We start from the raw sequence: 44,027 nt of genomic DNA, 5'->3' as shown, positions 1-44,027 counted from the left end.
CCGGAGGCGGCCAATGGATACAGCCCGGACGGCTGGGAGGCGAACCACGCGGTCCTGTCCCACTTGGGCGAGCACCGGGTGGCGTGGCGGCCGTGACGCGCGGTCGTGGGCTTCCGCACCCCGGCGCATGTTCAGGGTCCGGTGCACCCCGGCGTGTGTTCGGGGTCCGGGGGCGCACTTGCGCGCGGCAGGACAATGGATGACGGTGCAGACGATCCTGGAGGTATGTACATGTGCGAGCCGAAGCAGGCTCCCGGCGCGCAGGACAGCGGTCCGCGGCGCCTGAAGCCCGCGCAGCTGCTCTTCGAGCCACCCGAGGCCGTCGCCGATCCGGAGCACTTCTTCGACCTCGAATCGATCGAGGACCCGCGTGAGCTGCTGGCCCGCTCGACCGAGCTGGCGCTGGCCTTCCGTGCTGCCGCGGACCGGGCGACCGAGTACCAGGCGGTGGCGGCGGCCCAGCTCGCCGATCCCCGGCGCTTCGACAGACTGCCCACGGCAGTGATCGCGGCCCGCGCCGAGTGGAGCGAGGACTACACGAAGAAGATGGTCGAGTTCGGCCGCGACCTGCTGCGCGGCAGCAGTACCCCGGTCGACTGACCCGGACGGCCCATGGTCCCCGATCATGGGCCGTTGGCATATGCGGCGGGGCAAAGTAGCGCACCGCACCCGGCCCTGTCCCGAATTCCGGGAAGTACCCCGAGTGGCCCCCGCCCCGCCTCCGACCATAGGGGCATGAGCACCCGGCTGTACGATCCGCACCCCGCCCCGCACACCCACACCGCCGCCTGCGTCACCCCCGCCGGGGCCGACTGGCTCGCCTCGGCCAGCCGCTTCCCCCGCAGCGTGCAGGCCCTGTGGTCCGACAACCCCACGGCCTGCCTTGTCCTGCCCTGCGGCAGCGCGTTCGACGTGATCAGCGCCCCCACGCTGTTCGGCCGCCGGATGCTGGACCGCTTGTGGTCCGCGGGCCCCGGCTCCGGCCCGGTCGCCGCCCAGCGCGGCCGGCTGCTGGTCTTCGCCGCCCCCGGCACCGCCCAGCGGCTGCCCGCACTGCTCGGCTGGGAGGAGTGGGCGGGCCGCGGCGAGGACCTGCCCCCGCTGCTGTGCCACGGCGTGGGCGACGCCGTGACCGTCCCCGCGCTATGCCCGCCCGGCGAGAGCGAGCCCTCCCCGCCCCCCACCCGCTGGCTGGTCGCCCCGGCGGCCCGCCACCCCTGGCTCCCCGGCCCGGACGTGCTGCTGTGGGCCTGCGTACGCGCCTCCCGAACTGGAAGGGCAGATTCCGCCCAGAATGGGGCCCCTGTCCCGGTCCGTGCGCCCGGCCTACCCCTGCTCACGCCCGGCTGAAACATGCGGATTTTCTTTCCACCGGATCAGGGTGCTAAAGTCTTCCACGTCAGCAGGCGCCGCTAGCTCAGTTGGTTAGAGCAGCTGACTCTTAATCAGCGGGTCCGGGGTTCGAGTCCCTGGCGGCGCACAGACAGACAAAGGCCCTCACCGATCGGTGAGGGCCTTTGTCGTATGCCCGGCACCCCCGGGGACGGGAGCTAATCCCGGCCCACCCGTACGGTCCACGCCCCGCTCGCCGTGTGCGCCCGTACAGACACCTCCACTCCGTCCGGCTGCACCTTCAAGGACTCTCCCGCGCCCAGCGGCGCGTCCGCGAGCGGCGGGTAGACCGACTCTCCCCAGCAGGCGCGCCCGTTCGGATGCCCGTCCAGCACCTGCACCGGCCCGCTGCCCGAGGCCGTGTCGCTGCGCACCCGGTAGACCAGCACCCCCTCGGTGCAGGTGGCGGAGTCGTTGCCGGACGCACTGCGCGCCTCGATGGCGATCGCGCTGGTCGCGCCCGTACGCACCACCACCAGCCGGGTGCGGCCGTCCGAGCCCGGCTGCATCGGGGCCTCGATCGGCTGCAGCGTGTGCAGGGTGCTGCCGCGCGCGGTGACGCAGTCCACTTGCCGCCCGGCCAGCCAGCCCAGCTTCCACTTGTGCCAGCCGAAGGGGTCCGAGGCCAGCCCGAACTGGCTGCCCATGAGGTCCCAGTCGCCGACATGGGTGTCCCAGTCGCCCTTGCCGTCCGTGGGCCGGTGGTAGAGGTCGGGCAGGTCCAGGACGTGCCCAGTCTCGTGGGCGAGCACGTTGCGGTCCGGCGGATGGTGCTCGAAGACGGTCACGACGCGGCGCAGCAGGCTGCCGTCGACCTCGATGGGCTCTTCGAGGTTGACGACCTTGGTCGCGTCGGAGTCGACGCCCGGGGCATCGGGGTCGGCGACGAGGTAGACGAGGCTGTAGCGGCTGAAGTCGACCTCGGCGTCGGCCGCCGCGATGGCGTCCCGCAGATAGGCCGAGCGCTGATCGCCGTCCCAGTCGCGCTGTATGTGGTACGCGGAGGAGGCCTGCGGCATCTGGAACCAGTGCTTGACCGGATGGACGCTCAGCTTGAACCGCCCGTAGGAGGCCCGCTCGAAGAACCGGGAGGTGCCGGGGAAGTGGTCGGCCGCGAGCCGGTCGGGGGTGACGACGGGCCGGGAGTCGGGGAAGGACAGGAAGACCATCACGGCGTCGAGCCGGCCGGTGGGGCGGGGGTAGTCCGGGTTCCAGGTGTCGAGGCCCTCGGAGTGATGGGCGTCGCTGCGCGGCAGCGCACAGGGGCCGCCGGGGCCGACGGCGTGCGCCGGTGTCACGATCATGGTGGCGGCGATGGCGCAGAGGCTGGTGATCACGGCTCCCGCACGGCGCAGCCGGGACCGGTCCGCTCGGCGGCGCGGCCGGTCCACTCCCATGGGTGTCTGCGGACGCACCACGTCGACCTCCGGGGACGGAATCGGGAGACCTCACCCACCCTCTTGTTATTTGCGGTGTTATGCCCTGTTTCACTACCCCAGTCGAGTGACTAAGCCGACTTCTGGGTACATCACACTCGGTCACGAATGGTCAATCGACAAGTCGCAGCCATACAGCCTCAGGCGTGAGCGTGCATGGACGCGCAGGGACAGACAGAAACGGTCGGGCCCAACCCGGCGGCTCCACTGGTCGCGGCCGGGCCGCTGGAACGGTCCCTGCGCGGGCTCTATGCTCGCCACACTTCCAGCACGGAATCCCCCTACAGGCGGCCATTTGCCGCTATTCCGACCACGCGTACGAGACATACGAACCCCGCACGGGACCCGTGCGGACCCCATGCGGAACCAATGCCACGCGGGAGCGAGCGTTGAGCGGAACACTCGACGGCCAGGGCGGCGCCCCCGGTTCGACGCCGCCAGTCGTCACGCAACGTCACGTCACTTCGAAGGAATTCCGCGCTGCCTTCCGAGCCGCGCACCTCGGCATGGCCGTCGTCGGCCGCGACGGCCTCGTACGCACCGCCAATGACGCTCTCGGCGCCCTGCTGGGCACCGACCCCGCCCGGCTCCAGGACTCCTCCGCCGCCGATCTCACCGGACTGCGCGAGGACGCGCGGACCTGGCTCGCCTACCGCGAGGTGCTGCTGGGCCGCCGCGACCGCCTGCACTGCACCCGCAGGATCAGACAGGCCGGCGGCCAGGGGGTGTGGGCCGAGGTGACCGTCACCCCGCTGCCCGAGACCCGCGACGCGCTGCTGTCGGTGGCCGACGTCAGCGACCGCCGCGATCTGCGGGCGCGCCTGCGCCACCTGCGGATGCACGACCCGGTGACCCGGCTGCCCAACCGCAGTCTGTTCTTCGAACGGCTGGCCGCGGCGCTGGCCACCGCCGAGCTGACGACGGGCCGCGGCGGCCGGATCGGGCTGTGCTACCTGGATCTGGACGGCTTCAAGGCCGTCAACGACACCCTCGGCCACCGGGCCGGCGACCGGCTGCTCGGCGCGGTGGCCCGGCGGCTGTCGGAGTGCGCGGCGCCCGACGGGCACCTGGTGGCCCGGCTCGGCGGGGACGAGTTCGCGCTGCTGGTGGAGGACTCGGCGGGCACCGAGCAGCTCGTCGACCTCGCGGCGGCCGTGCAGGCGGCGCTCGCCCGGCCGTTCGAGGTGGCCGGGCAGCGGCTGGCGGTGTCGGCCAGCATCGGCGTGGTCGAGCGCCCGGCGGCCGGGACGCACGCGACCGAGCTGATGCAGGCCGCGGACACCACGCTGTACTGGGCCAAGGCGGACGGCAAGGCCCGCTGGACCCTCTTCGACCCCGAGCGCAACGCCCACCGGATGACCCGGCAGGCCCTGTCCAACACACTGCGCCCGGCGGTCGAGCGGGAGGAGTTCGTGCTGCAGTACCAGCCGCTGGTGGGGCTCGGCGACGGCGTCGTACGGGGCGTCGAGGCGCTGGTGCGCTGGCGGCACCCGCAGTTCGGGACGCTCGCGCCGAACCGGTTCATCGGGCTGGCGGAGGAGACCGGGGCCATCGTGCCGCTCGGCCGCTGGGTGCTGGCCACCGCCTGCCGGCAGGCGCGGCGCTGGCAGCTCGACCACCCCGGCGAACCGCTCGTCGTCAGCGTCAATGTGGCGGTGCGTCAGGTGTGGGACTCCGACCTGGTGGCGGATGTGGCGTCGATCCTCGCCGAGACGGGGCTGCCGCCGCGGCTGCTCCAGCTGGAGCTCACCGAGTCGGCGGTGATGGGCTCGGCGGGCCGTCCGCTGCAACAGCTGCAGGAGCTCAGCGACATGGGCATCGCCATCGCCATCGACGACTTCGGCACGGGCTACTCCAACCTCGCCTACCTCAGCCGGCTGCCGGTCTCCACGCTCAAGCTCGACGGCTCCTTCGTGCACGGCTTCCGCGCCGACGAACACCCCAACCCGGCCGACGAGACGATCGTCGAGGCCCTGGTCCAGCTCGCCCACCGGCTGGGCCTGACGGTGACCGCGGAGTGCGTGGAGAGCGCGGAGCAGGCGGAGCGGCTGGGCCGCATCGGCTGCGACACGGGCCAGGGCTGGTTCTACTCCCGCCCGGTCCCGGCGGACCGCATCTCGGCCCTGCTGGACACGGGCGCACGGCCGTGAAGAGGCGGGGCCGCGCGGGCCCCGCCGCGCATCACCCCATCGCGTACGCGTCCGCTATCAGCTCGTAGCTGCGCAGGCGCGGCCCGGGGCTATGGGCGTTGGTGGTGAGCATCAGCTCATCCGCGCCGGTCCGCTTCACCAGGGCGTCCAGGCCCTCCCGCACCTCGTCCGGGGTGCCGTGAACGACGTTGCGGAGCCAGTCGGAGACGAATTCCCGCTCGGCCGGGGTGTAGTCGTAGGACTCGGCCTCCTCCGGGCTCGGGATCAGGCCCGGCCGTCCCGTGCGCAGCCGGAGCATGGCCAGGGCGCCGGTGAGGACCTGGCGGCGGGCCTCCTCGGCGTCGTCCGCGGCGAAGGCCTGGACGCCGATCTTCGCGTACGGGCGCTCGAGGACGGCGGAGGGCCGGAAGGAGTTCCGGTACAGCTCCAGCGCGGGCACCGTATTGGCGGCCGAGAAGTGGTGCGCGAAGGAGAACGGGAGCCCCAGCAGCCCCGCCAGCCGCGCACTGAACCCCGAGGACCCCAGCAGCCACACGGACGGCCGGTCCGCCCGCTGCACCCCGCCCGGCACCCGGCCCTGCACCGGCCCCGGCACTGCATGGATCCGGGCGTAGGGGTGCCCGTCGGGGAAGTCGTCGTCCAGGAAGCGCGTCAGCTCCGACAGTTGCTGCGGGAAGTCGTCCGCGCTCTCGGCGAGCCGGTCCTCGCGGCGCAGCGCGGCCGCGGTGGCGCCGTCCGTGCCGGGCGCCCGGCCGAGGCCGAGGTCGATGCGGCCCGGGGCGAGCGCCTCCAGCGTGCCGAACTGCTCGGCGATCACCAGCGGGGCGTGGTTGGGCAGCATCACGCCGCCCGAGCCCAGCCGGATGCGCTCGGTGTGCGCCGCCAGGTGGGCCAGGACGACGGCCGGGGAGGAGCTGGCGATGCCCGGCATCGAGTGGTGTTCGGCCACCCAGAAGCGGTGGTAGCCGAGCCGCTCGGTAAGCGCCGCGAGCTCGACCGTGGTACCGAGCGCCTGCCGCGCGGTCCGGCCGCTGCCGACCGGGGCCAGGTCCAGTACGGACAGGGCCACGGGGGCGTTGCCCCGGGGTGTCGCACGGATGGTGTCGTCCTGTGTGCCGTCCACGCCGGCCTGCCTCCCTGTTCGACGGTGCGGGGCGCGGGTGCGCGCCCCCGGGGAAGCGAACCGGAGTATCTCTCCGGTTATTCCCGGGGCGGCGCACGACCTCCGGCGTACGACGGGGGCATATGCCACGTCCCGCACGCCCCACGGCAGGGTACGGACCCCGCACGAAATCTGTTCAACCCCCTCTCCACGCAGGGCTTTTCACCTTTATCGTGGAGAGCGGCACACCCGAGGAGACCGTCAGGGGGAGACCGTGGCGCTCAGGCCCGAGCCGACCGCACCGTTCCACTCGGTGCAGTACGCGCTGCGCGTGCTGGAAACCGTCGCCAAGTACACCGGCGGCGTGAGCGAGCAACAGCTCGCCCGCGAGACCGGGCTGCCCGCGGGCCACCTCGCCCACCTGCTGCTGATGCTCCGCCGCGAGGAGTACGTCGAGCGCACCGGCGACGGCGGCTACGTCCTCGGCGACGGCCTGGCCCTGCTGGCCGTGGGCGGCGACCGCAAGAAGGCGCTGGAGCGCAAGCTGCAGCAGTCGCTGACGGCGCTGCGCGACCGGCTGGGCGCCGCCGTCTATCTGAGCAGCTACGTCGACGGCGAGATCAGGATCACCCAGTACGCGGACGGCCCACGCACCCCCAAGGTCAACGAGTGGGTCGACTTCCGCTCCGCCGCCCACGCGATGGCGATCGGCAAGTGCCTGCTCACCCAGCTCGACCACGACGACCGCCGCGACCACCTCTCCCGGCACCGGACCGCCCGCCTCACCTCCCGGACGATCACCAACGAGAAGGTGCTCTTCAGTAAGCTCGACGCCCAGCCCGCGACCGTCCCCGTCCTCGATCTCCAGGAGTACGCGGTGGGCACGGTCTGCGCCGCCGTGCCGATCACCGCCGGGCGCACGGTCGGCTCCCTGGCCCTCTCGCTCCCGGTGCGCCACGCCCACCGGCTGCGCGAGGCGGCCGACACCCTCAACCGGCACGCGGCCCCGATGCTGCTGTCGATGACCCTGCAGTAGCGGGGCGGCGGGGGCCTGCGGGGCGCGTGGTTGGGAGCACCCGTTCGGACCAGGTATATTTATCTCGTCAGCAGGCGCCGCTAGCTCAGTTGGTTAGAGCAGCTGACTCTTAATCAGCGGGTCCGGGGTTCGAGTCCCTGGCGGCGCACAGACAGACGAAGGCCCTCACCGATCGGTGAGGGCCTTCGTCGTGTTCCCGGCATCCCCGAGGGCAGCCGACCGATGACTTATGTCATCGGTGACCAGTGATAGCCGAATCTGCCCGCGCCCGGCCCCGACCAGCAGAATTCTTGCCATGGACACCGCGACGATCAACCCCACGGCAGCGACCGAGACGATGACGGCCGAGACGGCGGAGCAGGACGTGCCCCCGGCCGGTGGCACCACGGCGATCAAGCCGCTGCCCGTCTGGTTCTTCTGCTTCGAGGGCCTGATGTCCGCCACCTACGACCTGTTCAAGGCCTCCCCGCAGACCCTGTGGGTGCTCGGCGCCCTCGGCGTCGTCAACATCGTCATCTCCCTGACCGTGCTCCGCCCCCGCCTGAAGCTGGCCAAGCGGCTGTGGCGCGGCAAGAACACCCGCAAGGTCGCCATCGCGCTCCTCGCCCTCCGCCTCGGCAGCCACCTGGCGCTCAACCTGGCCGGGCTGGCTGTGGTCTCCACCGCCGGGCACATCGCCTTCGCCGTGGGGATGTGCGCCCTGACGGTGGCCATGCTCTGGTTCTGTCAGCGCACCGCCCTGCGCGCGATCGCCGCCGACGACGCGGCCGCCGGGGTCTGAGGCGGCGGCCCGTAGCATGGAGGGCCGATCCGTCACGCGCACCGGCAGAGGAAGGAGAAGGCACGTGCCGCAGCACCGCCGCCCGACGGCAGCCGCAGCGCTCCTGCTCCTCCTCTCGGTTCTCCTCGGCCCGGCCCTGTGGGGTCCGGGCCCGGCCGCGTACGCATCGGCGGGCGAGCAGGTCACTGCCGCACTCGCCCACGGCCCGGCCGGCGGAAGCCCGGCCCCCGAGGTCCGGCCGCACGCCGGCACCGCGGGCACCGGCGGCACCTGCCGCCAGCAGGACGTGCCCCTCAAGGGCGCCGAGGGCATCGTCACCCACGTCCAGACCGACCCCCTCACCGCGCCGGGCACCGCACGGACGCCGCTCCCCCAGACCCGGCTGCCCCAGGCCCTCGCGCCGAGGGCACCGCCCGTGCCCGTCGCGGGCTGCGCCGAGCTGCTCCCCGTCCTACGGATCTAGGTCCGCCCCCGTCACGGCCCGCCACCGGGCCGCGATGCGGCATGCCCTGATCCCGTACGACGCATGGAGCTTCTCCTCTTATGTCCCGCACGTCCTCGCCCAAGTCCTCCCCCAAGAACCCGCGCCCGGCCACGCGCGGCCGCCGCGCCGCTGCCATAGGCGCGGTCGCCGCCCTCGTGGTGGCGCTCGTCGCAACCGGTGCCGCCATCGGCAGCAGCACCGGCGGCTCCGGCAAGCACGAGTCCTCCGGCCCGGCCGCCGGGGCCGCCTTCGACCCGCGGCAGCAGACCTACGACCAGCTGGAGCAGACCACCAGCCGCCGCAAGGACGGCGACCCGCTCGCCCTCGGCAGGCCGGACGCGCCCGTCGTCCTCGTCGAGTACGCCGACTACCAGTGCTCGTTCTGCGGGCGCTTCACCCGCGAGACCCAGCCCGAGCTCGTCAAGAAGTACATCGACGAAGGCGTCCTGCGCATCGAGTTCCGCAACTTCCCGATCTTCGGCAAGGACTCCGAGCGGGCCGCCCGCGCCTCCTGGGCCGCCGGGCGGCAGGGCAAGTTCTGGCAGTTCCACGACGAGGCCTTCGCCAAGCTGCGCAAGGGCGACGCCCTGGCCGAGGACAAGCTCGTCGACATGGCCCGCACCTCCGGCGTGCCGGACCTGGAGAAGTTCCGCGCCGACATGAACGGCTCCGAAGCCGAAGCGGCCGTCAAGAAGGACCAGGACGAGGGCTACCGGCTCGGCGTCCAGAGCACCCCGTCCTTCCTCGTCGGCGGCCGCCCCCTCGCGGGCGCGCAGCCGCTCGCGGAGTTCGAGGACGCCATCGCCAAGGCCAAGGCCGCGAAGGCGGCGGGCGCGGCGGGCAGCGGGAAGTCCGGCAAGTGAGCGACATCGGCTACCTCGCCGCCTTCCTCGGCGGCGCCCTCGCCCTGGTCAGCCCGTGCAGCGCGCTGCTGCTGCCCGCCTTCTTCGCCTACTCGCTCGCGAGCCCCGGCAAGCTGCTCGCCCGCACCGGCGTCTTCTACCTCGGGCTCGCCACCACGCTCGTACCGCTCGGCGCCGCTTCCACCGCGGCCAGCAGGCTCTTCAACGGCCACCGCGAACTGCTGGTCGCCGTCGGCGGCTGGACGGTGATCGCCCTGGGCGCCGCCCAGATCGTGGGCCTGGGCTTCGCCTCGAAGAAGGCCCAGGCCGCGGCCGGGCGCATCACGCCGCGCACGGCGGCCTCCACCTTCCTGCTGGGCTGCGTCTACGGACTCGCCGGGTTCTGCGCCGGGCCGATCCTGGGCGCGGTGCTGACCGTGACCGCGGTGAGCGGCAACGCGGTCTACGGCGCGTCGATGCTCGCCGTCTACGCGCTGGGGATGGCGCTGCCGCTGTTCGTGCTGGCCCTGTTCTGGGACCGCTTCGGGCTGGGCGGCCGCCGGTGGTTGCGGGGGCGGGAGCTGCGGATGGGACGGCTGCGGCTGCACACCACGTCCTTGGTGTCGGGGTTGTTCTTCATCGGCATCGGGGTGCTCTTCCTGGCCTTCGACGGGACGACCGGCCTGCCGGGCGTGCTCGACGCCGACCAGGAGTTCCGCCTGGAGGAGCTCGCCTCGCGCCTGGGCAACGCCGTGCCCGACTACGCGCTGCTGGCCGTGGCCGCGCTGGTCGTGGCGGGGGTGCTGGGCCGGATCGCGCTGCGGCGCGACCCCGAGGAGTAGCCGGGGTACAGCCGTGGGGCGACCGCCGGACGGTCGCCCCACGGCCCGCCCACGTCAGAACTGCACGTCCGAGCAGGCGTAGAAGGCGTTGCCGGTGTCCGCGATCGTCCACACTGCGACGATCAGCTGCTTGCCCGTTCGGCCGGAGGGGAGGGTGCCCTGGTGGGTGACGGTGGCGTCGGGGACCCGGCCGCCGTAGGGGACGGTGAGGAACGGCTGGAGGTCGAGGTCGGCCCGGGTGAGCGGCCTGGTGGGGTCGTAGGTGCCGTTGGTGAGGTAGTAGCGGAAGTCCGTGGTGGCGTGCCGGGCGGTGAGCCGCCAGCGGAAGGTGTAGCTCTGGCCCGCGCTCACCTGGGTGGCGGGCCAGTCGCCGCCGCGGGGGTCGTCGAGTTCGGCGAAGCGGCTGTTGCCGCCGGCACAGATGGTGCCGTCCGAGGGCCCATGGGACGGGAAGCCCTTGGGGCCTTCGACGCTCTGCGGCTCCCACTGGATCTCGCCGCAGTCCTCGACGGTGCCGTCGGCGCAGAACGCCTGACGACTGGTGGGGGAGTCGGTGTAGCCGTGACTGCTCGCGCTGCCGGTGGCCAGGACGGACACACAGGCGACGCCTAAGCCGATGATCGCCGCACTGATCTTTCTGCGCATGCTGCACTCCTCGAGAACGTGGGGGGTTCCGTGAGTCGAGTGGATTGCGGTCTAGACCAAGACGGAGGCTAATACCGGTCGTTGATCATGTCCAGGTCAACACTCGGGGCGCCCGTCACCCACAGGTACAGGTCTCCCCCTCGCCCGTATGGGTGAAGGGTGCATGCTCCGGCCGCACCTCGGAGCCGCCTTCGAAGGTGCCGTCCGACCCGCCCTCCGGGTCCTCTTCCAGCCACTCCTCCCGCGCTTCCTCATGGTGGGCGGGCAGCTGCACCCGGCCGTACATGTGCGAGTCGAAGCGCGAGAACGAGGAGATGCGGACCTTGGTGCCGGGCCGGGCCGCCTCGATGTAGCGGCCGCCGCCCATGTAGATCGCCACGTGGTGCACCCCGGAGGCCTTGCCGTTGCCGGACCAGAAGACCAGGTCGCCGCGGCGCAGCGCGCTGCGCGGGATGCGGGTCGTGGCCCGGTACTGGTCGGCGGCCACGCGCGGCAGCCGGACCCCCACCCGGCGGTAGGCCTGCTGGACGAGCCCGGAGCAGTCCCAGTGGTGGGGGCCGGCGCCGCCAAGGGCGTACGGGTCGCCCACGTGGCGCAGCGCGTAGGCGACGGCGGGCTCCAGATCGGAGACGGCGTCCGCGACCGCCTGGTCCTGGGGCGGCGCGGGCGGCTCCGCGGCGGGGGCCGCGGTCCCCGAGCCGACGATCACCGCCGCGCCCGCGACGGCCCCCAGGACCGCAGCCCGGAGCCCTCCATGCGCGTGACTGCCGTGGCCGCCGTGACTGCCGTGATCACGTCGAGCGTCATGACGGGTATGGCTGGTATGACCGGCTATGTCATCGGGCATCTCCCTGCTGCCTTTCCCTGACCTTCATCACCTCTCGCCACTTGGGCGCCGTCCGCCACAGCTTCTCAACGCCCTGGAGAAACCGCACGCCGCTGGGCGACTACGGAACGTATTCTCCGCCCCCCACAAACAGCAGCAAAACGGGCGGCAAGGCGGCGGAAATCCACCCGTGGGTCACCCTCGGGCACCCCGCCCGCCACGGGCGTGGTCGGAAGCACCCCCGGATGTCAGGTAGAGTTTTCTCTGTCAGCAGGCGCCGCTAGCTCAGTTGGTTAGAGCAGCTGACTCTTAATCAGCGGGTCCGGGGTTCGAGTCCCTGGCGGCGCACGCGAGACTCAGGGCTCCTCACCAATGGTGAGGAGCCCTGAGTCGTTCCTCGTGTGATGCGAACACACAAGCGTGTCAGATGTGACCACTTAAGCAACATTCGCACGCATCTTCGTTCGACGTACCGCTTTGCCCGGTAAACACCTTGTTTCACCCTTGCGATCATGATGCGGGGTCGGAGATCCTGTAGCGCACAGATACACCCAATGTCACTGTCTGACCAGGGACTTGGGTGGTGCCGGGGGGAGCCGGCACCAGCGCGCCCGCGCGGTTCGAGGGGGGCCCGCGGGCCCATGAACTGGCATTCACGCAGTCAGCATGCGTGCGGGGGGATGACTCATGACGTCTACGCCTGCCGACGCCCGGCAGCAGTCCCACGGCCGGGCCGCCGACGGCCCATCGGTGACGACCCGCCTGCGGGCGCCCGCCCCGCCCGGCGCGGGCGGCGTCCCACGGCAGCCCGGCACCCCGCGGCAGTCGCCGCCCCACCACCGGCGGCCCCTGCCGCGCTACGACTACGAGCACTACAGTCGGCTGGCGGGCCCGCTCGGCCAGCCCCCGCCCGAGGGCCAGGGCCCGTACCGGGTCCGCTACCGCAGCCTGCTGGCCGACGAACCGCACCGCATCCAGGCCGCGTTACTGCTGGGCGCGGCGCCCGTCGTCTCCGTCGTCCTCCTGGTGTGGCTGATGCAGCCCGCCCACTGGACCCACCGCGACGGCGCCACGCTCACCATGCGCGTCCTCGACGCCGTGATGCTGGTCTCGATCGGCCTGATCGAGCTCTTCCGCACGCTGAACGTCACCTCCAACGCCCACGCCACCCTGGTCGCCCGCGATCCGATACCGGTGGTTCCCGAATCCGGCACCAAGGTCGCCTTCCTCACCTCGTTCGTGCCCGGCAAGGAGCCGATCGAGATGGTCACCAGAACGCTCGAGGCGGCCGTCCGGGTGCGCCACCGCGGCCCCGTGCACGTCTGGCTGCTGGACGAGGGCGACGACCCCGAGGTGAAGGCGGTCTGCGAGCGGCTGGGCGTCCGCCATTTCAGCCGCAAAGGCGTGGAGAAATGGAACCAGGCGAAAGGCCCGCACCGGGCCAGGACCAAACACGGAAACTACAACGCCTGGCTGGACGCCCATGGCGACGCCTATGACTTCTTCGCCTCCGTCGACACCGACCACGTACCGCTGCCCAACTTCCTGGAGCGCATGCTCGGTTACTTCCGTGACCCGGATATCGCCTTTGTCGTTGGACCTCAGGTGTACGGGAACTACGACACGGCGGTCACCAAAGCCGCCGAGAGCCAGCAGTTCCTCTTCCACGCCCTCATTCAGCGCGCCGGCAACCGCTACGGCGCGCCCATGTTCGTCGGCACCAACAACGCCGTGCGGATCAGCGCGCTCAAAGGCATCGGCGGGCTCTACGACTCGATCACCGAGGACATGGCCACCGGCTTCGAGCTGCACCGCCACCGCAATCCGGCCACCGGGAAGAAATGGCGCTCGGTCTACACCCCGGACGTGCTCGCCGTCGGAGAAGGGCCGAACGCCTGGACGGACTTCTTCACCCAGCAGCTGCGCTGGTCCCGCGGCACCTACGAAACGATCATCAAGCAGTACTGGAAGGGGGCCTTCACCCTTTCCCCCGGCACCTTTCTGAACTACACACTGATGGTCATCTATTACCCCATGACCGCGATCAACTGGATGCTGGGCGCCCTCAGTTGCGCCCTCTTCCTCGGGCTCGGCGCATCCGGAATCCAGATCGACTCCGAGGTCTGGATGATGCTCTACAGTGACGCGGCCGCCCTCCAGATCGGCCTTTACATCTGGAACCGCAGGCACAATGTCTCCCCGCACGAACCCGAAGGGTCCGGCGGCCTCGCGGGCATGGTGATGTCCGCGCTCTCGGCCCCGATCTACGCCCGCTCGCTGACGGACGCGGTGCTGCGCCGCAAGAGCAGGTTCGTCGTCACCCCGAAGGGCGATTCAGCCAGCCCCGACACCCTCTTCGGGACCTTCCGCATCCACCTGTTCTTCCTGGCCGTCTTCGGCGGCTCGCTCGCGGCCTCCTTCTTCCTCGGCCACACCCATGTGGCGATGCGCACCTGGGCGACGCTCGCCCTCGCGGTCACCCTCGCGCCGATCGCCGCGTGGTGGTGGACCCTGCACCATGCGCCAGGCTCCCGGCAGTCCGAGGAGGCGCACCGATGAGATTCCGCCTCGGCAGCCTCGGCCGCCCCAGCCGCCGCACCCGTCGCCTGGCCTTCGGCTCCGCGGCCGTGGTCGTACTCGCCGGAATGAACGGCCCGGCCCTGTGGGGATACGCCGCCGACCAATACCACGACTACAAGATCAATCAGCCCGGGTACAAGGCGCGGAACGGGCACTGGGACGTGGCGGACGTCCCCGGGAAGTACCGCATCAACACCATTCACGCCGCCCTGCTGCACACCGGCAAGGTGCTGCTCGTCGCCGGTTCCGGCAACAACGCCGCCAATTTCAAGGCCAAGTCCTTCCGCACGGTCCTGTGGGACCCCCGCACCAACACCTACAAGAACATCCCCACCCCGAAGGACCTCTTCTGCGCCGGGCACACCCAGCTGCCCGACGGCAACCTCCTCGTCGCGGGTGGCACCCAGCGCTACGAGAAGCTGGACGGCGACGTCACCAAGGCCGGCGGGCTGATGGTCGTGCACAACGAGGATCCCGACAAGCCGATGACCCTCCCCGCCGGCACCCGCTTCACGGGCCGGGAGAACCGCAAGACCTTCGAGTCCAAGGACGCCGTGCTCGTGCCGCGCGCCAAGAAGGAGACGCGGGACGACAAGATCGTGGTGACCGCCAGCACCGCGCGCGTCTATGTGGAGGCCCGGGAGAAGGGCCACGCCTACGAGACCGGGACCACGGACAACTACCGCGTCGAAGGGCTCGGCGGGAAGGACGCCCAGAACGTCTACGGCATCGCCAACAAGCTCTCCTTCGACAAGAAGGACTTCCAGGGGATCAAGGACGCCTTCGAATTCGACCCGGTGGCCGAGCGCTACATCACGGTCGACCCGATGGAAGAGGCCCGCTGGTATCCGACGCTGACCACCCTCCAGGACGGCAAGGTGCTCTCGGTCTCCGGGCTCGACGAGATCGGCCAGGTCGTCCCCGGCAAGAACGAGATCTACGACCCCGCCACCAAGAAATGGACGTACCTGCCCAAGGAGCGGTTCTTCCCCACCTACCCCGCCCTCTTCCTCACCAAGAAGGGGAAGATCTTCTACACCGGTTCCAACGCGGGCTACGGCCCCGCCGACCGCGGCCGGGTCCCGGGCCTGTGGGACGTGGCGAGCAACGACTTCACCGAGGTGCCCGGCATCAGCGACCCGGACATCCTGGAGACGTCCATGTCCGTACTGCTGCCGCCCGCCCAGCAGCAGCGCTACATGGTCCTCGGCGGCGGCGGCGTGGGCGAGGACCGCAAGTCCACGGCCAAGACCCGCATCGTCGACCTGCGCAACGACAAGCCCCGCTTCCACGACGGGCCCGACCTCTACGCCAAGGTCCGCTACCCCAGCAGCGTCATCCTCCCCGACGACACGGTGCTGACGACCAACGGCTCCGGCGACTACCGGGGCCGCAGCGACTCCAACGTGCTGGCCGCCGAGGTCTACGACCCCGCCGCCAACGCCACCCACGCCGTCGCCGACCCGCTGGTGGGCCGCAACTACCACTCGGGCGCGCTGCTGCTGCCCGACGGCCGGGTGATGACCTTCGGCTCCGACTCGCTCTTCGGCGACAAGGACAACTCCAAGCCCGGCACCTTCCAGCAGCAGATCGACCTCTACTCCCCGCCCTACCGCTTCCGCGAGACCCGCCCCGAGATCAAGGAGACGGCGCCGCGCACGGTGAAGCTGGGCGACCGCAGCACCTACCGGACGAGCGATCCCCGGCAGATCGAGAAGGTCCGGCTGATCCGGCCGGGTTCCTTCACGCACGTCACCAACGTGGAGCAGCGGTCGATCGCGCTGGACTTCTCCCGGACGGCCGACGGGGTGACGGTGACCGTCCCCAAGGACCCGTCCCTGGTGCCGCCCGGCTGGTACATGCTGACGGTCGTCGACGGCCGGGGCACCCCGGCGGAGGCGGTGTGGGTGAAGGTGCCGGTGGCGGACGGCCTGGCGCGGTAGGCGGCTCAGGGCCCGGGAGGCGTCAGCGTGCGTTGCGCGCGAGCTCCAGCGCGTACGTCTCCCACCACTCCCCCGCGTCCGGGCCGCCCTTGCAGGAACCGTCCGACTCGCCCGGGCGCTTGACCCACAGGTAGGCGTCGACCAGGGAATCGCCCGTGCGGGTGGTCGGGGGCACCCCCAGGGCCCGGCCCGAGGGGTTGCACCAGGCCTTTTCGTGGTCGGCGCCGGACAGCGGGCCGTTGCCGTTGCGGCTGGTGTCGATGACGAAGTGCTTGCCGCCGACCAGGCGGGAGAGCCGGTGGCCGTAGTCCTTGCTGTCCGCCGTGGTCTGGAAGTTGGAGACGTTCAGCGCGAAGCCGTCGGCCTGGTCGATGCCGGCCCGCTTGAGCGGATCCGCCATCCGGTCGGCGGGCGTGACCCAGCTGGGGTTGCCCGCGTCCAGGTAGACCTTGGTCCTGGGCAGCGCCTTGAGCTTGCCGACGGCCTCCTTGAGCAGCGCGAAGCGCTCCTCGTGGAACTGCTGCGGCGTACAGCCGTCCTCCATGTGCGGCAGCGCGTCCGGCTCCAGGATCACCGTGGCGGCGCGGTCGCCGATGCCCCTGGCCGCCTGGTCCAGCCACGACCGGTAGGCATCGCCGTCGGAGGCGCCGCCCTGGGAGTACTGGCCGCAGTCGCGGTGCGGGATGTCGTAGAGGACCAGCAGGGCGTCCCGGTCGGCCTTCGCGGCCGCCTCGGTGAAGCCGCGCGTCTGGCTCTCGGGGTTGTCGACGCCGATCCACTCCGCCACCGGCTGGGCGGCGATCTTCGAGATCAGCTCGGCGTCCTGCTTCTTGCCGTCCTGGCGGAGCCGGGCGGCCATCTTGGCGGCCGTCCCGTCCGGGTTCACCCAGAAGGGTGACTGGGTCTTGGGGAGCTGGGAGGGCGGCGTCGCCGTCGGCGTGTCCGTCCGCCGTGACTCGTCGGAGGACGAGGAGCAGCCCGCGAGGAGCAGCAGCACCCCCGCCGCCGCTCCCGCCCGGGCCAGGACCCCGCGGACCCGGCGCGTCGTGCCGGTGCTGCTGCCGTACATCCACTCCCCCTTGGGTGTACTGCCTCTGGGCTGGGAGTTGCCGTCTCAATGCTGGCACAGACGTGCCCACGGCCGGGGGCCGTCATGCCACGACACGTGTGGCGTCGCCCTGTTGGGCGACCGATGCGCCGGAGGCGCCCTAGACCGGTCCGGTCCGGGAGCCGGTGAGGTAGGCGGAGACGACCACGTTGGCGTTGTACGAGCGCCGGGCGCGGTCGTACTCGCCGCCGCAGGTGATCAGGCGCAGCTCGGCGCGGTGGCCGTCGCGCGGCCCGTAGACCTTGCGGGCGTCGAAGCGGTCCTTGGTGAAGACGGCGACGTCCTCGACCGTGAACTCGGCGACGGAGCCGTCGGAGCGCGCGACGCTGACGGTCTGGCCGGGCTTGATGCTGCTGAGGCCGTAGAAGACGGCGCGTGAGCGGTCGGTGTCCACGTGCCCGACGAGGACGGCCGCGCCCCGGGTGCCGGGCGGGGGGCCGCCGCGGTACCAGGCGACCGCGCCGGGGCGGTCGTAGGGCGGCGGGTCGACGGCGCCCGCGGCGTTCAGGCCGCGGTCCTCGATGGGGGCGCGCAGGCGCATCGCCTTGATGGCGAGGGTGCGGGGGCCGGCCTCGGGCAGCGGCGGGTGGGCGGGGGGCAGCGCCTGGCCCGACAGGCTCGCGGCGGTGACTCCCCCGGCCGCCGGAGAGCCGGCTATCGGGCCTTCGGTGATGTGCCGGCCCCACAGCCACAGGGCCGACAGCAGCGCGGTCCAGGCCAGCACGGTCAGGAGGCGGCTGGCACCGCTCGGTCGGTCGTCATCGGACATGGCGCCGGGCCGCCTCCCTCAGCTCTCCGGCTGTTCGGCGTTCTGCTCGGCCTTCAGCTCCGCGTTGGTGCGGCGGCGGTACCAGATCAGCCCGCCGGCGATGGCGGCCGTGGTGCCCGCGAGGACGAGGCCGGGGGTGCCGGGCGCCTCCGCGGCGGCCGCGTGCGCGGTGCCGCCGCCGCCCGCCGGGACGGGTGCGACGGGGGTGGCGGCTTGCCGGTGTTCGCCACGGGCGGGGCGGGCGTCGCGCACGTCCGTCGCGGGCTGGGTCTCGGGGAGTTCGCGGCCGTCGGTGACGACGGTCAGCCGGCCCAGGGCGGTGGCGTTGTAGCCGTCGCAGTTGACGACGACCGGGTAGGTGCCCGCGCCCACGGTCTTGCGGATGGTGGCCTCGGCGAACAGCCCGGCGGAGTCCTTGGCGAGGCGGGCGTCGGAGACGAACGCCTCGGACGTGGCCGTCGCCCGTTCGCTGCGGCAGCCCGAGACCCGGAGCTGGACCTCGGCGCCGGGGCGGCTGGTGACGGGGGTGAGTTCGATCGTTCCGGACATGGTGGCGGGGCCGTCGCTCGCGTGCGCGGGGCCCGCGCAGACGGCGACGGCCGCCACGGCGGCGCAGAGGGCGAAGCGGACAGAATCCATGGTGAACCTCCTGGTACTCCAGAGATTCACCGCCCGGCAGTGGGGACGCATCCGCTCCGTAGCCGATTTGCTCCGTTCGGTGCGCGGCTGGCCCGGATCGGGTCACGGGATGGGACCAGAAAGACCAGAGAGCGCCTCTTTCGGGCCGAGTCGGTTCGGGTCGGCCCGAAGAGGCGCTCTGTCAGATGAGCTCGGTCAGATGAGCTCGGTCAGGTCGGCGATCGAGTCGACGACGCGCGAGGGGCGGAAGGGGTAGCGCTCGATCTCCTCGGGCCGGGTCAGCCCGGTGAGCACCAGGAAGGTCTCCATTCCGGCCTCCAGCCCGGCCAGCACGTCGGTGTCCATCCGGTCGCCGATCATCGCGCTGGTCTCGGAGTGGGCGCCGATCGCGTTGAGCCCGGCCCGCATCATCAGCGGGTTGGGCTTGCCGACGAAGTAGGGCTCGCGGCCGGTCGCCTTGGTGATCAGCGCGGCGACGGAGCCGGTGGCGGGCAGCGCGCCTTCGGCGGAGGGGCCGGTCTCGTCGGGGTTGGTGGCGATGAACCGGGCGCCCGCGTTGATCAGCCGGATGGCCTTGGTGAGCGCCTCGAAGCTGTAGGTGCGGGTCTCGCCGAGGACGACGTAGTCGGGTTCGACGTCGGTGAGGACGTAGCCGATGTCGTGCAGCGCGGTGGTCAGCCCGGCCTCGCCGATGACGTAGGCGGTGCCGCCGGGCCGCTGGTCGTCCAGGAACTGGGCGGTGGCCAGGGCGGAGGTCCAGATGTTGGCCACCGGCACGTCGAGCCCGATGCGGGCGAGGCGGGCGTGCAGGTCGCGCGGGGTGTAGATGGAGTTGTTGGTCAGCACCAGGAACGGCCTGCCGGACTCGCGCAGCCGCTTGATGAAGGCGTCGGCCCCGGGGACGGGGATTCCCTCGTGCATGAGCACACCGTCCATGTCGGTGAGCCAGGATTCGATCGGCTTGCGCTCTGCCACAGTGGGACTCCTGCCGTGCTTCGCCCATCGCTGGGCCCGTGGGGACGGAACGCCGGGACGCCGCCGCTCGTGCGCCGTCCCGACACCGTCCAGCCTAATCAGCCCTGGAAATTGATCTTCCAGCCCGGCCAGCTCCCGCTCAGCGCCTCAGTCGCCGCGCCCCCGCGACGAGCGCCGCACCCGCCACCAGCAGCGCGCACGCCGCGGTCCCGATCCCGAACAGTGGCTGGGTATCCCCCGTATCGGCCAGCGCGCCCGGCCGGCCGGCCCCTTCGGCGGGCGAGGCGCTGGGCGCGGCCGACGGCACCGTGCCGGGCCGGCCCCCCACCGCGAAGGCGTAGTCGTCGGACTCCCCCACCCACGCCCCGTCCGCGCCCCGCCGCTGCACCGCGGTGACGTTGGCGGTCACCGCCCCCTCGGGCGCATCGCCGCCGAACGCCAGCCGCAGCGGCACCACCACCGTCCCGTGCGCGGGCACCACGAAGCCCGGGAAGTCGGGCGCCCGCCCGTCGAGCACGCCGACGTTCTCCGCCTCCTCCGTCCGCTCGAAGCTCACGGGCCGCCAGCGGGAGGCGCCGGAGTCGTAGAAGTCCAGGTGGATCTGGCCGGGTTGGAGCGCTCGGCCGCTGTCGGCCAGGACGGCGACCGGGTGGACCGCGCGGCACTCCGCCTCCGTCCCGTTGCGCAGCTCCAGCTGCCACGCCGCGGGCGCGCCCCCGCGCTCGTACGCACCCGGGCCGCCGCTCAGCCGCGAGGCGATCGGGAAGTCGGCGCTGTGCGCGTCGCCGCAGTGCGGCGGCTGGGTGCGGGCGAGGGCGGAGGCGGGCGCGGGGGCGCGCGGCACGGGGGCGGCCGCGAGGGTGCACGCGGCCGCGGCGAGGAAGAGGGTCCGCCGGACGGGCCCTGGAAAACAGGTCGGGGACATCGCGGCACCTTTGCGGGCGGGGACTCCGGTTCGCCGGAGACATCCCCGCACGCGGCGGCCGAGGCGAGCGTCACGCGGGCCCGTACGCCCGACTGGCCGTCAGATCCCGCCCGATGAGCCGATTGTCGTTCCGGTCGGCTGGTCCGGACAGGTGATGAACCCGGCTCGTCCGAAGAGCGGGGCGAGCACCAGTTCGGCCGCGCCCTCGACCACCGTGCCCCCGCCGCCGGGTGCGACGGCCACCGGCGCGGCACCGGCGAGCACGGCCCGCACCCCCTCGGCGTACGGCTCGGGGGCGGCGAGGACGGTCCGCCCGCCGAGCAGCACGAGATCGATGTCCAGCAGCCGTACGAGGTTGGCGGCGCCGATGCCGAGCAGGCGCGCGGCCCGCGCGGTGTCCCCGTCGGCGACCGCGCCCAGGCACAGCACCTCCAGGCAGCCGCGGTCGCCGCAGGGGCACGGCGGGCCGTCGAGCTGGAGCACCTGATGCCCGAACTCGCCCGCCCCCGTCCTGGCCCCCCGGTGCACGGCGCCGCCGAGGACGAGCCCGGCGCCGAGGCCGGTGCCGAGGTGGAGGTAGGCGAAGGAGCCGCCCCGGAACGCCCCGCCGCGCAGCACGAGGCCGAGCGCGGCGGCGTTGGTGTCCTTGTCGAGCACGACCGGCAGCCCGAGCCGGGCGCCGAGCGCCTCGCACAGCGGGAAGCCGTCCCACTGGGGGAAGCCGGTGACGCGGTGCAGGACGCCGGCCGTGTGGTCGAGCGGGCCGGGGGCGGCGACGCCGACGCCGAGGACGGCACCGGGCGCCCCCGCGGCACCCGCCTGCGACAGCAGCGCCGCCACCTCGGCCGTCACCGCGTCCAGCACCGCCCGCTCGCCCGCGCCGAAGGCGAGCGGGGCCGTACGGGTGGCGACGGCGGCACCGGTCAGGTCGACGAGGGTGACCGTCAGCGCGTCACGGTCGAGGTGGAGGCCGACGGCGTGGGCCGCGGTGGGGACCAGGCGCAGCACGGCCGCCGGTTTGCCGCCGGTGGATGCGCGGCGTCCCGCCTCGGCGGCCAGGCCGGCGGCCCGCAGCCGTGCGGTGATCTTGCTGACGGCCTGCGGGGTGAGCCCCGTGCGTGCGGCGAGCTCCGTCCGGCTGGCGCCGCGCTCCCCCGCGTCGCGCAGCAGGCCGAGGACGACGGCGGAGTTGTGGCCGCGCAGAGCGGCGAGGTTGGCGCCAAGGTGGAGGCGGGGAGCGGCAGAGGCATTCTCCGGCTGCGCCTCGTCGGTGGTGCGCGCCTCGTCGGTGGCGGGGTCGGTCGTCACGCGGTCTCTCACAGGCCCCATTCTCCCCTCCGCTTGCGCTTCCGCAACACTGTTGCCAAAGTGGAGGGCATGGACGATGTCTTCGGCACCCCCCGCCCGCCCCTCCGCGTGGGCCTCGTCGGCTACGGCCTCGCGGGCTCCGTCTTCCACGCGCCCCTGATCGCCGCCACCGACGGCCTCGTCCTCGACACGGTCGTCACCGGCAACGCCGAGCGGCAGCGGCAGGCCGCCGCCGAACACCCCGGCGTGCGCACCGTCGACACCCCCGACGCCCTCTTCGCCCGTGCGGACGAGCTCGACCTGATCGTCATCGCCTCCCCCAACCGCACCCACGTCCCGCTGGCCCGGGCAGCCCTCGAAGCGGGGCTGCCCGTCGTCATCGACAAGCCCCTGGCCGCGACGGCCGCGGAAGCCCAGGCCCTGGCCACGCTCGCCGACACCCGCGGCCTGCTGCTGAGCGCCTTCCAGAACCGCCGCTGGGACAACGACTTCCTCACCGTGCGCAAGCTGCTCGCCGACGGCACGCTCGGCGAGGTCCAGCGCTTCGAGTCCCGCTTCGAGCGGTGGCGGCCGCGCCCCAAGGGCGGCTGGCGCGAGTCCGGCGACCCCGCCGAGATCGGCGGCATCCTCTACGACCTGGGCAGCCACCTGGTCGACCAGGCCCTCGCCCTCTTCGGCCCGGCCGTCACCGTCTACGCCGAGTCGGACGTACGGCGCCGGGGCGCCGAGGCGGACGACGACACGTTCATCGCCCTCACCCACGCCGGCGGCGTCCGCTCGCACCTGTGGATGAGCGCCACCGCGGCACAGCTCGGGCCGCGCTTCCGGGTGCTGGGCGACACGGCGGGCTATGTGAAGTACGGCCTGGACCCCCAGGAGGCCGCCCTGCGGGAGGGCTTGCGGCCCGGCAACGGCACAGCGTGGGGCGCGGAGCCCGAATCCGCGTGGGGGCGCCTGGGCGCGGGAGAGTCCCCGCTGACCGGCGGCGGCGAACCCGTTGCGACCCTTCCGGGCGACTACCCCGCCTACTACGCCGCCATCGAGGCCGCGCTGCGCACGGGCGGGCGGCCGCCCGTCACCGCGCGGGAGGCTGCAGCGGCGCTGCGCGTCCTGGAGGCGGCGAAGACCTCGGCGGCCGAAGGCCGTACGGTGCACCTGGCGGAGGACGACGTGCTGGCGGCGACGCGGTGAACGGGCCCGAGGGGATGGCGACCGGCAGACCGGTGGGCCTGAGCGCGCCGTACGCAGTGAACCGGATCGTCCCGCAGGCCCGGCAGCGGGCCTGACCGGGGCCGTGCGCCCACCCGGCGTGATGCGTGCAGTGCGCGACGAGCCGCCCGGCGGCGTAGGCGGTCACCACGGGTTCTCCTTCGGCAGCAGATGCGCATTGCGGAAGTGGCTGCGCACGGCGATGGTCGCGTCCTCGGCCTTGGCATGGTCGTCTCCCGCCGCGGCCGACCGCCGGGCGGCTTCCAGCTCGGTGCATTCGGCGCAGCCGACGGGTGAGTGCGAGGTGGTGGCGCCGGCTCCCGCGCCGTCGCGCCCCTTCCGGCTACGCTCGTTCGTCTCCCGCACTCTCGCCCTGAGCTCCGCCTCCCGCTGAGTGCCGGTCCGGTCGTATCCGTGCTGATCGGCGTTCTGCATGGTGACCACCTTGCGTCGCGGCGCCGCGACGGCCCAGGGGCAGGCCGTGCGAGTCGGCGACGCCGGTGGGACGTGGTGTCCTAGGGCGTGTCCGATGGGTCAGTGCGGGTCCCGCGGCGTCTGGCGCTGGGGGCACCTCCCAGCGGTAGCTGGGGGAGCATCGCAAGGCGGAGCATGACCCGCGTACTGGGCGTACTCGGGTCATGCGACAACGCGGCGAGGTGCCGTGCCGGGGGCACCTCCCAGCGGTAGCTGGGGGAGTCGCGGGGCCTGTGCCGACCCATCGGACACGCCCTAGCCGTCGATCTCCAGGCGGAAGGCGAGATCCTTGATGGGAGACGTCCGGCGGGCCTCGCGCCCCCTCAGTTCCGCCACGAGGTGGCGGGACGAGCCGTGATAGCGCATCCATTCCGGAGCTGTGCGTTCCGCCGTGAGCAGCGCCCGTGTGGCTTCCTGATCGCGGTGCATCTCCGCGTAGGCCGTTGCGCGGTCCAGGTGGTGACGGGCGAGCCAGGTGGGGGGGAGTGAGGCCAGGCCGGGGATGCGTGCGGCGTGGGTGAGGGCCTGGTCCGGCCTGCCCATGTCCACATAGGCGTTGACCATCGCGACCCCGGCGTTCGTGGGGCCGAAGGGCGTCGCGTAATCGAGGCGGTCGGCACCGATACGGGCCGCGGCAGCGGAGGCCAGGGACAGCAACTCCTCGGCCACGTCGTTGCGTTCCCGCCGCACCGCGGCCGTCGCACCGCGCAGCAGCAGGATCCCCCAGAGCGCCAGGCCCACCGGGGCCGACCTGAAACCGGGCTCAATGCGTTCGGCCATGTGCACGGCCACGTGCTCGGCGTCGGCGACCCGGCCCTGCTTGGAGAAGATCCAGGAGAGGGTGGAGACGCCGATGACCTCCAAGTGCGGGTCGTCGGACTTCGCCGCGGCTTCCATGGACCGCTCCAGCGCGGTGTAGGCGGCGTCCTCTTTGCCGAAGGCGGTCAGGGTCGTGGCCGCGACCTGGTACGCCTCGGCGAGTACAGCGTACGACGCCGCCCGTTCGCCGCCGGTGAAGTGCCGCACCGCGGCGCGGGCATCGGACAGCAGCGTCGGCAGCACCGCCGTGATCTTCGTCAACTCGCCCTGGCGTCGGATCCTTTCGGTGCTGCGGAGGCTGCTCTGCAGACCGGCCACCGTCGGAGGCGGAACATCCTCTTCGGCAACGAGCCCAGGGAAGTCCGACAGAGGAGTCACCGCCTGCCGCAGGGCCAGAATGCTCGGCGGCTCGGCGCCACCGGACGAGGCCAGGACCACGGGCGGCCCGAGCAGCGCGGACGTCTCGATGTCCAGGGCGCGGGCCAGCCGGTTGAGCGTGCTCATCCGCGCGGTGAACCGCTGGTTCTGTTCCAGCTTGCGCACCGTGTCGACGCTCAGCCGCGCCTTATCGGCCAGCGCCTCCTGGGTCAGGCCCCGCCGCATGCGCAGCTCACCCAGCCGGTCCCCGAGTGTCGCCGTCATCACCCCGCCCGATCGGGAGAGTCCACCACCTCCGTTCCACAGTACGCCCAACTGAAATACCGTCGGCCAAGACCTAGGGTCGACCCCGTGCTGAAGAAACGTCCCGCCTTGTTGTGGCTGCTGGCCCCCTACGTGCTCTACCTGGGCGTGCTGCCCCTCGTGGACCGCGTCCACCCGACCGTGCTCGGCCTGCCCTTCCTCTTCTTCTGGCTGTTGCTGGCCACGCTGCTCACCCCGGCCGCCGTCTACGTCGCCTGGCGCTCCGACCGCAAGCGGGGGCGGGCGTGAAGGCCACGGTCGCGACGTCCGTGTTCGCGGTCTTCATGCTGCTGACCGTGGTCCTGGGGCTCCTGGCCGTACGGGGCCGCGGCCGGGGCGGCGGGCTCACCGAGTGGTCGGTGGGCGGCCGCAGCCTGGGCACGGTCTTCATCTGGGTGCTGATGGCGGGCGAGGGCTACACCAGCTTCAGCTATCTGGGCGCGGCGGGCTGGGGCTACAACTACGGCGCACCCGTGCTGTACGTCATCGCCTACCTCTCCTGCGGCTACGCGATCGGCTACGTGGTCGGCCCGACCCTGTGGTCGTACGCGCGCCGGCACGGCCTCGTCACCATCACCGACATGGTCGCCCACCGCTACGGGCGGCCATGGCTGGGAACGCTGGTGGCGATCCTGGCGACGGTGTGCCTGCTGCCGTACATCCAGCTGCAGATCACCGGGATGGGGGTCGTCGTCTCGACGATCTCCTACGGGACCATCAGCCTGAACTGGGCCTACTTCATCGCCTTCGCCGTGAGCACCACCTTCGTGGCGGTGAGCGGGCTGCGCGGCAGTGCATGGGTGTCCGTGCTCAAGGACGTCCTGGTCATCGGCACGCTCGGCTTCCTGGCGATCTATGTGCCGGTGCACTACTTCGACGGCTACGGGCCCTTCCTGGACCGCCTGGTGGCCGAGAAGCCCGCCTGGCTGACGCTGACGGGGCACGGGGGCAGCGGGCTGGGCGGCAGCTGGTTCGTCACGACGAGCTTCCTCAACTCGCTGACGGTCGTCATCTTCCCGACCACCGTCGCCGGCTATCTGGGGGCGCGCGACGCCAACGCCCTGCGCCGCAACGCCATGCTGCTGCCGTTCTACAACGTGCTGCTGTTCGTGCCGATGCTGCTGGGCATGGCGGCCGTCTTCATCGTGCCGGGGCTGACGGGCGCCGGGTCGAACCTGGCGCTGTTCAAGCTGGTCGTGGACTCGCTGCCCGCCTGGGCGGTGGGGCTGATCGGGGTCGCGGCGGCGCTGTCCTCGATCGTGCCGATGGCGGTGTTCATGCTGGTCATCGGGACGATGTGGGGGCGGAGCGTGCTGGGGGCCGTGCCGCGCCTGGCCGACCGCCCGGACCGGCAGAAGGTGGCCGCCCAGGTCGTCGTGGTGGCGGCCGGGGCGCTGGCCCTGGTGATGACCTATACGGTGCCCAACACCCTGGTGCGGCTTTCGCTCATCTCGTACGAGGGCATGGCCCAGCTCGTCCCCATGATTCTTCTGGGCCTGGTGTGGCGGAAGCTGACGCTGTGGGGAGCGTTGAGCGGGCTGGTGGCGGGCGGTGCGCTGGTGTGCGCGCTGGTGTTCACCGAGCACGACCCGGTGTGGGGGGTGAACGCGGGAGCTCCGGCGCTGGCGCTGAACCTGCTGGTGGCGCTGGCGGTTTCCCTGTTCGGGCCGCAGCCCGTGGACGCGCGGCCGGACGAGGACGTCCTGGCGTCGGACCCGGGAATGGCCGGTGACGTGGGCCCGGCGGCGTCGGCTGTCAGTGGTTCGGTCTAACATCGGAACGAACGGGGATGCGAGAGCCTCCATGCATATGGGGGCCTCGTCATGACGATGCGTCATTTTGTACAGAGGGTTGGGGGGAGCGCTGTGAACGCCGTCTTTCGTACGCACATCAGCGTGCTCCTCTTCCTGCTGGCCGAAGTGCTGCTCCTGCAGAGCGGCCTGGTGAGCGCCGTGGTCGCGCTCGCCGCGACCACCACCGCCGTCGCGGCCGCGCTGGTGCTGTGCGCCATGGCCGCCGTGGCGGCCGCCCGCACGGCCGGGCCGCTCACGCCGACCCGAATACGCACCGCGATACGCGACCGTGAGCTGCGCACCGCGTTCCTCGCCCAGCGTGATCCGGATGCCCAGGGCCGCCGACGGCCCCGAGCGCCCGGGTGCGCCCTCCCGACGGCCGCGTAGGCGCTCCGCTCCACTCACTGCTCCAGCGGGCCCGCGCGGTTCGTCACGCCGAAATCCTTTTTCCGGCACGACGAGACCCGTGGAGGGTTGGTCCACCCATGTCCTTTTTCGCACCCCTAGGTTCGCTCCTCTCCCACCTGGCCGACACGCTGCATCCGCTCTGCGGTGCCTCGGCCACGGCCGCCGCGATCGTCACGCTCACCGTGTGCGTCCGGCTGGCGCTGCACCCCCTGGCCAGGGCCGCGGCGCGGGGCGAGCGGGCGCGCGCGGAGCTGGCGCCCAAGCTGGCGGAGTTGAAGCGCAAGCACGGCAAGAACCCCGAGCGGCTGCAGCGGGCGGCGTCCGAGCTCTACGCCAAGGAGGGCACGTCGCCGCTGGCCGGGTTCCTGCCGACGCTCGTCCAGCTGCCGGTGTTCTTCGTGATGTACCGCTTGTTCTCCACCGGTAAGGGCGGCCGGGCCCTGCTGGACCACACGCTGTGGGGTGCCCCGCTGGGCGGCCGGTGGGCCGACGCGCTGGGCCACGGCGGTCCGGTGGGCGCGCAGGGGCTGGTGTACCTGGGCCTGTTCGTGCTCGTGGGCGCGGTCGCCACGTGGACGTACCGGCGCAACCGCAAGGCGGCCGCGGACCGGCCCGCACCGGCCGCCGGGGAGGCGGCGCTGCCGGGCGCGGCGGTGATGGCGAAGGTGGCGCCCCTGCTGTCGTTCGGGACGCTGATCACCGCTGCCGTGGTGCCGCTCGCGGCCGGTCTCTACCTGGTGACGACCACGACGTGGACGGCGGTCGAGCGGGCGTACCTCCAACGGGCGCGCACGCCGCGACCGGCAGCCGCGATTGACGCCAAGTAGGCGTTCGCAGACCGAAACGGGCCTTGTGGAGAGGGCCTCCGCTCTTGGACGATCTTTCGGGGCCGGCCTTTCGGATTTCGGGAGTTGTAGCGATGAAGCTGCTGCGTGTCGGGCCTCCGGGCGCGGAGCGCCCGGCGCTGCTCGACGAGGACGGGACGCTGCGCGACCTGTCGGCGCTGGTGCCGGACGTGGACGGGGCGCTGCTCGGTGACGAGGCGGCGCTCGCGCACGTACGGGCCGCCGTGGGCGCGCGCGTGCTGCCGGTCCTGGACCGGCGGGGGCTGCGCATCGGCCCGCCGGTGGCCCGCATAGGCAAGATCGTCTGTGTCGGGGTGAACTACCGGGACCTCGTGGCCGAGGCGGGCGTGGCGACGCCCGCGGAGCCGGTGCTCTTCATGAAGGCCCCGGACACGGTCGTCGGCCCGGACGACACGGTGCTGGTGCCGCGTGGCGCGGAGAAGACGGACTGGGAGGTCGAGCTGGCGGTCGTCATCGGGCGCACGGCCCGCTATCTGCGCACCGACGAGGAGGCGCTGGCGGCGGTCGCCGGATATGCGGTGACGAACGACGTGTCCGAGCGCGCCTTCCAGAACGAGCGCGGCGGCCAGTGGGACAAGGGCAAGAACTGCGAGACGTTCAACCCGTTCGGGCCGTGGCTGGTGACGGCGGACGAGATACCCGACCCGCATGCGCTGGGCATGCGCCTGTGGGTCAACGGCGAGCTGATGCAGGACTCCAGCACGGCCGAGCAGATCTTCCCGGTCGCCCACGTGGTGCGCTACGTCAGCGGGTTCATGACGCTCTACCCGGGTGACGTCATCAACACCGGCACCCCCGCGGGCGTCGCCTTGAGCCGTCCCGAGCCCAAGCCGTATCTGCGGGCGGGGGACGTGATGGAGCTGGAGATCGACGGGCTGGGGCGGCAGCGCCAGCAGCTCAAGGACGCCTAGGGGCGCGCGCCGGACCCGGCCGGCGTGGGGCGGGTGGGCCGTCCGGGGGCACCGGTGCGTGTACTGCCGCATGCGCCGCCAAGTGACATGCATATTTTCGGATATGCGCCAGAGCGAGCGACAGCGGGAGCCGGTGTGGCAGCGCGAGCCCGGGTGCCGAGGGCGTCCGGGCAGTCACCGGGGCAGGCGGCACGGCAGGCACCGCGCGGTCCGGGTGGCCCTGCGCCCGGCGGCCCGCGGCGCGGCCGCTGCTCTGGTCGGGGTCGGCGGCGCGCTGCTGGCCTGGGTGTTCACCGCGTCCGGTATCGCCGAACCGCTTCCGGCGGGCCTCGGTCCCTGTGTGCCGGGCACCTGCCCGGCCGCGTACCCCGATCCGCACAACGGGCCGGTGCTGGGCCGGGACAACGGCATCAACGTCTTCGTCGGCGGCGACTACGCCGTGCGTCAGGCGGCGGCGGAGGCGGAGGGCCGGGTCGTCGTGCTCGGCAACTTCGACATGGCCAAGGGGGTGGGCGTGCCGCCGGTGTACAGCGTGGGGGTCGTCGGCACCGGCTCCCGGGTCCCGCCGGACAACGGTTCGGCCTTCCTGCGCGTGGGCGGCGCGGTGCGGGTGGCCGCGGGGCAGCGGCTCGTCGCCGAGGAGGGCACGGTCCGGGGCTCGGTCGCCTACGCCGGGGGGTCCTCCGGCACGGTGAGCCCGGCCGGTGCGCACGACAAGCACGCGGTCGCCTCCTACCGCGGGCTGCGGGAGGAGCTCACCTCCGTGAGCTCGTGCTACGCGTACGACAGGGGGATGCCGCGCGGGGCGACCGGTGTCGCGGTCAACCAGGGGGACAAGACCGTCTTCACGGGGGACGGGACGTCCGCGCTCCAGGTCTTCAACGTGGGCTTCGACCTGACCGCGGTGGGCGGCGGGCCGCAGTCCTTGGCGTTCGAGCGGATCCCGGCCGGGGCCACCGTGCTCGTCAACCTCACCAACCCGCCCGACGGCGACACCCGTACGGTCAACACGCTCCCCGGCAAGGTCGTCGGGGTGCAGCGGGAGAAGCTGCTGTGGAACTTCCCGGATGCGAAGGACGTCCGGCTGGTGGGCACCGGGCAGTTGGACGGCGCGGTTCTGATCGGCCGGGCGTCCAGTGCGACCCGGGTGACCTTGCCCAGCCTGAACGGCCGCTTCTTCACGGCCGGTTCGCTCATCCACGAATCGGGCGGCGGCGGGGGCAGCCAGGCGTTCCACGCCTACCCCTTCGAGGGCAGCCTTCCCGACTGCGGTGCGGGGGCGCCCCGGGCGTCGTTCTCGCAGGACGACGACGCCAAGGCGCCGCGCGCGCCGGCGCCGCTGAGCGGGCCGGGTCCCCTGCCGGGCCCGGCCACGCGGCCGGGCACCGGAGACCGTGTCACGGGTGACGGCCATGAACTGGCCCGCTCCGGGCCGCCCATGAGCCCGACGATGGCCATGGGCACGGGCCTGGTGGCGACGGGCTCGGGGCTGGCGCTGCTGGTGCTGTACCGGTCGCGGACGATGCGGTGAGGGCGCACATTGCCCGGCGGCGAGGAGCGGGCGGGCTCCCTATGCCCCCACCAGCCGCGACGCCGTGTAGATGCACAGGCCCGCCAGCGCCCCGACCACCGTGCCGTTGATCCTGATGAACTGCAGGTCACGACCGATGTGGGCCTCGATCTTCCGGGAGGTCTGCTCCGCGTCCCAGCTCGCCACCGTGTCCGTGATGAGCAGCGTGATCTCGTCCCGATAGGTCGTCACCACATAGACCGCCGCGTCCTCCAGCCAGCCGTCGATCTTGGCGCGCAGCCGGTCGTCGGCGCTCATGCGGGCACCCAGGGAGAGGATCGCGGCGCGGGCGCGCAGCCGCAGTTCGCTGCGCTCGTCCTCCGCCGCCGCCACGACCATCGCGCGGACCGAGGCCCAGGTCGAGGCGATCAGGTCCTGGACCTCGGCGCGGCCCAGCACCTCGGACTTCAGGCGCTCCACGCGGGCCCGGGTGTCCTCGTCGGACCGCAGGTCGCGGGAGAAGTCGGTCAGGAAGCGGTCGACCGCGCCGCGCGCCGGGTGGTCCGGCATGTCGCGCATCTCGGTGGCGAAGCGCAGCAGCTCCTTGTAGACGCGCTCGCCGACCTTGCGGTCCACGAAGCGCGGCGTCCAGCCGGGGGCACCGCCGGTGACCGCCGCCATCACCGACTCGCTGTGCGCGACCAGCCAGTCGTGGGCCCGTGCGCACACCAGGTCCACCACCCGGCGGTGGCCGCCGTCGGTGACGATCTTCTCCAGCAGGGTGCCGATGCCGGGCGCGATCTCGGCCTGCTCCGCCCTTCGGGTGATGGCCTCGCCCACGACCGCCTGGACGTCCGCATCCCGCAGGACGGTCAGTGCGCCGCGCAGCGCGGTGGCCAGCTCGGCCGTCACCCGGTCGGCGTGCGCGGGCTCGGCGAGCCAGGCGCCCAGCCGGGAGCCGATGCCGACCCCGCGCAACCGTACGCGCACCACCTCACCGGAGAGGAAGTTCTCGCCCACGAAGTCGCCCAGGCTCTGCCCCAGCTGGTCCTTCTTGGTGGGGATGATCGCGGTGTGCGGAATGGGCAGGCCCATGGGGCGCCGGAAGAGGGCGGTCACGGCGAACCAGTCGGCCAGTGCGCCGACCATGCCCGCCTCGGCGGCGGCCGCCACATAGCCGGGCCAGCCCGTCCAGCCCGCCGTCTGCGCCCACCTCGCCAGCGAGTAGACCAGCGCGACGGCCAACAGCAGCCCCGTCGCCAGGGCCTTCATCCGGCGGACGCCGCGCCGCTTGAGCTCGTCCGCGGCGCTGTAGGTGAAACCGCCGGGCGCAGGGGGCATCACCCTTTCGGCGGCATCTGCCCGGGCGGCGTCCGGGCCGCCCTGGCCGGCGGCCGGCCGCTCGGCTTGGAACCGATCCATCCGCACCACCCGTTCCGGCTGTCCTCATGTGCATTGTCCCTACCTGACCGACTCGGGGAACGGCCGGAGAGTTCCCCGCGTCTGACAAGTCGCACCTGCCGGGCGACGGACCGGCACCTCGTGGACGTCCGGCCCCCGGGCCGGTCAGAGCGCCCCCATGGGATCATGGGGCCGCACTCGGACCGCGCGGGCGAACGTCGCCGACCAGCTGCACCGACCCGGTTCCGCACACCGGAGCCGTACGCTCCGCCGTCCATGTCCAGGAGACATCCGCCCATGAAGAGGTCGCCCCTGCCCCGCGGTGCGGCGTACGCCGTGCTCGCCGCACTGGCGGCCGTGGTGATAGCCGTCTCAACAGCGATATTCGTCGGGGTCGGCAGCAACGACGGCCCGCCCGCCGCGCAGCCGCACGAGGCGCGGCGCTCCGCCGCGCCCGCCGCCGCGGGCAGCTGGGTCGGCTCCTGGTCCACCTCCCCCTCCGGCGCGGAGCCGGGCACCGACCGGGGCTTCCCCGGGCAGACCATCCGCAACGTGGTGCACCCCACCATCGCGGGCACCAGCGCCCGCGTGCAGCTCTCCAACCTCCACGGCACCCAGCCGCTCACCATCAGCCACTCCTCCCTCGGCCTCGCCGCGACCCCCGGCAGCGCCACCGCCGCGCCGGGCAGCCTGCGGCCGCTGACGTTCGGCGGCCGGCCCGTCGTGACCATCCCGGCCGGCCAGGCCGTCACCAGCGACCCGGTCCGGCTCGGCATCGGCTACGCCTCCGACCTGCTCGTCAGCACGTACTCCCCCACCCCCTCCGGCCCGGTGACCTTCCACCCGCACGCCCGTCAGATCTCCTACCTGGCGCACGGCGACCAGACGCAGGAGGCGGGCGGCGCCCCCTACGCCACCAAGACCGCGTACTGGCGCTACGTCACCGCCGTCGACGTCTGGAGCACGGAGGCGCAGGGCGCGGTCGTGGCGCTCGGCGACTCGATCACCGACGGCATCTCGGCCACCATGGGCGCCAACCACCGCTGGACGGACTTCCTCGCCTCGCGGCTGCGCTCCGAGCCGGGCGCGCCGCGCTACAGCGTCCTCAACGAGGGCATCAGCGGAAATCGCGTCCTGCTCGGCGGCATGGGTTCCTCCCCCACCGACAACCCCAGCGGTCTCCAGCGCCTCGACCGCGACGTGCTCGCCCGGGCGGACGTCCGCGCCGTCGTCGTGGAGCTGGGCGTCAACGACATCCTGCGCAGCCCGCGGCAGATGGACCCCGACCGGATCGTGGCGGGCCTACGGGCGCTGGTCGACCGGGCGCACGCGCGGGGCCTGCGCGTGGTGGGCTCCACGCTCACGCCCTTCGCCGGGCACGCCGGCGTCGACCCCGAGCAGGAGCCCGTGCGCCAGGCCGTCAACAGCCAGATCCGCACCGGGCGCGTCTTCGACGACCTCGTGGACTTCGACCTGGCGCTACGCGACCCGGCCGACCCGCAGCGGCTGCTTCCCGCGTACGACTGCGGCGACCACCTGCACCCGAGCGACGAGGGCTACCGGGTGATGGCCGACACACTGGACCTGGACGCCCTCAAGGGAGAGGCGTCGGCGGCGCTGTAGGGCTCGCCGGAGGGCCGCTCACTTCAGCGTCTTGCGCCCGCCGTCGCGGCGCTGCTCCCGCTCCAGGCGGCGTTCCTCGCGCTTCTCCTCGCGCAGCCGCCTGCGCTCGGCCTTGGTCACCTTGCGATCGACGCCCACCCCGCCCCAGAAGGCCAGGCCCGTCACCCGCACCCGGGGCGAGCCCGGGGTGCCCGCGCCGGAGGCCTTGTCGTCGAAGCCGCCCATGATGCCGATGCCGTTGACCTCCACCTCCGTGTCCGGATCCACGAGGACCTGCATGCCGCCCATGATGGCGAAGCAGCGGATGACGACCTCGCGGTCCTCGAAGCGCGCCTCGCGCAGGTCGATCTCGCCGCCGCCCCAGAAGGCGAAGGCGGTGAAGCGGCGCGGGACGGTCCAGCCGCCGCGGCGCTGGAAGCCGCCCATGATGCCGACGGCCCACGTGGAGGTCGCCGTGCCGCCGATGCGCTCCGCCCAGCCGCCCTCGCCGGCCGCCTGCGCGGGCGCCGCGGCCGAGGCGGGCACCGGCAGGTCCCGCACCAGGGGCTCCAGGTCGGCGTGGGTACGGGCCCGGTAGGCGGCCTCCAGGCGCTGCTCGAACTCCTCCATGTCCAGCCGCCCTTCGGCGACGGCCTCGCGCAGCGCCTCGGCGACGCGCTCGCGCTCGGCGTCCGAGGCCCGCATCTCAGGAAGTCCGTTCGTCATAGCGGACAGCCTAGGGCGTTGTTCGAAGGCGTCACAGTGATGCCCTGCCCGCGTACATCCGGGCGATGACCTCCTCGATGTCCGGCTCCCGCACCGACAGGTCCACCAGCGGATACCGCTCGGCGACGGCCGCCACGACGGGCGCCGCGCTCCGGGTGGCCGCGAACGCCAGCCACTGGCGCGGGCCTTCGACCTTGACGGTGCGGGCGCCGAGGATGCCGTCAATGGGCGGAAGCTCTCGCTCCAGATCGACCACGAGCATGCGCTCGCTCTCGCCGATCGCATGCAGTCCGTCCAGGGCGCCGTCGTGGACGAGCCGGCCGTGGTCGATGACCATCACCCGCTTGCACAACTGCTCGATGTCGGTCAGATCGTGGGTGGTCAGCAGAACGGTCGTCCCGCGCTCGGCGTTCACGTCCCGCAGGAACTCCCGGACCTTCGCCTTGCTCACCACGTCCAGGCCGATCGTCGGCTCGTCCAGGTAGAGCACCTCGGGGTCGTGCAGCAGCGCGGCCGCGATGTCCCCGCGCATCCGCTGCCCGAGCGAGAGCTGCCGTACGGGCACGTCGAGCAGCGCGCCGAGGTCGAGCAGCTCGACGCAGCGGTCGAGGTTGGCGCGGTAACGGGCGTCGGGAATGCGGTACATGCGGCGCACCAGGCCGTAGGAGTCGCGCAGCGGCAGGTCCCACCAGAGCGTGGTGCGCTGCCCGAAGACCACGCCGATGCGGCGCGCCAGCCTCGTCCGCTCGCGCGAGGGGTCGATGCCCGCCACGCGCAGCCGACCGCCGCTGGGGACGAGGATGCCGGTGAGCATCTTGATGGTGGTGGACTTCCCCGCCCCGTTGGGGCCGATGTAGCCGACCATCTCGCCGCGGGCCACGCGGAAGCTGATGCCGTCCACCGCCCGCACCTCGGTGCGCGTGCGCCGCAGGAAGCCCGTCCTGCGGCGCACTTCGAAGACCTTCTCGACGCCGTCGAGCTCGATGAAGTCGTCCATGCCGTCCTTCGCTCCCCTCAACTTCCCGTGCTGCGATAGCCCCGCAGCCCCGACCGCCATGCCAGCCCCGCCAGCGCGCAGCACGCCAGCGCCACCGCCGGCGAGGCGAAGTCCACCCAGCCCGGCAGCCCCAGCGGGTTCTCGCGGCCCAGGATGCGCAGCGCGGGAAGCCAGTTGACGAAGGCGAGCGGGATGACGAAGGTGACGCCGCGCACCAGGTCCGTGGCGAAGACCGTCGGCGGGTACTGCAGCATCGTCGTGCCGCCGTAGGTGAAGGCGTTCTGCACCTCGGAGGCGTCATTGGCCCGGAACTGGAAGGCCGCGCCCGCCACGAACACCGCCCCGAAGATCAGCGCCCCGCTGACCAGCATCACCGGCACCAGCAGCACCTTGACCGGCGTCCACGCGATGTCGAGCCGCACCAGCGACCACACCAGCAGCAGCGCCCCCTGGCTGATCCGGCCGAGCCTGCGCAGCGCGAAGCGGTCGGCGGCGACCTGGGCGAGGACGGGCGCGGGCCGCACCAGGAGCGTGTCCAGCGTGCCGTCGCGGACCCGGCGGCCCAGCCGGTCCATGTTGCCCAGGACGAGATCGGCCAGCCCGAAGGAGGTGCTCGTCGTCCCGTAGAGGAAGGCGACCTCGGCCAGGGTGAACCCGCCGAGCGTGTCGATGTGCGAGAACATGATCAGGATGGCGGCGAAGTCGAGCGCCGTCACCACGAAGTTGCCGAGGGCCATCATCACGAACGAGGTGCGGTAGGCCATGGTCGAGCGCACCCACATGCCGACGACGAGGCAGTAGGCGCGCACCCCTTCGTAGGGGGCGGACAGGCGCCGCGGGCGTGGCTCAGCCACCTTGCACCACCACCTTCCGGGCGGCCACCGCCTGCACCGCCCGCCCGGCGAGCAGCAGCACCGCCGCCCACGCCGCCTGGAAGCCCAGCGCCCGCACCAGCCCCGCCCCGTGGTGCCTGCCGAGGACGACGTCCACGGGCACCTGGAGCATCGCCGACCACGGCAGCGCCCGTGCGATCTCGCCGAGCGCCCCGGGAAACACATTCAGCGGCAGCAGCATCCCCGTGAGGAAGACGCCCAGCAGCCCGCAGAGCACGTTGACGCCCGTACCGTCGAGCAGCCAGAAGGCGCACAGGCCCGCCAGATAGCGCACCCCGAACCCCACGACCGTGCCCAGGAAGACCGAGAGCAGGAAGGCCAGCCAGGTCAAGGGGCTGGCGGGCAGCGCCAGTTCGAAGGCGAGCGCGCCCACGGCCAGCGGCACCACCCCGCGCCCCAGCAACTGGAAGGCCGCCCTGCCCAGATCGCTCGCCAGCCACCACAACTGCAGGTCCGCGGGGCGGTAGAGGTCCACGGCGATGTCGCCGGAGCGCACGCGCTCCTGGAACTCCTCCTGGAAACCCCCGCCCATCAGGGCCCCGACCGCCAGCAGCGACTGGCTCACCCAGACGAACGTCAGCGCCTGCGCCTGGTCGTAGCCGCCCAGGTGCGGCCGTTCGCTCCACAGCGCCTTGAAGGTGTACGCGACGATGAATCCGAAGACCGTATTGGTGAACACCCCGGCCGCGGTGGCGGCCCGGTACGTCGCGTACCGCCGGAAACCGCTCACCGCGACGGCCGCATACAGCCGCATCCCGCACACCCCCCTCCTCGTTGAACCGGTACGAACTCATACGAAATCTCACCGAACCCGCACCGGACACCCGCCCTGCGCCCGCCTGCCGGACCCGCAGCGGGAGAAGCCGAGCAAATGCAGGAGCCTAGCCGCGACCGTCATCAACCGACCATGGATTTTCACCCTTTGGAGTGATCAACTGCCCCGGACGGCCCGCACAGAGCCGTCATCGGCAGGCTGCACCGGTCAGCCAAACCGCAGGATGCGACAAGGCACAACACCGCTTCGCCGCGGCCGCACAACCCCGGCGGCGGCCGAGGAGTCCCAGGAGACATGAGCGACGAGCAGTCACACCGACGTCCCAGTGGCGAGGGTGCCGCGCCGCCGCAGGGCTGGACGCCCAGGGGCACCGCCGCCGCGCCCGGCCGGGCCGCCGCCCCCGGCCGGCGCAAACGGACCGGCTGGCGCCGCGCCCTGCCCACCTGGCGGATGGTGCTCGGGGGCCTTCTGCTGATCTTCCTACTCATTGCGGGCGGCCTGATCGCCGGCTACATGCTGGTAGACATCCCCGCGGCCAACAAGGCCGCCGTCGCCGAAAGCAACGTCTTCCTCTACTCCGACGGCAGCCAGCTCGCCCGCGACGGCGAGGTCAACCGCGAGAGCGTGCCGCTGAGCAAGGTCCCCAAGGACGTCCAGCACGCCGTCCTGGCCGCCGAGGACCGCGACTTCTACTCCGAATCGGCCGTCAACCCCGAGGCGATGCTCCGCGCCGCCTGGAACACCGTCACCGGCAAGGGCAAGCAGTCCGGCTCCACCATCACCCAGCAGTACGTCAAGAACTACTACCTCGGCCAGGAACAGACCATCAGCCGCAAGGTGAAGGAGTTCTTCATCGCGATCAAACTCGACCGCGAATCAAGCAAGAACGAAATCCTCGAGGGCTACCTCAACACCAGCTACTTCGGCCGCAACGCCTACGGCATCCAGGCCGCCGCCCAGGCCTACTACAACAAGGACTCCGACAAGCTCAGCACCGCCGAAGGCGCCTACCTGGCCACCCTCCTCAACGCCCCCAGCGCCTACGACGTGGGCGCGCACCCCGAGAACAAGCCGCGCGCCCTGGCCCGCTGGAACTACGTCCTCGACGGCATGGTGAAGAAGAACTGGCTCGCCCAGCCCGACCGCGCCGCCATGAAGTTCCCCGCACCCGGCAAGGCCAAGCCGCGCCTGAGCATGTCCGGACAGCGCGGCTATCTGGTCGAAGCGGTCAAGGACTACCTCACCGGCAACAAGATCGTCGACGAGACGATGCTGGCCGCCGGCGGCTACCGCATCACCACCACGATCGACAGGAAGAAGCAGGACGCCTTCGTCTCCGCCGTCCGCGACCAGCTGATGAGCCAGCTCAGCGACGACAACAAGGTCGACCGCTACGTCCGCGCCGGCGGAGCCTCCGTCGACCCCAAGTCCGGCAAGGTCGTCGCCCTCTACGGCGGCATCGACTACACCAAGCAGTACGTCAACAACGCCACCCGGCGCGATTATCAAGTGGGCTCCACCTTCAAGCCGTTCGTCTTCACCTCGGCCGTCGACAACGACGCCACCACCCAGCAGGGCGTCAAAATCACGCCCAACACCCTCTACGACGGCACCAACCAGCGCCAGGTCCAGGGCCCGAACGGCCCCGTCGGCTACAACCCGTCCAACGAGGACGACAAGTCCTACGGCCAGATCACCGTCACCAAGGCCACCGACCTCTCCGTCAACGCCGTCTACGCACAGATGGCCCAGGACGTCGGCCCCGGCAAGGTCAAGGACACCGCCGTTGCCCTCGGCGTCCCCGCCAAGACCCCCGACCTCACCGCGACCCCCTCCATCGCCCTCGGCGTGGCCACCGCCAGCGTCCTCGACATGGCCCAGGCCTACGCCACCCTCGCCAACCACGGCAGGCACGGCCCGTACACCCTGGTCGACAAGGTCTCCAAGGCCGCCGAGGACGTACCACTGCCGGACACCAAGGACACCAAGCAGGTCGTCTCGCGCGAGTCCGCCGACACCACCACCTCCATCCTGCAGAGCGTCGTGGAGAGCGGCACCGGCCGGCCCGCCCAGGCGGCCGGCCGGCCCGCGGCGGGCAAGACGGGCACCGCCGAGGAGGACAAGGCCGCCTGGTTCGCCGGCTACACCCCGGACCTCGCCACCGTCGTCGCCGTCATGGGCCAGGACTCCGACACCGGCGACCAGAAGCCGCTCTACGGAGCCGCGGGTCTGCCCCGCATCAACGGCGGCGGATTCCCCGCCCAGATCTGGGCCGCGTACACCTCCGACGCACTGCAGGGCACCGAGGCCAAGGACTTCGACCTCCAGCTGGAGAGCGGCGCGGGCACCCCGACCCTGGAGCCCCCCGCACCCTCCGAGGCCCCGTCGAGCAGCGCCCCGCCCTCGTCCTCGGCCCCGCCCTCCATCCCCTCCGTGCCCACCGGCCCGCCGGGACCGCCGACCTTCCCGGCGCCCCCGACGGTCCCGGGCGGTCCGGGCTTCCCGACCCCGCCGGGGCCGCCGACCTTCGGGCCGCCCGGCGAAGGCAAGGAGGGTCACGGCCCGCTCGGCCGCGGCGACATCCTCGGATACGACTACTAGGGCGTGTCCGATGGGTCAGTGCGGGCCCCGCGGCGTCTGGCGCGGTGCATCGCAAGGCGGAGCATGACCCGCGTACTGGGCGTACTCGGGTTATGCGACAACGCGGCGAGGTGCCGTGCCAGGCGTCGCGGGGCCTGTGCTGACCCATCGGACACGCCCTAGCGCCGGACTCAGTGACCGCTGGTGGCCTTCAGACCCACCACGGCCACCAGCAGCAGACAGATGAAGAAGACGCGGGCGGCGGTCGCCGGCTCACCCAGCACCGTCATGCCGAGCACCGCCGCACCCGCCGCACCGATACCGACCCACACGCCGTACGCCGTACCGATCGGCAGCGTCCGCGCGGCCTGCGCCAGCAGCAGCATGCTGGCCACGATCCCCGCCACCGTGAACACGCTCGGCCACAGCCGCGTGAAACCCTCGGTGAACTTCATGCCGACGGACCAGCCGACTTCGAGCAGACCGGCGGCGGCGAGCAGCACCCATGCCATGACGGCACCTCCTGGAAGAGAACATCAGGGGTGCGTCGTCTTGTCCTGACCCGGTACGGCGCGTCTCGTCGGGTGATGACGACCGTATCAAAAGGGGCGAATCAGAGATAGAGCCCCGTGGAGTCCTCCGACCCCTCCAGCCGCTCCGCCGCCACGGCGTGCAGATCCCGCTCGCGCATCAGCACGTAAGCGACGCCGCGCACCTCCACCTCGGCGCGGTCCTCCGGGTCGTACAGCACCCGGTCGCCCGGCTCCACCGTGCGCACGCTCTGCCCGACCGCCACCACCTCGGCCCAGGCGAGACGGCGGCCCACCGCCGCGGTCGCCGGAATGACGATGCCACCGGTGGACCGGCGCTCACCCTCGGGGATATCGGTCCGGACCAGCACACGGTCGTGGAGCATCCGGATGGGCAGCTTGTCGTGCGTGGTGTTCGTACTCACGCCACGACCGTACCCGTCCGCGCACGGCAGCGGCGCCACAGGGCCCCGATCCGCACACGGATCCGTCAACAACGGCTACCGCTTGCGGCGCCGCGACACCGTGATCAGCCCGACCACACCCACCGCCAGCATCGCCACGGGAACAATGCGCTCCAGCCGCGGCGCACCGACCTCGTCCACAAAACGCGACCGCACCTCGGAGACGACCCGGTTCGCCGCCACGTACGCACGCCCCGCGGTCTGGTCCACCTTCGAGGCCACCTTCGCCTTGGCGTCCCCGATGATCGTCGCCGGGTGCATCCGCACCCCGATCTCGTCGAGCGTCACGGCGAGCTCCTGCCGCCGTCGGGCGATGTCCGCCTCGATCTGCGCAGGGGTCCTGGCTTCCGCCACCGCGCTGCCTCCGTCTCGTCGATAAGAGTGATGAAGAGTGATGACTACAGTCTGTCAGTCCCCCCGGCTCCCCGCCCCGCGGCACCCCCGATCGACGGGCTGGCTACCCTCGGGACGTAACCGCCCACCCGGCGGGAAAACCCCCGAAGACCGAGGAGAGCCATGAGCGAGCGACTGCAGCCCGGCGACACCGCACCCGCCTTCACCCTGCCCGATGCGGACGGCAAGCAGGTCTCCCTCGCCGACCACAAGGGCCGCAAGGTCATCGTCTACTTCTACCCGGCCGCCCTCACCCCCGGCTGCACCAAGCAGGCCTGCGACTTCACCGACAACCTCGCCTTCCTCGCCGGACACGGCTACGAGGTCATCGGCATCTCCCCCGACAAGCCCGAGAAGCTCGCCAAGTTCCGCGAGCAGGAAGCCCTGAAGGTCACCCTCCTCGGCGACCCCGACAAGCAGGTCCTCGAGTCCTACGGCGCCTTCGGCGAGAAGAAGCTCTACGGCAAGACCGTCACCGGCGTCATCCGCTCCACCGTGATCGTCGACGAGGAGGGCAAGGTCGAGCGCGCCCTCTACAACGTCAAGGCCACCGGCCACGTCGCGAAGATCATCAAGGACCTGGGGCTGTAACAGCCGCCCCCCGGCACACCGGACGCTCCTCCTCCGGCACGTCCTCGGCCTCCGGCAGGTCGAGGACGGCCGTGGCCCCGCCGCCCTCCGCCTCCCCGAACTCCAGCCGCGCCCCCAGCACCGCCGCCTGCCCCACCGCGATCGTCAGGCCCAGGCCATGGCCCGTCCCCCGCTCCGGCGCGGCCGTACGGAACCGGCGCGGCCCCTGGTCCACCAGCCCCGGGGGGAAACCGTCGCCGTGGTCGCGCACCACGATCCGGGTCCCCTCCACCGTGATCTCGATCGGCGGCCGCCCGTGCTTCGCCGCGTTGGCCAGAATGTTCACCAGGATCCGCTCCACCCGGCGGGCGTCCGTCGCCACGATCCGGCCCTCGCCGACCACCTCGACCGCGACGTCGTCCACACCCCGCTGGCCCCGCGCCCGCTTCACGATCCCGTGCACCAGCGACGGCAGCTCCACCTCGTCCAAGTGGGCGCTCTCCACCCCGGCGTCCAGCCGGGACACCTCCAGCAGGTCCTCCACCAGCGCCCGCATCGTCTGCGCCCGCTCACGCACCATCTCCACCGCGCGCGGGTGCGGCAGCAACTCGGCCGACGCCACCAGGCCCGCCACCGGCGTCCGCAGCTCATGCGCCACGTCCGCCGTGAACTGCCGCTCCGTGGCCACCTTCGCCGCCAGCGACGTCGCCATGTGATGCACCGACCGGCCCAGCTCCGCGACCTCGTCCCGGCCCTCGGTCTGCAGCGCGTCCGCACCCTGTGGCTCACCCGCCGCGATCCGCCGCGCCGCCGCCGCACTCAGCCGCAGCCGGCGCGACAGGCTCTGCGCCACGAACCACGCCACCACCGCCATCAACGCGACCGTCGCGGCGCCGGCCACCACCAACGCCCGGTCCAGCGCGGTCTGCAGCGGATCGGCGGCCGGGAACGAGGCGGAGATCGACAACACCTTGTCGTCCCCCACCGGCGTCGCCGCCCACACCCGCGGATCGTCCCCGCCGCTGAGGTACGTGCCCGACTGCCCCTTCGCCACCGCCTGCGACAGCGGGAACGGCAGCGCCGCATCGTCCAACTGCGCGCCCAGCGCCAGCGTCCCGTCCCGCTGGTACACCTGCAGCGCCGAACTCAGCAGCCCGTCCTGGTTCGCACGGGCCTGCCGGTCCCGCTCCAGCCCCGAGATGTGGTGCACCGCCACGCCGAGGACCACGACCGCCAACGCGGTGACAAAAGAGATCGCGATCGCGATCCGGCCACGAATACCCATCACGCGATCGAGTACATCTCCGTCGACCGGCCGGTGGGCGTGGCACCGGTGTACGTGACCTCCAGCGCCGTGAATGCCATCAGCCCGTCCACGTTCTTGGCCCCGAACAGCTTCAGCCGCACCGGGAACGACTTCTGCGCGGCGCCGTTCGCGCCGCCCACCTGGACCACACCGCTGCCTGCCGCACCGTCCGCCGCGTAGTCGTCCCACTGGATACCGCTGGCCACGCGGCCGGAGTTGGCACAGTCGAGATTGATGATCGTCGGCTCCAGCACCGGCTCGCCCACTCCGCAGTCGCGCACGCCCGGCAGCTCCCGGGACACCGATTCGTCCACCGAGTCCTGGGCCGCCTGCCCGGTGCGGGCTTTCTGCGCCGCGGCCGTCTTGGGTGCCTCGTCCACGACGCTCGCCCGGTCGGCGGCCCGCCCCAGCCACACCCCGGCGACCACCAGCACGGCAACCCCCGCGAAGATCGCCACAACAGTGCGCATCCTGGCCCGGCGAAGCGGCTCGGCGCGGTCTGTCATCGGCTCTCTTCCTCGCTCACGGGCGGCGGCACCAAGGGCGTATGGCTCCCCGAAGTGAGGGACGGATAATTCCGCCCCGACGTTCCCTCCGCCCTCTACCAGCTTTCCGCCCCGCTCCCCGGAACCCCCGGTCGCACTGGCGTGGCGCAACCGATCGGACGTGCGCTCGTTGCTCCATACGAGGTCACTGTCAGGGGACGGGGCACGACTGCTCAGCCGTGCCTTGCCCCCGTCGGTGCCGGGGGTGGGAGGGGAAAACATGCCGGTCAGTCCGTACACCAGGGAGCGCCTCACCGACGCGGCGCGATCGTCACGGACGCTCTCCGAGGCACTGGGCAAACTCGGAGTCGATCCGAAGAGTCCGTCCCGGCGGTACATCCGTGAGCGGATGAAGAAGCTGCGCGTCGATACGTCTCGCTTCGAGCGCGAGGGCGCTCGCTGGACCAAGGAGATCCTCGAGACTGCGGTGACGGCATCGTCGAACATGTGCGAGGTGCTGCGGCACTTGGGCCTCGAAGTAGTGGGGGGCACCACACCCACATCAGCCGCCGGGTCCGGGCACTCGGCATCGGCACGTCGCATTTCGTCGCCCCGGCTGCGGCGGGTAAGCAGCGCAAGCGCACACCGCGGGAGCTCCTCACGGAGCAGACCTCTCCCAAGGCCCGACGTGAGCAGAACTGTCGGCTCAAGGCAGCGATGCTGCAACTCGGCGTCGTCGAGCGCTGCGCGCTCTGCGGCATCGAGCCCATGTGGCAGGGCCGCCCCTGCCGCTCGAGGTCGATCACATCGACGGAGACCGGCGTGACGACCAACGCGAGAACCTGCGGCTG

At 72.1% G+C, this 44,027-nt stretch carries 43 protein-coding genes, 3 tRNA genes, 1 pseudogene and 1 riboswitch (1 of these 48 only partly in view); of the genes and pseudogenes, 24 read left to right on the top strand and 23 right to left on the bottom strand.

Annotated features, from left to right (window positions below; translation table 11 throughout):
• The first annotated feature begins 231 nt into the window (after positions 1 to 231).
• The 3 genes from FHS39_RS06165 to FHS39_RS06155 all read left to right on the top strand — a co-directional run bounded on the left by FHS39_RS06165 (position 232) and on the right by FHS39_RS06155 (position 1,480).
• On the top strand, positions 232 to 600 hold the full coding sequence (locus FHS39_RS06165; RefSeq protein ID WP_425507741.1) for a hypothetical protein: 369 nt from the start codon (positions 232 to 234) through the stop codon (positions 598 to 600).
• A gap of 135 nt (positions 601 to 735) precedes the next feature.
• Positions 736 to 1,350, top strand: a complete 615-nt coding sequence (locus FHS39_RS06160) for a bifunctional DNA primase/polymerase (protein ID WP_184347067.1) — start codon at positions 736 to 738, stop codon at positions 1,348 to 1,350.
• A gap of 56 nt (positions 1,351 to 1,406) precedes the next feature.
• Positions 1,407 to 1,480, top strand: a tRNA-Lys gene (locus tag FHS39_RS06155).
• A 70-nt stretch (positions 1,481 to 1,550) separates the two neighbouring features.
• On the opposite strand, the gene FHS39_RS06150 is transcribed toward FHS39_RS06155, so the two are convergent.
• On the bottom strand, positions 1,551 to 2,789 hold the full coding sequence (locus FHS39_RS06150) for a M6 family metalloprotease domain-containing protein (RefSeq protein ID WP_184348673.1): 1,239 nt from the start codon (positions 2,787 to 2,789) through the stop codon (positions 1,551 to 1,553).
• A gap of 428 nt (positions 2,790 to 3,217) precedes the next feature.
• Here FHS39_RS06150 and FHS39_RS06145 point away from each other — a divergent pair, with 428 nt between their 5' ends.
• Positions 3,218 to 4,978 (top strand): putative bifunctional diguanylate cyclase/phosphodiesterase, encoded by a 1,761-nt coding sequence (locus tag FHS39_RS06145; RefSeq protein WP_184347065.1) that lies wholly within the window; start codon positions 3,218 to 3,220, stop codon positions 4,976 to 4,978.
• Between the two features lie 31 nt (positions 4,979 to 5,009).
• On the opposite strand, the gene FHS39_RS06140 is transcribed toward FHS39_RS06145, so the two are convergent.
• Positions 5,010 to 6,101 carry an MsnO8 family LLM class oxidoreductase gene (locus FHS39_RS06140; protein WP_184347063.1) on the bottom strand — a complete coding sequence of 364 codons (1,092 nt, stop codon included), beginning with the start codon at positions 6,099 to 6,101 and terminating at the stop codon, positions 5,010 to 5,012.
• Positions 6,102 to 6,354: 253 nt separating this feature from the next.
• Between FHS39_RS06140 and FHS39_RS06135 the strand changes: the two genes are divergently transcribed.
• The 6 genes from FHS39_RS06135 (at position 6,355) to FHS39_RS06110 (ending at position 10,065) form a co-directional block, all read left to right on the top strand.
• Positions 6,355 to 7,116: an IclR family transcriptional regulator domain-containing protein gene (locus tag FHS39_RS06135; protein WP_184347061.1), complete on the top strand. Its 762-nt coding sequence runs from the start codon at positions 6,355 to 6,357 to the stop codon at positions 7,114 to 7,116.
• Positions 7,117 to 7,190: 74 nt separating this feature from the next.
• A tRNA-Lys gene (locus FHS39_RS06130) sits at positions 7,191 to 7,264 on the top strand.
• 147 nt (positions 7,265 to 7,411) lie between these two features.
• Entirely contained in the window at positions 7,412 to 7,897 is a 486-nt protein-coding gene (locus FHS39_RS06125) for a hypothetical protein (RefSeq protein WP_246469974.1), read from the top strand.
• A 64-nt stretch (positions 7,898 to 7,961) separates the two neighbouring features.
• A complete protein-coding gene (locus tag FHS39_RS06120) occupies positions 7,962 to 8,360 on the top strand; it encodes a hypothetical protein (RefSeq protein WP_184347059.1) in 399 nt (132 codons plus the stop codon).
• An 80-nt stretch (positions 8,361 to 8,440) separates the two neighbouring features.
• The gene (locus FHS39_RS06115) at positions 8,441 to 9,244 is read left to right on the top strand and encodes a DsbA family protein (protein ID WP_184347057.1); all 804 of its coding nucleotides are present in this window, start codon (positions 8,441 to 8,443) and stop codon (positions 9,242 to 9,244) included.
• Positions 9,241 to 10,065, top strand: coding sequence for a cytochrome c biogenesis protein CcdA (locus FHS39_RS06110; protein ID WP_184347055.1), 825 nt, complete (start codon positions 9,241 to 9,243; stop codon positions 10,063 to 10,065). Before FHS39_RS06115 ends, FHS39_RS06110 begins: the two co-directional genes overlap by 4 nt.
• A 54-nt stretch (positions 10,066 to 10,119) precedes the next feature.
• Here the strand turns inward: FHS39_RS06110 and FHS39_RS06105 are convergent, their stop codons facing one another.
• Positions 10,120 to 10,710 carry a lytic polysaccharide monooxygenase auxiliary activity family 9 protein gene (locus FHS39_RS06105; RefSeq protein ID WP_184347053.1) on the bottom strand — a complete coding sequence of 197 codons (591 nt, stop codon included), beginning with the start codon at positions 10,708 to 10,710 and terminating at the stop codon, positions 10,120 to 10,122.
• Positions 10,711 to 10,825: 115 nt separating this feature from the next.
• Complete coding sequence (locus tag FHS39_RS06100) at positions 10,826 to 11,419, bottom strand: NlpC/P60 family protein (RefSeq protein ID WP_184347051.1); 594 nt, start codon at positions 11,417 to 11,419, stop codon at positions 10,826 to 10,828.
• Between the two features lie 391 nt (positions 11,420 to 11,810).
• Here FHS39_RS06100 and FHS39_RS06095 point away from each other — a divergent pair.
• From FHS39_RS06095 to glxA, 3 genes are all read left to right on the top strand, one after another.
• A tRNA-Lys gene (locus FHS39_RS06095) sits at positions 11,811 to 11,884 on the top strand.
• A gap of 339 nt (positions 11,885 to 12,223) precedes the next feature.
• The gene (locus FHS39_RS06090) at positions 12,224 to 14,095 is read left to right on the top strand and encodes a glycosyltransferase family 2 protein (protein ID WP_184347049.1); all 1,872 of its coding nucleotides are present in this window, start codon (positions 12,224 to 12,226) and stop codon (positions 14,093 to 14,095) included.
• Entirely contained in the window at positions 14,092 to 16,059 is a 1,968-nt protein-coding gene (gene glxA / locus FHS39_RS06085) for a radical copper oxidase GlxA (RefSeq protein WP_184347047.1), read from the top strand. The genes FHS39_RS06090 and glxA overlap by 4 nt, the downstream gene beginning before the upstream one ends.
• Positions 16,060 to 16,081: 22 nt before the next feature.
• Here the strand turns inward: glxA and FHS39_RS06080 are convergent, their stop codons facing one another.
• From FHS39_RS06080 to FHS39_RS06055, 6 genes are all read right to left on the bottom strand, one after another.
• Positions 16,082 to 17,128, bottom strand: a complete 1,047-nt coding sequence (locus tag FHS39_RS06080) for a glycoside hydrolase family 6 protein (RefSeq protein ID WP_184347045.1) — start codon at positions 17,126 to 17,128, stop codon at positions 16,082 to 16,084.
• Between the two features lie 139 nt (positions 17,129 to 17,267).
• On the bottom strand, positions 17,268 to 17,936 hold the full coding sequence (locus FHS39_RS06075; protein WP_184347043.1) for a class F sortase: 669 nt from the start codon (positions 17,934 to 17,936) through the stop codon (positions 17,268 to 17,270).
• Between the two features lie 18 nt (positions 17,937 to 17,954).
• A complete protein-coding gene (locus FHS39_RS06070) occupies positions 17,955 to 18,575 on the bottom strand; it encodes a hypothetical protein (RefSeq protein ID WP_184347041.1) in 621 nt (206 codons plus the stop codon).
• A 195-nt stretch (positions 18,576 to 18,770) separates the two neighbouring features.
• On the bottom strand, positions 18,771 to 19,550 hold the full coding sequence (locus FHS39_RS06065; RefSeq protein WP_184347039.1) for an HAD-IIA family hydrolase: 780 nt from the start codon (positions 19,548 to 19,550) through the stop codon (positions 18,771 to 18,773).
• A gap of 139 nt (positions 19,551 to 19,689) precedes the next feature.
• Entirely contained in the window at positions 19,690 to 20,475 is a 786-nt protein-coding gene (locus tag FHS39_RS06060) for a hypothetical protein (RefSeq protein WP_184347037.1), read from the bottom strand.
• A 99-nt stretch (positions 20,476 to 20,574) separates the two neighbouring features.
• Positions 20,575 to 21,783 (bottom strand): ROK family protein, encoded by a 1,209-nt coding sequence (locus FHS39_RS06055; protein WP_425507740.1) that lies wholly within the window; start codon positions 21,781 to 21,783, stop codon positions 20,575 to 20,577.
• A gap of 69 nt (positions 21,784 to 21,852) precedes the next feature.
• Between FHS39_RS06055 and FHS39_RS06050 the strand changes: the two genes are divergently transcribed.
• Positions 21,853 to 22,974, top strand: coding sequence for a Gfo/Idh/MocA family oxidoreductase (locus tag FHS39_RS06050; RefSeq protein WP_184347033.1), 1,122 nt, complete (start codon positions 21,853 to 21,855; stop codon positions 22,972 to 22,974).
• Here the strand turns inward: FHS39_RS06050 and FHS39_RS25995 are convergent.
• The 3 genes from FHS39_RS25995 to FHS39_RS06040 form a co-directional block, all read right to left on the bottom strand.
• Complete coding sequence (locus FHS39_RS25995; protein WP_425507762.1) at positions 22,859 to 23,140, bottom strand: DUF6255 family natural product biosynthesis protein; 282 nt, start codon at positions 23,138 to 23,140, stop codon at positions 22,859 to 22,861. The genes FHS39_RS06050 and FHS39_RS25995 overlap by 116 nt on opposite strands.
• Positions 23,137 to 23,427 (bottom strand): hypothetical protein, encoded by a 291-nt coding sequence (locus FHS39_RS06045; protein ID WP_184347031.1) that lies wholly within the window; start codon positions 23,425 to 23,427, stop codon positions 23,137 to 23,139. The genes FHS39_RS25995 and FHS39_RS06045 overlap by 4 nt, the downstream gene beginning before the upstream one ends.
• Positions 23,428 to 23,721: 294 nt before the next feature.
• On the bottom strand, positions 23,722 to 24,927 hold the full coding sequence (locus FHS39_RS06040) for a helix-turn-helix domain-containing protein (protein ID WP_184347029.1): 1,206 nt from the start codon (positions 24,925 to 24,927) through the stop codon (positions 23,722 to 23,724).
• 87 nt (positions 24,928 to 25,014) lie between these two features.
• On the opposite strand from FHS39_RS06040, the gene FHS39_RS06035 reads away from it, so the two are divergent.
• From FHS39_RS06035 to FHS39_RS06010, 6 genes are all read left to right on the top strand, one after another.
• Positions 25,015 to 25,215, top strand: coding sequence for a DUF3311 domain-containing protein (locus tag FHS39_RS06035; RefSeq protein ID WP_184347027.1), 201 nt, complete (start codon positions 25,015 to 25,017; stop codon positions 25,213 to 25,215).
• Entirely contained in the window at positions 25,212 to 26,738 is a 1,527-nt protein-coding gene (locus tag FHS39_RS06030; RefSeq protein WP_184347025.1) for a sodium:solute symporter family transporter, read from the top strand. Before FHS39_RS06035 ends, FHS39_RS06030 begins: the two co-directional genes overlap by 4 nt.
• A 57-nt stretch (positions 26,739 to 26,795) precedes the next feature.
• Positions 26,796 to 27,146, top strand: a complete 351-nt coding sequence (locus FHS39_RS06025; protein ID WP_184348669.1) for a DUF6412 domain-containing protein — start codon at positions 26,796 to 26,798, stop codon at positions 27,144 to 27,146.
• Positions 27,147 to 27,244: 98 nt separating this feature from the next.
• Positions 27,245 to 27,994: a YidC/Oxa1 family membrane protein insertase gene (locus FHS39_RS06020; protein ID WP_184347023.1), complete on the top strand. Its 750-nt coding sequence runs from the start codon at positions 27,245 to 27,247 to the stop codon at positions 27,992 to 27,994.
• 92 nt (positions 27,995 to 28,086) lie between these two features.
• Entirely contained in the window at positions 28,087 to 28,944 is an 858-nt protein-coding gene (locus tag FHS39_RS06015; RefSeq protein WP_184347021.1) for a fumarylacetoacetate hydrolase family protein, read from the top strand.
• 103 nt (positions 28,945 to 29,047) lie between these two features.
• Entirely contained in the window at positions 29,048 to 30,475 is a 1,428-nt protein-coding gene (locus FHS39_RS06010) for a choice-of-anchor A family protein (RefSeq protein WP_184347019.1), read from the top strand.
• 39 nt (positions 30,476 to 30,514) lie between these two features.
• Here the strand turns inward: FHS39_RS06010 and FHS39_RS06005 are convergent, their stop codons facing one another.
• Positions 30,515 to 31,876: a DUF445 domain-containing protein gene (locus tag FHS39_RS06005; RefSeq protein WP_184347017.1), complete on the bottom strand. Its 1,362-nt coding sequence runs from the start codon at positions 31,874 to 31,876 to the stop codon at positions 30,515 to 30,517.
• A gap of 276 nt (positions 31,877 to 32,152) precedes the next feature.
• Between FHS39_RS06005 and FHS39_RS06000 the strand changes: the two genes are divergently transcribed.
• Positions 32,153 to 33,478: an SGNH/GDSL hydrolase family protein gene (locus FHS39_RS06000; protein WP_184347016.1), complete on the top strand. Its 1,326-nt coding sequence runs from the start codon at positions 32,153 to 32,155 to the stop codon at positions 33,476 to 33,478.
• Between the two features lie 18 nt (positions 33,479 to 33,496).
• Here the strand turns inward: FHS39_RS06000 and FHS39_RS05995 are convergent, their stop codons facing one another.
• The 4 genes from FHS39_RS05995 to FHS39_RS25315 form a co-directional block, all read right to left on the bottom strand.
• The gene (locus FHS39_RS05995; protein ID WP_184347014.1) at positions 33,497 to 34,183 is read right to left on the bottom strand and encodes a DUF1707 SHOCT-like domain-containing protein; all 687 of its coding nucleotides are present in this window, start codon (positions 34,181 to 34,183) and stop codon (positions 33,497 to 33,499) included.
• 31 nt (positions 34,184 to 34,214) lie between these two features.
• Positions 34,215 to 35,180, bottom strand: coding sequence for an ABC transporter ATP-binding protein (locus FHS39_RS05990; protein WP_184347012.1), 966 nt, complete (start codon positions 35,178 to 35,180; stop codon positions 34,215 to 34,217).
• A 17-nt stretch (positions 35,181 to 35,197) separates the two neighbouring features.
• On the bottom strand, positions 35,198 to 35,962 hold the full coding sequence (locus FHS39_RS05985) for an ABC transporter permease (RefSeq protein WP_246470017.1): 765 nt from the start codon (positions 35,960 to 35,962) through the stop codon (positions 35,198 to 35,200).
• 64 nt (positions 35,963 to 36,026) lie between these two features.
• Positions 36,027 to 36,827: an ABC transporter permease gene (locus FHS39_RS25315; RefSeq protein WP_246469972.1), complete on the bottom strand. Its 801-nt coding sequence runs from the start codon at positions 36,825 to 36,827 to the stop codon at positions 36,027 to 36,029.
• A 315-nt stretch (positions 36,828 to 37,142) separates the two neighbouring features.
• Here FHS39_RS25315 and FHS39_RS05980 point away from each other — a divergent pair, with 315 nt between their 5' ends.
• Positions 37,143 to 39,449 carry a transglycosylase domain-containing protein gene (locus FHS39_RS05980; protein ID WP_184347001.1) on the top strand — a complete coding sequence of 769 codons (2,307 nt, stop codon included), beginning with the start codon at positions 37,143 to 37,145 and terminating at the stop codon, positions 39,447 to 39,449.
• 170 nt (positions 39,450 to 39,619) lie between these two features.
• Here the strand turns inward: FHS39_RS05980 and FHS39_RS05975 are convergent, their stop codons facing one another.
• The 3 genes from FHS39_RS05975 to FHS39_RS05965 all read right to left on the bottom strand — a co-directional run bounded on the left by FHS39_RS05975 (position 39,620) and on the right by FHS39_RS05965 (position 40,776).
• The gene (locus FHS39_RS05975; protein ID WP_184346991.1) at positions 39,620 to 39,940 is read right to left on the bottom strand and encodes a DMT family transporter; all 321 of its coding nucleotides are present in this window, start codon (positions 39,938 to 39,940) and stop codon (positions 39,620 to 39,622) included.
• 29 nt (positions 39,941 to 39,969) lie between these two features.
• A riboswitch (guanidine-III (ykkC-III) riboswitch) is annotated at positions 39,970 to 40,036 on the bottom strand.
• A gap of 5 nt (positions 40,037 to 40,041) precedes the next feature.
• Positions 40,042 to 40,344 carry a GroES family chaperonin gene (locus tag FHS39_RS05970; protein ID WP_048831771.1) on the bottom strand — a complete coding sequence of 101 codons (303 nt, stop codon included), beginning with the start codon at positions 40,342 to 40,344 and terminating at the stop codon, positions 40,042 to 40,044.
• Between the two features lie 114 nt (positions 40,345 to 40,458).
• Positions 40,459 to 40,776, bottom strand: a complete 318-nt coding sequence (locus FHS39_RS05965; RefSeq protein WP_184346989.1) for a DUF3618 domain-containing protein — start codon at positions 40,774 to 40,776, stop codon at positions 40,459 to 40,461.
• A gap of 162 nt (positions 40,777 to 40,938) precedes the next feature.
• Between FHS39_RS05965 and bcp the strand changes: the two genes are divergently transcribed.
• Positions 40,939 to 41,406: a thioredoxin-dependent thiol peroxidase gene (gene bcp, locus FHS39_RS05960; RefSeq protein WP_184346987.1), complete on the top strand. Its 468-nt coding sequence runs from the start codon at positions 40,939 to 40,941 to the stop codon at positions 41,404 to 41,406.
• On the opposite strand, the gene FHS39_RS05955 is transcribed toward bcp, so the two are convergent.
• Positions 41,387 to 42,670: a sensor histidine kinase gene (locus FHS39_RS05955; protein ID WP_184348667.1), complete on the bottom strand. Its 1,284-nt coding sequence runs from the start codon at positions 42,668 to 42,670 to the stop codon at positions 41,387 to 41,389. The genes bcp and FHS39_RS05955 overlap by 20 nt on opposite strands.
• Complete coding sequence (locus tag FHS39_RS05950) at positions 42,670 to 43,197, bottom strand: hypothetical protein (protein ID WP_184346985.1); 528 nt, start codon at positions 43,195 to 43,197, stop codon at positions 42,670 to 42,672. Before FHS39_RS05950 ends, FHS39_RS05955 begins: the two co-directional genes overlap by 1 nt.
• A 259-nt stretch (positions 43,198 to 43,456) precedes the next feature.
• Between FHS39_RS05950 and FHS39_RS05945 the strand changes: the two are divergent.
• A pseudogene (locus tag FHS39_RS05945) lies at positions 43,457 to 44,027 on the top strand (HNH endonuclease); it runs 63 nt beyond the window's last position.

This window comes from Streptomyces olivoverticillatus (assembly GCF_014203555.1).
Lineage (GTDB): Bacteria > Actinomycetota > Actinomycetes > Streptomycetales > Streptomycetaceae > Streptomyces > Streptomyces olivoverticillatus.
This window is presented reverse-complemented; position numbering and strand designations above follow the sequence as displayed.

What these genes read in the sequence shown, in the direction of transcription:
- FHS39_RS06165 (WP_425507741.1), top strand. Translation starts at nt 232, where the DNA reads ATGTGCGAGCCGAAGCAGGCTCCCGGCGCGCAGGACAGCGGTCCGCGG.
- FHS39_RS06160 (WP_184347067.1), top strand. Translation starts at nt 736, where the DNA reads ATGAGCACCCGGCTGTACGATCCGCACCCCGCCCCGCACACCCACACC.
- FHS39_RS06150 (WP_184348673.1), bottom strand. Translation starts at nt 2,789, where the DNA reads ATGGGAGTGGACCGGCCGCGCCGCCGAGCGGACCGGTCCCGGCTGCGC.
- FHS39_RS06125 (WP_246469974.1), top strand. Translation starts at nt 7,412, where the DNA reads ATGGACACCGCGACGATCAACCCCACGGCAGCGACCGAGACGATGACG.
- FHS39_RS06115 (WP_184347057.1), top strand. Translation starts at nt 8,441, where the DNA reads ATGTCCCGCACGTCCTCGCCCAAGTCCTCCCCCAAGAACCCGCGCCCG.
- FHS39_RS06105 (WP_184347053.1), bottom strand. Translation starts at nt 10,710, where the DNA reads ATGCGCAGAAAGATCAGTGCGGCGATCATCGGCTTAGGCGTCGCCTGT.
- FHS39_RS06090 (WP_184347049.1), top strand. Translation starts at nt 12,224, where the DNA reads ATGACGTCTACGCCTGCCGACGCCCGGCAGCAGTCCCACGGCCGGGCC.
- glxA (WP_184347047.1), top strand. Translation starts at nt 14,092, where the DNA reads ATGAGATTCCGCCTCGGCAGCCTCGGCCGCCCCAGCCGCCGCACCCGT.
- FHS39_RS06080 (WP_184347045.1), bottom strand. Translation starts at nt 17,128, where the DNA reads ATGTACGGCAGCAGCACCGGCACGACGCGCCGGGTCCGCGGGGTCCTG.
- FHS39_RS06075 (WP_184347043.1), bottom strand. Translation starts at nt 17,936, where the DNA reads ATGTCCGATGACGACCGACCGAGCGGTGCCAGCCGCCTCCTGACCGTG.
- FHS39_RS06070 (WP_184347041.1), bottom strand. Translation starts at nt 18,575, where the DNA reads ATGGATTCTGTCCGCTTCGCCCTCTGCGCCGCCGTGGCGGCCGTCGCC.
- FHS39_RS06060 (WP_184347037.1), bottom strand. Translation starts at nt 20,475, where the DNA reads ATGTCCCCGACCTGTTTTCCAGGGCCCGTCCGGCGGACCCTCTTCCTC.
- FHS39_RS06050 (WP_184347033.1), top strand. Translation starts at nt 21,853, where the DNA reads ATGGACGATGTCTTCGGCACCCCCCGCCCGCCCCTCCGCGTGGGCCTC.
- FHS39_RS06045 (WP_184347031.1), bottom strand. Translation starts at nt 23,427, where the DNA reads ATGCAGAACGCCGATCAGCACGGATACGACCGGACCGGCACTCAGCGG.
- FHS39_RS06040 (WP_184347029.1), bottom strand. Translation starts at nt 24,927, where the DNA reads ATGACGGCGACACTCGGGGACCGGCTGGGTGAGCTGCGCATGCGGCGG.
- FHS39_RS06025 (WP_184348669.1), top strand. Translation starts at nt 26,796, where the DNA reads ATGCGTCATTTTGTACAGAGGGTTGGGGGGAGCGCTGTGAACGCCGTC.
- FHS39_RS06020 (WP_184347023.1), top strand. Translation starts at nt 27,245, where the DNA reads ATGTCCTTTTTCGCACCCCTAGGTTCGCTCCTCTCCCACCTGGCCGAC.
- FHS39_RS06015 (WP_184347021.1), top strand. Translation starts at nt 28,087, where the DNA reads ATGAAGCTGCTGCGTGTCGGGCCTCCGGGCGCGGAGCGCCCGGCGCTG.
- FHS39_RS06010 (WP_184347019.1), top strand. Translation starts at nt 29,048, where the DNA reads ATGCGCCAGAGCGAGCGACAGCGGGAGCCGGTGTGGCAGCGCGAGCCC.
- FHS39_RS06005 (WP_184347017.1), bottom strand. Translation starts at nt 31,876, where the DNA reads ATGGATCGGTTCCAAGCCGAGCGGCCGGCCGCCGGCCAGGGCGGCCCG.
- FHS39_RS06000 (WP_184347016.1), top strand. Translation starts at nt 32,153, where the DNA reads ATGAAGAGGTCGCCCCTGCCCCGCGGTGCGGCGTACGCCGTGCTCGCC.
- FHS39_RS05995 (WP_184347014.1), bottom strand. Translation starts at nt 34,183, where the DNA reads ATGACGAACGGACTTCCTGAGATGCGGGCCTCGGACGCCGAGCGCGAG.
- FHS39_RS05990 (WP_184347012.1), bottom strand. Translation starts at nt 35,180, where the DNA reads ATGGACGACTTCATCGAGCTCGACGGCGTCGAGAAGGTCTTCGAAGTG.
- FHS39_RS05985 (WP_246470017.1), bottom strand. Translation starts at nt 35,962, where the DNA reads ATGTGGGTGCGCTCGACCATGGCCTACCGCACCTCGTTCGTGATGATG.
- FHS39_RS25315 (WP_246469972.1), bottom strand. Translation starts at nt 36,827, where the DNA reads ATGCGGCTGTATGCGGCCGTCGCGGTGAGCGGTTTCCGGCGGTACGCG.
- FHS39_RS05980 (WP_184347001.1), top strand. Translation starts at nt 37,143, where the DNA reads ATGAGCGACGAGCAGTCACACCGACGTCCCAGTGGCGAGGGTGCCGCG.
- FHS39_RS05975 (WP_184346991.1), bottom strand. Translation starts at nt 39,940, where the DNA reads ATGGCATGGGTGCTGCTCGCCGCCGCCGGTCTGCTCGAAGTCGGCTGG.
- FHS39_RS05970 (WP_048831771.1), bottom strand. Translation starts at nt 40,344, where the DNA reads ATGCTCCACGACCGTGTGCTGGTCCGGACCGATATCCCCGAGGGTGAG.
- bcp (WP_184346987.1), top strand. Translation starts at nt 40,939, where the DNA reads ATGAGCGAGCGACTGCAGCCCGGCGACACCGCACCCGCCTTCACCCTG.
- FHS39_RS05955 (WP_184348667.1), bottom strand. Translation starts at nt 42,670, where the DNA reads ATGGGTATTCGTGGCCGGATCGCGATCGCGATCTCTTTTGTCACCGCG.
- FHS39_RS05950 (WP_184346985.1), bottom strand. Translation starts at nt 43,197, where the DNA reads ATGACAGACCGCGCCGAGCCGCTTCGCCGGGCCAGGATGCGCACTGTT.